Genomic DNA, 56,387 nt, shown 5'->3' with positions numbered 1-56,387 from the left:
TCGAGACGCCGTGGCGGCCGGGACCGCGCTCGATCGAATCCGACCGGCGGAGCGCGCCGAGCTTGTCGCAGATCGCGAGGATGTTGTGCTTCTCATGCGTCGCGAAGCAGACGTGGTGCATGCGGGGTCCGTCGCCGCCGGTCATGGCGGTGTCGTGCACGGTGGGCTTGCGGCGCATCCACGCGGCGTAGACGGTGCCGTCCTCGTCCTGGATGTCTTCCGTGACGCGGAAGCCGAGGTCCTGCATGAACGCGACAGCGCGCGGGACATCGGGGGTGACCTGGTTGAAGTGGTCGAGCCGGACGAGCTCGCCCGGGATGTGCAGGTCGTAGCGCCACGACATCCGCTCGACGTGATCGGCCTGGAAGAAGAACTCGTAGGGGAAGCCGAGGGGATCGACCACGCGCACGGAGTCTCCGATGCCCTGCACGAATCCGTCGGGGTTGCGGCGGACGTCGCAGCCCAGCTCGGTGTAGAACTCGACGGCGCGATCGAGGTCTTCCGGGGTGCGCACGCGGTACGAGAACGCGGCGACGGCGGCCACGGGTCCCGTGCGCAGCACGAGGTTGTGGTGGATGAACTCCTCGGTGGAGCGCAGGTAGATCGCCTCGTCGTCCTCGGCCGTGACGTACAGGCCGAGGATGTCGACGTAGAACTGGCGGGAGGCCGCGAGGTCGGTGACCACGAGCTCCATGTAGGCGCAGCGCAGGATGTCGGGCGGCGTGCTCGTGGGCGTGGCCACCGGGTTGTCGGAGCGGATCGGCGCCTCCTGGGAGACGTAGTAGCCCGCCGAGGTCAGCGTCATGTCGTCGCGGTTGGTCATGTCAGCGTCCTTGCAGATCAGGGAGGGCAGGGTCAGTTCTTGCCGAAGGTCGGGTTGTGCGCACCGCCGAGCGTGATGTGCACGCTCTGCTGATCGGTGTAGAAGTCGATCGAGCGGTAGCCGCCCTCGTGGCCGAGACCGGAGGCCTTCACACCGCCGAACGGGGTGCGGAGGTCGCGCACGTTGTTGCTGTTCAGCCACACCATGCCGGCCTCGACCGACTGCGCGAAGTTGTGCGCGCGCTTCAGATCGTTGGTCCAGATGTAGGCGGCGAGGCCGTACTTCGTGTTGTTCGCGAGCGACAGCGCCTCCTCATCGGAGTCGAACGGCGTGATCGCGACGACCGGTCCGAAGACCTCCTCCTGGAAGATCCGGGCATCGGGCGAGACGTCGGCGAAGACCGTCGGTGCGACGAAGTTGCCCTCGTCGAAGCCCTCCGGCCGCCCGCCGCCGGCGACGAGGCGTCCTTCGGTCTTGCCGATCTCGACGTAGCTCATCACCTTGTCGTAGTGCTCGGGGTGCACCAGCGCGCCGACCTCGGTCGCCGGGTCGTGCGGGTAGCCGACCTTGACGCGCTTCGCCTGCGCGGCGTAGCGCTCCACGAACTCCTCGTAGATCGAGCGCTCGACGAGGATGCGGGAGCCCGCCGTGCAGCGCTCGCCGTTGAGGGAGAAGACGCCGAAGATCGTGGCATCGACGGCGGCCTCGAGATCGGCATCCGCGAAGACGACGGCGGGCGACTTGCCGCCGAGCTCCATCGACAGGCCTTTGAGGAAGGGCGCCGCGTTGCCGAAGATGATCTGCCCGGTGCGGCTCTCACCGGTGAACGAGATGAGCGGCACATCGGGGTGCTTCACGAGGGCGTCGCCGGCATCCTCGCCGAGGCCGTTCACGAGGTTGAAGACGCCCTGCGGGAGGCCGGCCTCCTCGAAGATGCCTGCCCAGAGGGATGCCGAGAGCGGGGTGAACTCGGCGGGCTTGAGCACGACCGTGTTGCCGGTCGCGAGCGCGGGGCCGAGCTTCCACGACTCGAGCATGAAGGGCGTGTTCCACGGCGTGATGAGGCCGGCGACGCCGATCGGCTTGCGGTTGACGTAGTTCATCTGGCGGCCGGGCACCTTGAACGCGTCATCGGACTGCGCCACGATCAGGTCCGCGAAGAAGCGGAAGTTCTCCGCGGCGCGACGCGCCTGGCCGAGCGCCTGGGTGATCGGGAGCCCGGAGTCGTACGACTCGAGCTCGGCGAGGCGGGCATCGCGGGATTCGACGATGTCGGCGATTCTGTGCAGCACGCGCGAGCGTTCGCGGGGGAGCATCCGCGGCCAGGGTCCCTCGTCGAAGGCGCGCTTCGCGGCCGCGACCGCGAGCTCGATGTCGGCCTTCTTGCCGGCGGCCGCCGTGGTGTAGGTCTTGTTCGTCACCGGGTCGAGCACGTCGAACGTGTCACCGTCGACCGAGTCGACGAAGGCGCCGTCGATGTAGTGCTGGATGTGGTCGGGCAGGTCGGCGGGGATGCGCGAATCGGTCATGACAGGCCTCCGGTGGTCTGGGCGGAACGGGTGTGCAGGGCATCGAGGAACGCGTCCATCGTGCGCCAGCGGTGGTTTCGGGCGGCGAGCTCGATCTCGAGCGGATCGGCATCCGCCCGGATGAGCTCGAGGATCTCGGTGTGCTCCTCGACGGAGTGCTGTGCTCGGCCGGGGATCGAGTCGAACGTCGAATCACGGATGCCGGAGAGCCGCGACCATCCGCGGTGCACGAGGTCGAGCAGGTGCGGGTTCGGGCACGGCTCGAACAGCACGGAGTGGAACTGGCGGTTGAGCTCGGTGAAGGCGTGGGCGTCGAAGTGGTCGAGCATCCGCGCCATCCGGTCGTTGATGCGCTCCGCCTCGTCGAGGGCGTCCTCGCCGAGCAGAGGGGCGGAGAGCGCGGTGGCCGAGCCCTCGACGATGCCGAGGGTCTGCATCGTGTGGGCGTACTCGCTCTCGTCGACGAGAGTCACCCGCGCTCCGACGTTGCGCTCGAAGGTCACGAGGCCTTCGGCCTCGAGGCGGCGGATCGCCTCGCGCACCGGCACGACGCTCATCTTCAGGTCGTCGGCGATCGATCCGAGCACCAGGCGATACCCGGGGCTGAACATGTGCCCGGTGATGCGCGAGCGGATCCACTCGTACGCGACCTCGGACTTGCTGACGGCGGTGGACGTCATCGCGCGTCGCCCTGCTCCACGGCCGCGGCGTACCGCGCTCGCCACTCGGCGTTCATCGGGAACAGCCCGTCGATCGGGTGTCCCGCCGCGACCTGCCCGGCGATCCAGGTCTCTTCACGCTCTTGGGCGAGGGCTTCGTCGACGACTTCTTCGACCAGCGCCGGTGGGATGACGATCACGCCGTCTCCGTCGCCGACGATGATGTCGCCCGGTTGCACGGTCGCGCCACCGCACGAGATCGTGACATCGACATCCCACGGCACGTGCTTGCGCCCCAGGACCGACGGGTGGGCGCCCTGGGAGAAGACGGGAAGGCCGCTCTCGGCGACCGCGTCGAAGTCGCGGACTCCGCCGTCGGTGACGATGCCCGCCGCGCCGCGCGTCTGGGCGCGCAGTGCGACGATGTCGCCCAGCGTGCCGGTCGTGGCATCGCCACGAGCCTCGATCACGATGATCTCGCCCTCGTCCACCGAGTCGAACGCGCGCTTCTGCGCGTTGTAGCCGCCGCCATGACTGGCGAACAGGTCTTCGCGGAACGGCACGAAGCGGAGCGTCTTGGCCGTGCCGACGATCTTGGCGCCGGGGATGTTCGCCGCGACGCCGTCGATGAAGCAGGAGTGGTGCCCGCGCTTGCGCAGCTGGGCGGAGAGCCCGGCGGTCGGCGCCTCGAGGAGCTTGGCGCGCAACTCGGGGGAGAGCCCTTCGTCTCGCTTCGCTCGCTCAGGAACCGAGTCTCTTCCTTCGTCGGTCCCTGAGTGAGGAGCGTCGCGACGAGACGAAGGGCCTGCCTCGAGCCCGGCGGCTTCCGCCGACCCCCACGCCTCGGTGCGCTGCAGGTCATCGACCGCGGGGAGCGATCCGAGTTCGCCGTCGAACGGCACGTCGCCCTGGGTGACGGTCGTGACCAGCCGGCCGGACGACGGTGCGCCCACGGCATCCGGGGCATCCACCTCGATCTCGACGACGTCGCCGGGAACGATGACCGACGATCCGGCCGGCGTGCCGGTGAGGATCACGTCGCCGGGCTCCAGGGTGAAGTGCTGCGAGAGGTCGGCGACGAGCTGTGCGAGCGGGAAGATGAGTCCCGCGGTGGTGTCGTCCTGGCGCAGTTCGCCGTTGACCCATGCACGCACGCGCAGGGCGGCGGGGTCGACCGTGCGGGCATCGATGAGCTCCGGCCCGAGGGGCGTGTAGCCGTCACCGCCCTTGGAGCGGACGTTCGAGCCCTTGTCGTTCGCGCGCAGGTCGTAGAGCCCGAGGTCGTTCGACGCCGTGACCCACCCGACGTGCGTCCACGCGTCGGCGAGGGCGACCCGGCGAGCGGTGGCGCCGATCACGAGCGCGATCTCGCCTTCGAAGGCCAGAAGCTCGGTGCCTTCGGGGCGTTCGACCGTGCCGCCGGAGAAACCGACCGAACTCGCCGGTTTGAAGAAGTAGGAGGGGGCGGCCGGCCGGCGACCGCGCTGATCTGCGCGCGATGCATAGCTCAGGTGGATCGCGATGATCTTGCCGGGGCGGGGGATGTCTGCCGTCACGGTGCGCCTCTCTGCGCTCGTCTGCGAGGTCGTACGAGACGCCTTGTGCGTCGTATCCGAAATCATATATCATCGGTACACCCCTCGGCAAGCATTCGGGACGCACGTCCCCGCACGCCGTGACAATGCGGTCACAACCAAAGGAGACACCCCATGAGCGGGCAGTCACAGGCCGGGTTCACTCCCACCGGCACCATCGCGACGGCGGCCGATCGGCGCCGCGTCGTGTTCGCCACCGTCGTCGGCACCACCGTCGAGTGGTACGACTTCTTCATCTACGCCACCGCGGTCGGCCTCGTCTTCGGCCAGCTGTTCTTCGAGCCGCTCGGCGCCGACAGCGCCCTGATCGCGTTCGCGACGGTCGGCGTGAGCTTCCTCTTCCGTCCGTTGGGCGCATTCCTCGCCGGCCACATCGGCGACAAGCTCGGTCGCAAGACGGTCCTGATGTGGACGCTGATCCTGATGGGGGCCGCGACCGCTCTGATCGGTCTGCTGCCGACGTATCAGACGATCGGGATCACCGCCCCGATCCTGCTGGTGCTGCTGCGCATCATCCAGGGCATCTCCGCGGGGGGCGAGTGGGGCGGCGCTGTGCTCATGGCCGTCGAGCACGCGCCGCGGAAGAAGCGCGGCATCTTCGGGGCGTCGCCGCAGATCGGCGTGCCGCTGGGGCTGCTGCTCGCGTCGGGCGTCATGGCGCTCATGACCGCGATCGCACCGGGCGACCAGTTCGCCGCGTGGGGCTGGCGTGTGCCGTTCCTGCTCAGCGTCGTGCTGATCCTCGTGGGCTACTACGTGCGTCGCAAGGTCGAGGAGAGCCCGGTGTTCACCGAGCTCGCCGCACGCAAGGAGAAGGCGCGGATGCCGATCGTGCAGCTGTTCCGCAAGCACGCGCTGCTCGTGATCATCGCCGCGCTCGTCTTCGCCGGCAACAACGCGGTCGGCTACATGACGACCGGCGGATACATCCAGGGCTACGCGACCAACCCCGAAGGGCCGATCGGCCTCGAGCGCGGTCCGGTGCTGCTGGCGGTCGCGGGCTCGGCCGTGACCTGGCTTCTGGCGACGCTGCTGGCCGGATGGATCTGCGATCGTATCGGTCGGCGCACCACGTACATCATCGGCTGGGTGCTGCAGCTCGTGGGCGTCTTCACGCTGTTCCCGCTCGTGAACACCGGGGAGATCGGGCTCCTGTTCGCCGGGCTCGCCATCCTGACTCTCGGCCTCGGCTTCACCTACGGCCCGCAGGCGGCGCTGTACACGGAGCTGTTCCCCGCCAGTATCCGCTTCTCAGGGGTCTCGATCTCGTACGCCATCGGTGCGATCGCGGGTGGCGCGTTCGCCCCGCTCATCGCCGCGGCGATCGTCAAGGAGACGGGGTCGACCCAGGGGGTCACCGTCTACCTCGCCGGCATGACGGTGCTCGGGCTCGTCGCGACGCTGCTGCTGCGCGATCGCTCCGGCATCCCGCTCGGTCCCGATCACGAGGAAGAGCAGTCGGTCAGCCCGATCCACGGACTCGCCAAGGCCTGACCCGTTCTGCCGATCCGGGTATCGCCCGGGTCGGCAGAGCGCAGAATGAGAAGACCCTCGAAAGGAATCGACGACGATGCAGTTCCACCACCACGGCTACGTCTCCGGGGATCCGCGTGTGCAGGACGCGGCGGGGGTCGGCGCGGACCGCTCCGACGCGCTGCCGGACGAGATCGATGTGCTGATCGTCGGTTCGGGCCCGGCCGGCATGCTGCTGGCCGCCCAGATGTCGCAGTACCCCGGCATCTCGACGCGCCTCATCGAGAAGCGCGACGGACGCCTCGTGCTGGGCCAGGCCGACGGCATCCAGCCGCGCAGCGTCGAGACCTTCCAGGCGTTCGGGTTCGCGGAGCGGATCGTCGCCGAGGCGTACAACATCGGGTGGATGAACTTCTGGAGCCCGAACCCCGAGAACCCCCGCGAGATCATCCGCACCGCGCGCACCGCGGACTACGCCTACTACATCTGCGAGTTCCCGCACCTGATCGTGAACCAGGCCCGCGTGCTCGACTACTTCGCCGAGGCGGCCGCGACGGGTCCGGGCCGGATCACGCCCGACTACGGCGTCGAGTTCGTGGGGCTCACGGTGCACGACGACGGCGAGTATCCCGTCGAGGTGCGTGTGCGTCACGTGGCGGGGGAGCGAGCGGGCGAGGAGCAGACCGTCCGCGCGAAGTACGTCGCGGGCTGCGACGGGGCGCGCAGCGGCGTGCGTCAGGCCATCGGCCGCACGCACGTCGGCGGCAGTGCCGCGCATGCGTGGGGTGTCATGGACGTGCTGGTGAACACCGACTTCCCGGACTGGCGCACCAAGTGCGCGATCAACTCGCAGGCGGGGAACATCCTGCACATCCCGCGCGAGGGCGGCTACCTGTCGCGCATGTACATCGATCTCGGAGAGGTCGCGGATGACGACGACCACCGAGTGCGGCAGACGCCGATCGAGGAGATCATCCGCAAGGCGAACGACATCCTGCACCCGTACACGCTCGACGTGAAGCAGGTCGCGTGGCACAGCGTGTACGAGGTCGGGCATCGGGTCACCGACGGATTCGATGACGTGGTCGACGAATCGGGTCGCACCCCTCGGGTCTTCCTGACGGGTGACGCCTGCCACACGCACAGCGCCAAGGCCGGCCAGGGCATGAACGTGTCGATGCAGGACGGCTTCAACCTCGGGTGGAAGCTCGGATCCGTGCTCAGCGGGCGCGCGCCCGAGGCGCTGCTCGCGACGTACGGCGCCGAGCGGCGTCCGGTCGCCCAGCAGCTCATCGACTTCGACCGGGAGTGGTCGTCGCTGATGGCGCGCAAGCCCGAGGAGATCTCCGATCCCGGCGAGCTGGCGACGTACTACCTCGCCACGGCGGAGTTCCCGTCCGGGTTCATGACGCAGTACACCTCGTCGATGATCACCGGTTCGGACGCGCACCAGGCTCTGGCCGGCGGATACCCGCTCGGCAAGCGGTTCAAGTCCGCCGAGGTGATCCGGGTCGGCGACGGCAACGTCGTGCACCTCGGTCACCACGCTCGCGCGGACGGACGCTGGCGCGTGTATGCGTTCGGCGACCGGACGGGCGCGGCGCTGGCGGAATGGGCGGATGCCGCGGCGCCGCTGTTCGCCCGGTTCACGCCGGCGGATGCCGACGTCGACGCAGTCTTCGACGTGAAGGCCGTGTACCAGCAGCCGTACGAGGAGCTCGAGGTCACGACGGTGCCGGAGCTGTTCCAGCCGAAGACCGGGCCCCTGGGGCTCACCGACTGGGAGAAGGTCTACGCCGCGGGCCCCTCGAAGTGGACGGAGACCGACATCTTCGAGGCGCGGGAGCTGTCGCGCGATGGCGTGGTGATCGTGGTGCGCCCCGATCAGTACGTCGCCGCCATCCTCCCGCTGGACGGCGTGGAAGAGCTGACGGAGTTCTTCGAGGGGGCGCTGCTTCCGGCGGAGTGAGAGCTCGGGGCGTGATGCGGCTGCCGAGCGATCGTGGTCGACGCGCCTTCGGGAGGAGTTCTCGGCGTGGGGCGGAGGCTCGTTGCGGATCTCTCAGCCCGACGGCGTGATCTCCGCCCGACGCGATGTGGAGCGCGCAGGCACCGCAGTTGCGCGAAGTGCTGGCGCGGTGCGATCGCGCGTCGTACGGTGGGTCGCGGATGGGCGACGGCGCCTGCCAGGAGGAGTGCGTGATGGACTGGAAGATCGAACTCATCTTCGTGCCGGTGTCGGATGTCGACCGGGCGAAGGACTTCTACGTCAAGATCGGCTTCAACGCCGATCATGACCAGGCACCGTTCGAGGGCATGCGCTTCGTGCAGATGACCCCGCCCGGTTCGGCCTGCTCGATCGCGTTCGGCACCGGGCTCGGCATCGACCTCGAGCCGGGGAAGCAGAACACGATCCAGGTCGTCGTGCCCGATGCCGACGAGGCGTTGGCTCATCTGCAGAGCGTGGGAGTCGAGGCGCGGGGCGTCGAGGACCTGGACTGGGGTCGCTTCGTCAGCTTCGACGACCCCGATGGCAACACCTGGACCCTGCAGGAGCTCCCGGACTACGGCGCGGCCTGAGTCCACGGGGTGTCGTGGCGGGGCGGGCTCGTCACGCGCCCAGCGCAGAGCGCACGGATGCGCGTGGCGGGACGCGGTCGGTGCGGTGACGCGCCGACGGCTGTCGCTCAGCCAGCTCGCTGGTGTGGGCTGCCGGTGTGGAGGTGGGGTGGGGTTCGCCAGTGTCGGTGGGGGTCCCACCAGGCGGGTCCGCGGACTTGGGGTATCCCGTTGTGCATGCGGATCTCCCACCCGGAGGTGTCGAGGGTGCGGTGGTGGTGCCAGCACAGGGTGGCGCCGTTGTCGGTGTGGGTCGGTCCGCCCCGGGAGTGCTCGTGGACGTGGTGGATCTCGCACCAGGAAGCGGGGACGTGACAACCCGGTATCAAGCACTCCCGGTCGCGGTGGGTGATGGCGCGGCGTTGGTGGATGGTGAAGATGCGGTCGGTGGATCCGATGCCGATGATGCGTCCTCCGGGGTCGAACAGCACCCGTTGCACGCCTCCGCCGCAGGCCGTGTGACGGGCGGTGCCGATAGAGACCGGGGTGTCGATCCCGTCGACGTGCGCCCACCCGCGGCCTGTGGCGTATTCTTCCGCGGTGACGGAGACCACGAGGGTCGGGGCGGCACCGCCCAGGCGGGGCATGTCGTCGTGGCGGGCCGCGATCCCGAGGGCCGCGGCGAGGGCATCGTGCTGCTTCTGCGCCCGGGTGCGGGTATCGACCAACCCGGTCGCATCCCCGGCCGGCAGCGTGCCGGTGTCGGTGTCGACATCGGCATCGGCATCGGCATCGGCATCGGCATCGCCATCGGCGACCGGCGAGAACGCGTCGCCGGGGTCGGGCCCGTCGGAGGGGCGGAAGTGCACGCCGGGGAGGGGTGGCCCGTCGACTTTGGGGTTCAGGTAGGCGTCCCAGATGCGCCGCAACTGTCCGGCCACTTCGGGGAGCAGGTCACCGCGCAGGGGAATGAGTCCGTTCTTCGCCCTTCCGAGGGTCACACCGCGCCCTCGTTGGGCGATGTCTTCCGCGGGTTCGGCACCGTCGGGGTCGAGGTACGCGACGATCAGCTGCGCCCGGACCCGCAGATCCTCGGGCGTCGCCGGCGGCGCCGTGTCCTGATCAGCGACATCAGCATCAGCATCAGCATCCGCTTCGTGGTCGACGGCGATCAGCCCCCGGGCGAACCCGGCCAGAACCTCGTCCGCCCGTAAACGGTCCTCGGGGCTGATCCGCCGACCGGCCCGATCCACCGGTCCCGTCGCCGCCAACAACCCCGCGACCCCGACGACCCCGTCGAGGAGCGCGTCCCGCAGCTGTGGCCACAACGCCGGTAACGGTGCCCCGGTGGTGAGTTCGGTCTGCCGGTGCACGACGCTCGCGGCGCGCACCACCCGTCCCGCACCGGCCGCATCGGTGCGCAGCACCCGCTGCAGCAGCTCGTTCATCGATCGGCACCCGAACGACCCCGCGAACCCGGCATCCGTGGCCGCGATCGTCTCCACGACCGCGGCGTCGAGCATCCGCTGCGCCTCGCCCACGGCGCGGAGAAAGTCCATCTTCTCGGCATCCGGCAACACCCGCAGCGCGTCCGCACGAAGCATCGCGCGCAGGTGGCCGCTGACCTGCTCGAGATGCTCCGTGGTGTTGTCCATACCCCCATCCAACCCGGGGCCACCGACATTTCCACCTCGAATAACCCAGATCAGAGCAATATTCCGGAGTGCTAGCAACACTCACCAATCCTCCCCAGAAGCCTCCTCACGGCCAAGCGCTCACACTCCCGCACCCTCACGGCGATCCCGCCACTGCGACCGACGAGAAGCTCCCTGCACCGCTCCTGAATCCATCTCGTAACCACCAGCCGCGACGGCATCCGCTCGCCCGTTCACCCGGCCGTCATGATCCGGCCATTCGGCGCCCCTATCGTCTCGACGAACCGGCGCCGAAAGGACTTCCCCGCAATGACTCCCCGTACCCCTCGATCGAGGAGGACGCTGCTCGCGCTCCTCGGTGCCGGCTTTGTCTTCGCGAGCGTCCTGGTCGCGCCCGCCGCGCACGCCGCAGACTCCTCGCTGTCGGTCGACGCGCCGAGCATCCGCACCGACGAGGCGGTCACGATCTCGTTCGACGCGGGGGAGTCCGTGCACGACCGGAACTGGGTCGGCATCTACCGCGACGGCGCGACCCCGGGAGGCCCCGCGTCGCTCGACTGGCGGTACGTGCCCGAGGCGAGCGGAGACCTCACCTGGGGCCCGTCATCCCGCGACGGCTGGACGCGCAACACGGCGTCGATGGGCGCGGGCGAGTACGACATCTACCTGCTCGAAGACGACGGCTACGGCATCCTCGCCGGTCCGATCGACCTGACCGTCACCGAGGCGGCGACCGAGCCGCCGCATCCGCCCGCCGAGCCGAAGCCCGCGGTCGACGGCGTGAGCGAGCTCAACGTGCTCACCTTCAACGTCTGGCACGGTGGCACGCAGGTGGCCGACGGTGCGCAGCAGATCGCCGACATCATCGAGCAGACCGATGCGGATGTGACGTTCCTCCCCGAGGTCGGGGACGTGCCCTCCCAGGTCGGGGCGCTGCTCGGCTACGACCACCTCACGGCGACCGACACGGGGATCGTCTCGCGCTACCCGATCGTGTCGACCGACACGGTGGGGCGCTGGTGGTCGAAGGCGGTCATCGACGTCAACGGCACCGAGGTCGTCGTCTACGGAGGCCACCTGGAATACCGCTGGTACACGACCTACCTGCCCCGCGGATACGGGGGAGAGATCCACGGAGACTGGCCGGACGGCTGGGACACCTGGGACAAGCTCGACGCACCGGTGACCGACGTCGAGCAGATCCTCGCCGCCAACGCGCAGTCCGGTCGACCGGATGCCGCAGCCGAACTCGTGGCGGACATCGACGCTGAAAGGACTGCCGGACGCATCGCGGTCGTCGGCGGCGATTTCAACGAGCCGCCCTCGCAGGACTGGACCGCGGCGACCGCCGACCTCTTCGACCACAACGGGGTCGTCGTCCCGTGGCAGACCACGCAGACGCTGCTCGACGGCGGACTCGTCGACGCGTTCCGCACCGTGCATCCCGACCCCGCCGCGAACCCTGGTGTCACGTGGCCGTCGGACAACCCGCTGTTCCCGACGTCATCTTTGACCTGGGCGCCAGAGGCCGACGAGCGCGACCGGATCGACTACATCTTCGCGACGCCGGATGCGCGGCTGTCCATCGACGGCTCGACCATCGTCGGGCCGCAGTCGACGATCGTGCGCAACGAGCGCGTGGTCGACGACAGCGCCGACGAGATCTTCACCCCCGACGCCGTGTGGCCGTCGGACCACAAGGCCGTGCTGGCGAACTTCTCGATCTGCGACGACGCCTGCGCATCGCCCGAGCCGGAACCCGAGGCCACGATCGGACTCGGAGCGACGACCGTGCTCGCGGGCGGCGAACTCACGATCACAGGTACGGACTTCGCAGCGGATGCCGAACTGCGCGTCGAACTGCGATCCACCCCGGTGACGCTCGGCACGGCGACGACGGACGGGAGCGGCGCCTTCCGACTCGCCGCGACGATCCCCGCGGGCACCGCGCCCGGCGCGCACAGCATCGTCGTGATCGACCCCGCCGGAGCGGAGACGAGCGCGGCGATCACCGTGACAGCGGCTCCGGGCGGAGGCCAGCCGGGCGGGCAGCCCGGGGGAGGCGCGACCGCACCCGGCGCGGGGTCCGGTGACGCTCTCGCGAACACCGGCGCAGACAGCACGCCGTTCCTGCTCGGATCCGTGCTGCTCCTCGTCGCAGGCTCCGCCCTCGTCATGCTTCGCCGTCGACGTCGGGTCTAGCCTTCCGCGTTCCCGTCGCAGTCGTGGTGGGTGTCGGACCGTTTCACCCGCCACGACTGCCACGGGAGCGTCAGGAGTTCACGCGGATGATCTCCTGCTGGTACGGGGCGATGACGTCACCCGAGATGCGGAGGTCGAGCAGCAGGAAACGGCGGGTCGCGGCATCCTCCTCCGCCCAGGTCGCTAGACGATCGAGGTCCGCGAGCGTGCGGACCACGACGCCCTCTGCGCCGACCGCGGCACCGAAGGCGGCGAAGTCGACCTCGGGGATGCGCATCGGACCCTCGGCCAGGCCCTTGAGTCCGTAGAGGTTCACCTCGGCGCCGTAGGCGGCGTCGTTCCAGATGACGGCCATGCCGCGACCGGCTGCGGCGCGGACGGCCGACTCGAGATCGGCGATCGCCATGAGTCCGCCGCCGTCGCCCGAGGTCAGCACGATCGTCGAGTCGCGGCGGGCCAGAGCGGCTCCGACGACGCTCGGCCAGCCCTGACCGATCGACTGGAACGCGGTGCCGATCATCATCATGCGGTCCGGCGCGGCGACCGGCCAGTACATGTTCGCCCAGCCGATGAAGTGCCCGCCGTCGGAGACGACGACCCGGTCCTCTGGCAGCAGCTCCGCGATGCGGCGCGCGGCCGACCGCGGGTCGAGCCGACCGTCGGCCGCGAGTTCGTCGCCGGCATCGTAGGCGCGGGCGGATGCCACGTCGACGCTCTCGCGCCACGGCCCGGTGGTCGTCGACCCGACCCGTTCGACGAGCTGCTCGGCGACGAGCCGGGCATCGGCGCGCACGAACCCTCCGACATGCGCGTGGGTGGCCGCGGGCGCGATGTCGACCTGGAAGACGCGCGTCCCTGGCGCGAACAGCTCGCCGAAGCGCATCGTGAACTGGTTGAGCGAGGCTCCGAAGACGACGGCGACATCGGCCGTGCGGACGAGCTCCATCGCTCCGTCGGCCCCGAAGCCGCCGGTCACGCCGAGGTCGTAACGGGTGTCGGGGAAGACGCCGCGACCGAGCGCCGACGACGCGGTGAGGGCGCCGGTCAGCTCGGCGAGTTCGCCCAGCGCCCGGCTCGCGCCGGCCAGCCACGCTCCGCGACCGGCGAGCAGGAGCGGGCGCTCTGCTCCGCGCAGCGCGGCCGCGATCTCGTCGAGCATCCCCTCCGCGAACTCGCCCTTCGGCGCGAGCGGCGCGGGAAGACGCGGTGACGGCGCTTCCGGCACGGCACCTGCGTCGAGGGCGGCGACGTCATAGGGGATCGCGAGCACGACGGGCAGGCGATAGGTGAGCGCATGCTCGATCGCGATGACGGTGGTGGCCGCGGCATCCGCTCGCCCGACCGTGTACGTGCGGGCTCCGACGGCGGAGGCGAGAGCGATCTGATCGACGCCCCACGGACGGCGGCCCGACGTGGGCTCGTCGCCGACGACGAGCACGAGCGGCACATGCGCCTGCACGGCCTCGGCGAGCGCGGTCAGGGTGTTCGTGAAGCCGGCGCCGTAGGTGGAGGTTCCGGCGGCGATGCGCCCGGATGCCCGGAAGTGCGCGTCGGCGGCGACGACGGCGCCCTGCTCGTGGCGGACGGCCGTGAACACGGCATCCGTCTGGGTCTCGATCGCGTCGAGGAAGTAGGCGTTGCCGTTGCCCATCACGCCGAAGACGGCGTCGATGTGCTGGGCGAGGGTGAGGGCGACGTGCGCGGACACGGTGGGCATGGAAATGCCTTTCGAGACAGGGACGGAGAACTGCGGATCCGTATGTGTCTCGCCCTCGCCGGTGCGCGGGGTGCTTCGTGCCTCTTTTTCAGGCACCGGCGCAGGAACGCCGGACAGGTCGACTCTACCGCGCCCGGGGTCGGCGTCGCCGCGTCGTCTTCCCCCGGAAACATCGCCGAAATCCCGTCACGGAAGTATTCCGTCATGGAGTCGCTGTTCAACGGGTACACCTCACGCCGATCCGCGGAGCGCCGGGGACCGCAACCGTGGGACGAGATGTTCCCCGCAGGGGCCGCCGCCGGTGCAGGCGACGTGCGTCTCCCTTATCGGGAGATGTACCCGGCGCTCGCCGGTATGGACGATGCCGAGCTGCGGGCGCGGACGGATGCTCTGGCGAGCTCGTATCTCGCGCAGGGCGTGACCTTCGACTTCGCGGGCGAGGAGCGGCCGTTCCCGCTGGACGTGGTCCCTCGGGTGATCGCCGCCGAGGACTGGATGTACGTCGAGTCGGGCGTGAAGCAACGAGTGCGTGCGCTGGAGGCGTTTCTCGCCGACGTCTACGGTCCGCAGGCCGCGGTGCGCGACGGGGTGATCCCGTCGGCGCTGATCAGCTCGTCGTCGCACTTCCACCGGCAGGCCGCCGGGATCGTCGGCGCGAACGGCGTGCGCATCCACGTCGCGGGGATCGATGTCATCCGCGACGAGAAGGGCGCCTGGCGCGTGCTCGAGGACAACGTCCGGGTGCCGAGCGGGGTCAGCTACGTGCTCGCGAACCGGCGGGTCATGGCGCAGACGCTGCCCGAGTTGTTCACGAGCCTGCGGGTGCGACCGGTCGTCGATTATCCGGGCCGGCTGCTCCAGGCGCTGCGCGCGGCGGCACCGGTGGGTATCGATCACCCGACCGTGGTCGTGCTGACGCCGGGCGTCTACAACTCCGCGTACTACGAGCACACGCTGCTGGCACGGATGATGGGCGTCGAGCTCGTCGAGGGCCGTGATCTGTTCTGCTCCGGCGGGCGCGTGTGGATGCACACCACCGCGGGACCCACGCGGGTCGACGTGATCTACCGCCGGGTCGATGACGAGTTCCTCGATCCGCAGCACTTCCGGCCCGATTCGGTGCTGGGAGCGCCGGGCCTGATGCTCGCGGCGCGGCTCGGGAACGTCACGCTCGCCAACGCGGTCGGCAACGGCGTCGCCGACGACAAGCTCGTGTACACGTACGTGCCCGAGCTCATCCGCTACTACCTCGGGGAGGACCCGATCCTGCCGAACGTCGACACGTGGCGTCTGGAGGAGCCGGATGCTCTCGCCGAGGTCCTCGACCGCCTGGATGAGCTCGTCGTGAAGCCTGTCGACGGCTCCGGCGGGAAAGGGCTCGTGGTCGGGCCGGATGCCTCCCCTGCGGAGTTGGAGGCCCTGCGCGCTCAACTGCTCGCCGATCCGCGCGGCTGGATCGCGCAGCCGGTGGTGCAGCTGTCGACGATCCCGACCCTCGTGGAAGACGGCTTCCGCCCCCGGCACGTCGATCTCCGCCCCTTCGCGGTCAACGACGGCGAGGACATCTGGGTGCTGCCCGGCGGCCTGACGAGGGTCGCGCTGCCGGAGGGACAGCTGGTGGTCAACTCCAGCCAGGGTGGCGGGTCGAAGGACACCTGGGTGCTCGACCCCTCGCTCTTCACCGGCCCGACGGCGACACTTGCCGGACTCTCCGACCCCGCATCCGACGAGGTCTCGATCGCCACCGGTGCCATCGGGATCGTGTCGTCGCCGCGCGAGGAGCCGCATCCGCCCTTCATGTCCTCGCCGCAGGACGAGGACCTCGAGACCCGGCATCACCAGCAGCAGCAACAGCAGCAGCAACAGCAGCAGGGAGGCGCGACATGCTGAGCCGCATCGCCGAGGCGCTGTTCTGGATCGGCCGCTACGTCGAGCGGGCTGACGGCACTGCCCGCATCCTCGACGTGCACCTGCAACTGCTCCTGGAGGATCCGTGGGTCGAGGAGGACACCGCGTGCCGCGCGTTGCTGTCGGTCATGGGCACGACCGCCGACGGCGAGACGGTCGTCGGCCGCGATGACGTCGTGCGCCTGCTGGCTCTCGACCGGGACCATTCGGCATCCATCGCCCATTCGATCGCCGCGGCCCGCGAGAACGCGCGGCGCGCCCGCGAGATCATCTCGACGGACCTCTGGGAGACCCTCAACGAGTCGAACGCGCGGATGCCGCTGTGGATCGCCTCCGACAAGACGCACCCGTTCTTCCGGTGGGTGCGCGACCGATCGGCCCTCGCGTTCGGGGTGGTCGACTCGTCGACGAGCCGCGACGAGGCCTGGCAGTTCTTCGTGCTCGGCCGTTCGATCGAGCGCGCCGACATGACGGCTCGCCTGTTGGCGACCCGCTCGCTGACGGATGCCGGCGGCCCGAGCTGGACGACGCTGCTGCGCAGCTGCGGCGCATACGAGGCCCACCTGCGCGGACATCGGGCGGTTCCGACGGCGGCATCGGCGGTGGAGTTCCTCCTCGTGGACAAGCTGTTCCCGAGATCCGTGCTCTCCAGCATCCTTCAGGCGGAGGAATGCCTGCGCGGCATCGACCCGGCCGGGGCGTTCGGTGCACCGGATCGCGCACATCGGGTGCTCGGCCGGATGCGGTCGGAGTTGGAGTACCGGCCGGTCGCCGACATCGTGCATCGGCTCTCGGAGAGCATGGAAGAGGTGCAGGTGGCGATCTCGGTGGCGAGCGATGCGATCCGGGAGCGCTACTTCCCGTCGATCGCGATGCCGGTGTGGATCGGAGAAGCACTGTGAGCAGGTTGAGGATCGTGCACCGGACGGGATTCCGGTACGAGAAGCCGGCGACGGCCTCGTACAACGAGGCGCGGATGCTGCCGCACTCGCGCGACGGACAGTTCGTGCTGCAGGCGACGCTGGACATCTCGCCGACGGCGACGCAGCACTCGTACTCCGACTACTGGGACACCCGGGTGTCGACCTTCGAGGTGCTCACGCCGCATCAGCTGCTGTCGGTCACGGCGACCAGCGTCGTCGACGTGCGCACCGTGCCGCCCGCTGCCGAGCCGGTCGACTGGGACGAGCTGGAGGCGCGCATCCCCTCATCGCTGTCGCTCGCCGAATGCCTCGCACAGACCCCGGCGACCGCGCCCGATGAGGAGATGCGCGAGCTCGCGCTGCGGGTCAGAGCCGAAGGCCGAGGCGTGGACGAGACCGCGTACGACATCTGTCGCACCGTCGGCGGGGCCATGGACTATCAGAGCGGCGTGACGGGAGTGAACTCGACGGCGCGCGAGGCCTGGGCCGCGCGATCGGGTGTCTGCCAGGACATCGCGCACGTCGCCCTGGGAGTGCTGCGGGCGGCAGGCATCCCCGCGCGATACGTGTCGGGGTACCTGCACCCGGATCCGACGGCGCCGATCGGACAGCCGGTGATCGGGGAGTCGCACGCCTGGGTGGAGTGGTACTCGGGGGAGTGGCGCGGCTTCGACCCGACCAACCTGCTCGACATCGGAGAATCTCACGTCTACGTCGGGCACGGGCGCGACTACGGCGACGTCGCACCCCTGCGCGGGGTGTACGCCGGGCCGAGCGCATCGGAGCTCTTCGTCGCGGTCGAGGTGACGCGACTCGACTGACCGTGTGGTGGAGGAGAATGAGGCGATGACGACTACGACGACCGAGCGCGAGACGCTCACCTGGGACGGCTTCGGATCTGCGACACGCGATCTGGCACGCAGCATTGTGGCCAGCGGTTTCGCACCGGAGGTCGTCGTGGCGATCGCGAGAGGCGGGCTGCTTCCGGCCGGCGCGATCGCGTACGGCCTTGGTGCGAAGAACTGCGGCGCCATCAACGTCGAGTTCTACACCGGCATCGGCACCGTGCTCGACGCGCCCGAGGTGCTCCCTCCCGAGCTCGACATGGCGTACCTCGACGGGCGCCGTGTGCTGCTCGTGGATGACGTCGCCGACTCCGGGCGCACGCTGGCGCTCGCGGTGCAGCTCTTGAAGGACAAGGGTGCGGATGTGCGCTCCGTCACGATCTACACGAAGCCCTCGACGATCATCCAGCCCGACTACGCCTGGAAGGACACCGACCTGTGGATCAACTTCCCGTGGTCGTTCCAGGGGACCGTGCGCGAAGAGGACCTGGGGCTTCCGCCTTCCGCGTGAAGGTGGGAGCGGGTCAGCGCAGCAGCGCCCGCAGCGTCTGGATGGTGTCGGCCTCGGTGGGCGTCTTGTCGGGACGGTAGCCCTTCACCCGCGCGAAGCGGAGCGCGATGCCGCCGGGGTAGCGTGGTGAGCGTTGCACGCCGTCGATGGCGATCTCGACGACGATCTCGGGTCGCAGGAAGACCGTGCCCTGCGTGCGCCGGGTCTCGTAGGCGGGGAAGGTCTCGGTCTGCCAGCGCAGCAGCTCGTCGGTGAGTCCCTTGAACGTCTTGCCCACCATGACGTAGGCGCCGGGATCACCGAACTCGCCGTCGGGGTCGAGGGCTCCGAGATGCAGGTTCGACAGCCAGCCCTGACGGCGGCCGGATCCCCACTCGGCTCCGAGCACGACGAGGTCGTAGGTCAGCACCGGCTTGACCTTGACCCAGGACTTGCCGCGTCGGCCGGCGGCGTAGGGAGCGTCGATCGCCTTGACGACCACGCCCTCGTGCCCGGCGGCGAGAGCTTCGCGCGACAGCTGCTCGGCGGCATCCGGATCGGCGGTGACGATGCCCGGCATCCGCCATTCGCCGGCCACACGCTCGAGTTCGGCGAGGCGGGTGGAGAGCGGCTCGTCGAGAAGGTCGCGTCCGTCGACGTGCAGCACGTCGAAGAACCACGGCCGCAGCACCAGTTCGCGAGCGACGTCGGCGCCGAAGCGCGACATGGTCTCCTGGAACGGGCGCGGTCCGCCGTCTTCGTCGAGGGACAGGGTCTCGCCGTCGAGGATGAGGTCGTGTGCCGGCAGCGACCGGACGATCTCGACGATCTCGGGTACCCGGTGCGTGATGTCGGCAAGACTGCGCGTGTAGACGCCGACCTCGTCGCCGTGCCGATGCACCTGGATGCGGGCGCCGTCGAGCTTGAACTCCACCGATGCCTCGCCGGTGATCTCGAGTGCCGCGGTCGGCGTGGCGGCCGTCGCGGCGAGCATCGGCAGTACGGGGCGCCCGACCTGCAGGCCGACGGCGTCGAGATCGTCTTCGGCGCCGGTGAGGGCGATCAGGGCCGTCTCGCCCAGGTCGCCCGACAGCATCGCAGCCCGCCGGACGGTCGCGGGTGCGCGGTCTGACGCCTTTGCGATCGCATCGAGGAGCACACCCCCGAGCGCACCGGTGCGCAGTTCGCCCAGCATGGCGCGGGTCAGGAAGTCCCACTCATCGTCCGTCGCTCGTGCGGCGAGGGCGCCCAGAGCGCCGGTGCGCGTGGCGGCCGACCCTGTGCCGGATGCCGCGGCGAGAGCATCCAACGACTCGTCCACGTCGGCGATCGTGAGGCTCGGGCTCTCGGCGTGCGAGACCTCCAGCGCCGCGATCCCTCGCCATCCGACGCCGAGTCTGCCCTGACGCGGCGACGCGAGGAGCAGCCCGACGAGCGGCGCGATCTCGCGCGGCTGTGCGGTCGCCAGCAGCCGCGCGAGCGCATCGATCTTGGCCAGGCGCGACGACGTGGCGGCGACCTCTTCTGTGGTGGAGACGAGCTCCGCGAGCTTCATCTCCGCATTCTCGCACCGGCCTCGGACATCGATGCCGGTATGGCACGATCGGAGACCTGCAAAGGGAGAGGCCTCGGATGAGCGATCAGCGAACGGAGTTCCTCAGCGCGCTGCTCGCGCTGATGCCGGTTCCCGAGCCCGATGGCCCCAACCTCATCGTCGGGATCGACGGCGTCGACGGCTCGGGCAAGACGCGGCTCGCGGATGAGCTGGCGGTGCGGATGCCCTCGTCCCACCCGGTCGTACGGGTCTCGATCGACGGATTCCACCACCTGCGGGCGCACCGCTACCGCCTCGGACCACGCTCGCCGGAGGGGTTCTGGCTGGATTCCTACGACTACGAGCAGTTCCGTCGGGAGGTCATCGGTCCGTTCCGCAGCGGCCGGGGCACCTATCTGCCTGCCGGACACGACGTCGACTCCGACAGGCTCCTGAGCGGTCCTCGTCGTGACGTACCTCGGGGGAGCATTCTCCTCGTCGACGGCATCTTCCTTCACCGTCCGGAGCTCGTCGACGTCTGGGATCTTTCGATCTTCCTCGACGTCCCGTTCACGGAATCCATCCGCCGGATGTCGGTGCGCGACGGGCTGCCGGCCGACCCGGATGCCGAGGAGAACGCGCGCTACGTCGGAGGGCAGAAGCTGTATCTGTCGGAGTGCCGACCGGCCGATCGCGCCGCGATCCATGTCGACTATCGACGCCTCGATCGGCCGCGCATCCTGCGTGCCGCTCGGTGACGTCGCTCCCGTGGCCTTTTGTGCGGGTCCGGCGGTGTCAGACCCGCAGAAACTGCCACGGGAGCAGGGAGCGCTCAGCGCCCGCGGAACTCCGGCTTCCGTTTCTCCTGGAAGGCGGCGAACCCCTCGCGGTAGTCGTCGGTGTCGCAGAGCGCGGCCTGCGCGGCGTTCTCGATGTCGACCGCGTCCCACAGGGCGAGTCGCTCGTCGCGGATCCGGGCGATGAGCTCCTTGCTGGCGAGGAAAGCGGCCGTGGCTCCGCGCGCGGCAGCGGCCGCGGCATCCGTCGTCGCGGAGACGACCTCGTCGTCGGGGAACACCCGCGAGAAGAGGCCGGATGCCACGGCCTCGGTGCCGCTCATCAGACGCCCGGTGTAGATGAGGTCGAGGGTCTTGTGGGCGCCGAGCCGCTCCAGGAAGAGCGCGTGTCCGCCCGAGTCGAGCGTCGCGCCGAGGGCGGCGAACGGCGAGCCGATCTTCGCGGATTCCGCGACGTAGACGACATCCGTCGCGATCAGCAGGCCGAGCCCGACGCCGAGACAGGCGCCGTGCGCGACCGCGAACGTCGGCGCGGGGAAGCGCGACATGCGCTTCAGTAGCGGGGTCACGAGACCACCCAGATAACCGAGAACATCGTCGTCGCGCGGGTCGACACCGGAGATGTCGCGCCCGGCGCAGAAGGCCCGGCCTTCGCCGCGCAGCACCAGGGCGCGCACCCCGGCCGCCTCGGCCTCGGCGTACGCGGAGTCCAGCCTGTGCAGCGCCTGCTCGTCGAGGGCGTTCAGCTTCGCAGGGGCGTTCAGGACGATCGTGGCGACGTCATCGGCGATGGTGAGGTCGATCATGCGTACTCCGGTCACACGTCGTAGTCGACGACCACGCGGTCGCTGGTGGGATGGGACTGGCAGGTGAGCACGTATCCGCGTTCGAGTTCGTCCGGCTCCAGCGCGTAGTTCTCGGTCATGCTCACGCTGCCCTCGATCACGCGGGCGCGACAGGTGCCGCAGACGCCGCCTGCGCAGGCGAACGGCGCGTCGGGCCGCACGCGCAGCGCCGCATTCAGCACCGATTCGTGCGCGTCGACCGGACTCTCCACCGTCGACGAGACGCCGTCGAGGTTGACCTCGATGCGGAACGTCTTCGCTCCTGCGCGCACCTCGACCGGGCGCGCGGTGCGGAGCGGCTCGTCACCCGTCGTGAACAGCTCGAAGCGGATGTGCTCGCGTGCGACGCCGACATCGGCGAGGACCTCGCGACACAGGTCCACCAGCGCGAGCGGCCCGCACAGGAACCACTCGTCGACGTCTGCGGGATCGATGAGCGAGTCGAAGATCGTGCGCAGCTTCTCCTCGTCGATCCGGCCGGACAGCACCGGAGCGGTGCGCTGCTCGCGCGACAGCACGTGATGCAGCGTCACGCGGGTCGGGTAGCGGTCCTTCAGATCGGCGAGGTCCTCCAGGAACATCACGTCGAGCGTCGACCGGTTCGTGTACAGCAGCGTGAAGCGCGAGGTCGTCGACCGCGTGAGCACCGTGTGCGCGAGCGCCATCAACGGGGTGATGCCGGAGCCTGCGGCGATCCCGACCACATGACGGTCGTCGAGATCGTCGAGACCGGACGTGAACGTGCCCTGCGGGCTCATCACGTCGATCTCGAACCCGGCGTGCAGTCCGGTCTGCGCCCAGGTCGAGAACAGGCCGCCCTCGTCGCGCTTCACCGCGACGCTGAGCCGTGTCGGCGAGCCGTCCGTGCGGTGCTCCGGAGCACGGCACAACGAGTACGAGCGACGCACCTCCGTGCCCTCGAGCGTCGTGCGCAGCGCCACGTACTGGCCCGGCAGGTGGTCGTAGTCGTCGGCCAGCGCAGCCGGCACGGTGAACGTCACCTCGACGGCATCCTCGGTGAGCGGACGGACGTCCTCGACCGTGAGCGTGTGGAACCGGGCGCGCGTGCGCTCGCCGGTCGCGCGACGCGGCGGGACGGATGCCGGGGCGCCGGCCCGCGCGGACGTGAACAGCGACATCAGTGCACCTTGAAATGGTCGAAGGGCTCGAGGCACGCACGGCACTCGAACAGGGACTTGCAGGAGGTCGAGCCGAACCGGGACACCTCGCGGGTGTCGAGCGAGCCGCAGCGCGGGCAGCGCACGCTCAAGGACAGCCGGATGGGGCCCGACGACACGGCGGCACGGCCGGAGGGCGGCGCGATGCCGTAGGCCTCGAGCTTCTGCTTTCCGGCATCCGTCATCCAGTCGGTGGTCCACGCGGGGGAGAGGACGAGACGCACGTCGACATCGGCGAAACCGGCCGCGGTCAGCGACATGATCACGTCGTCGCGGATCGTGTCCATCGCCGGGCAGCCGCTGTAGGTCGGGGTGATGTCGACGCGCACACGGTCGCCGTCGGCCTCGACGGCGCGGAGCACGCCGAGGTCTTCGATCGTGAGGACGGGGACCTCGGGGTCGGGCACGGCGGCGGCGATCCGCCAGGCCTCCTGCGTCGGGGTGCGGGTCACCATGATGCCCCCGGATGCCGCCGGGCGAGCACCTGCATCTCGGCGAGGATGTGCCCGAGAGGAGTGGCATGAGCGCCGCGCCGACCGCCCGCCGACGATGCGGCGACCGCGGGGACGGAGAGCTCGGCTTCGGCGAACACGGTGTCGACGACGCCGTCGAAGCCGTCCCGCAGGGTCGAGGGACGTGCGGCGATGTCGTCCAGCCGCTCGATCAGCTCGTCGTCGCGGAACAGCTCGTCGACATACGGCCAGACGTCGCGGGTCGCACGGATGATCCGCGTGCGCGACTCCTCGGTGCCGCCGGCGAGGCGCAGCATCCACTGCACCGCGTGATCCCGGTGGTAGTCGACCTCTTTGAGGGACTTCTCGGCGATCGCGGCGAAGGTCTCGTCGGTGCTGCCACGAAGGGCGGAGTAGAGCTCGAACATGTAGGTCGACACCACGAACTGCCGCGCGATCGTCTGGGCGAAGTCGCCGTTGGGCTGCTCCACGATCCAGGCGCAACGGAACTCCGGCTCGTCGCGGAAGAACGCGAGGTCGTCTTCGCTGCGGCCGTCGTAGGAGCCGGCGTAGTGCAGGAACGAGCGCGCGTGACCGAGCAGGTCGAGGGCGATGTTGCCGAGCGCGACATCCTCCTCGAGCTCAGGTGCGTTGGCGATCCACTCGCCGAGCTGCTGCGAGAGGATCAGCGCGTCGTCGCCGAGGCGGAGCGCGTACTCGGCGATGTCTGCGGACGCTGCCGTCGCTCCGGTTCCGGAGAGCTCGTCGCTCAACTGCAGCGCGTCGACGGACACGTCGCCGTGGATGTCGTCGTGGGCGGTGGTCACAGGTGCGGCACCCCCTCGGACGCCGTGTAGTAGACGGCGTGCCGGTAGTTCTTGCCCGCGGGGCTCTCGAAGTACGCGCCCTTGGCATCCGGATCGCTGGTCGTGATCGCATCCGCCGGGACGGCCCAGATCGACACGCCCTCACCGCGACGCGTGTAGAGGTCGCGGGCGTTGCGGATGGCCATCTCGGCATCCGGTGCGTGAAGAGAACCGACATGCACGTGGCTCAAGCCGCGATTCGCGCGGACGAAGACCTCCCACAGGGGCCAGGGCTCGCGCTCGTCGGCGCCGGGGGTCGCCATCAGGCCACCGCCTTCGTCTTCAGAGACTGCTTGCGGGCGTACTCCGCCGCGGCCTCGCGCACCCAGGCGCCATCCTCGTGGGCGGTCCGACGGCGTTCGAGGCGCTCGGCGTTGCAGGGACCGTTGCCGCGCAGCACCTCGAAGAACTCGTCCCAGTCGATCTCGCCGATCACGTATTGGCCGGTCTCGTCGTCGAAGCGCAGATCGGGGTCGGGCAGCGTGACGCCGAGGATCTCGGCCTGCGGCACCAGCATCCCGACGAAGCGCTGACGCAGGTCGTCGTTCGAGAAGCGCTTGATCTTCCACTTCATCGACTGTGCGGAGTTCGGCGACTGCTCGTCGGGTGGCCCGAACATCGCCAGGCTCGGCCAGTACCAGCGGTTCACGGCATCCTGTGCCATCTGCCGCTGCTCCTCAGAGCCCTGCATCAGGCTGAGCAGGATCTCGAAGCCCTGCCGCTGATGGAACGACTCCTCCTTGCACACGCGCACCATGGCGCGGCCGTAGGGTCCGTACGATGCGCGGCACAGCGGCACCTGGTTGACGATGGCGGCGCCGTCGACGAGCCAGCCGATCGCGCCCATGTCGGCCCAGGTCGGGGTGGGGTAGTTGAAGATCGACGAGTACTTGGCCTTGCCGCTGATGAGCTGGTCCATCATCTCGTCGCGGGTGATGCCGAGGGTCTGCGCCGCGGAGTAGAGGTAGAGGCCGTGGCCGGCTTCGTCCTGCACCTTGGCCATCAGGATCGCCTTGCGCTTGAGGCTCGGCGCCCGCGTGATCCAGTTGCCCTCCGGCTGCATCCCGATGATCTCGGAGTGGGCGTGCTGGGAGATCTGGCGGATGAGCGTCTTGCGGTAGGCGTCGGGCATCCAGTCGCGGGGTTCGATGCGCTGCTCGTTCGCGATGAGCTCGTCGAACACGCGCTCGTCATCCGAGATCTCGCTCGTGACGAGGGAGAGGTCTGCGGGGCTGGTCATCGTCGCTCCTCATTCAGCATCTTTACTGACCGATCGTTAGGTTATTCTGACACAGAAGCACCACGTTCTTCAAGACGCCGCTCAGTGAGAGCGGGAGATCAGCTCGAGGAGGGCCCGGCCGTAGGCCTCGGCGGGCTCCGGATGCTCGAACGAGAGGGCCTCTCCGGCGATCTCGATCTCGACGCGGAACGTGTCCTCCAGCCGTGCCAGCGAACGGAACGTGCCCCGAAGCAGCTCCCGCAGCTGATCCTCGCGCGGCAGCCACACGGCATCCGCGAGGGTCACGGCGTCGAGCGCCCACTCGGTCGTGCCGTTGAAGGCCAGGTCGGTCCCGCTCGGCGTCTGGCGCGCCTCGATCGTCATGCCGCTGACCGTGAAGACGTCGGCCTCGGCCTCGAGCTCCACGTCGTCGGGCAGGTCGAGCTGGAAGCGGTCGCCTTCGGCCGGGTGCCAGCCGATGCCGGCATCCCGCAGGGCCACGGCGAGTTCACGGGTGATCATGCCCCTACGCTATGCGCGATCTGCGGCCCGGGATCGACACATCTGCAGGTTGAGAGTACGGATGCAGGTCCGGAGAGGTGTTTTGAACCTGCATCTGCGTGTTCGTCCGACAAGTGCGGGATGGGGGCGAGGCTGGATGCCGGGGAGTCGGGTGGGGGAGCCGGATGCCGGATGCCGGGATCCCGGGCGCCGGGCGCGGTCGGGCCTGTGGATGACGAGCCCGAGGTGTCGGTGGCGTGAGGCAGAGTGGGGGCATGACCTCCCCCGCTCCCGCTGACACTCGCGAGGCCGCGCTCGCCGCCCTGCGCGAACTCGTCGGCCGTCCAGACGCCGGCTTCCACGACGGGCAGTACGAGGCGATCGAGGCGCTCGTCGAGGGGCGCCGCCGCGCGCTCGTCGTGCAGCGCACCGGATGGGGCAAGTCCGCCGTGTACTTCGTCGCGACTCTGCTGCTGAGGCGGCAGGGCGCAGGACCGACCGTGCTCGTGTCGCCCCTCCTGGCGCTCATGCGCGACCAGATCGCCGCCGCCGAACGCGCCGGAGTGCGCGCCGTCGCGATCAACTCCACGAACGCGCACGAGTGGACCGACGTGCTCGCGCAGCTCGACCGCGATGAGGTCGACGTGCTGCTGGTGTCGCCCGAGCGGCTCAACAATCCGGCGTTCCGCGAGCAGCAGCTGCCGGCGCTCGTCCGCCGTATCGGCATGCTGGTGGTCGATGAGGCGCATTGCATCAGCGACTGGGGGCACGACTTCCGTCCCGACTACCGCCGCCTGCGCGACCTGATCGCCCAGATGCCGGCGGATGTGCCGGTGCTCGCGACCACCGCCACTGCGAACAGCCGCGTCGTGGCAGATGTGGCCGAACAGCTCGGCACCCTGCACGCGAACGCCGAGCCGGCAGGAGCAGAGCCCGTCCTCACGATCCGCGGGCCGCTCGCGCGCACCTCGCTGCGGCTGGGCGTGCTGCGGCTGCGCGATTCGGCGAGCCGCCTGGCCTGGCTGCTGAGCCATCTCGACGACCTGCCCGGGTCCGGCATCATCTACACGCTCACGGTCGCCGCTGCCGTCGACACGGCCCGCCTGCTGCGCGAGCACGGACACGACGTGCGGGCCTACACCGGCCAGACCGACACCGAGGAGCGCGAAGAATCCGAAGGGATGCTGAAGCGCAACGAGGTCAAGGCGCTCGTCGCGACGAGCGCGCTGGGCATGGGCTTCGACAAGCCCGACCTCGGGTTCGTCCTGCATCTGGGCGCCCCCTCGTCGCCGGTGGCGTACTACCAGCAGGTCGGCCGTGCCGGTCGTGCCAGCGAGAGCGCCGACGTGCTGCTGCTGCCCGGTGTCGAGGACCGCGACATCTGGCATTACTTCGCGACCGCGTCGATGCCCGACCGGGATCGCGCGGAACGGGTGATCGGCGCTCTCGGCGACGCGCCGATCTCGACCCCGGCGCTCGAGGCGATGGTCGACATCCGCCGCACGCCGCTCGAGCTGCTGCTCAAGGTGCTCGACGTCGACGGCGCCGTGCGACGGGTGCAGGGCGGATGGGTTGCGACCGGTGCGCCGTGGACCTACGACGCCGAGCGATACGAGCGCATCGCCGCCGAACGGGTCGCCGAGCAGCAGCACATGATCGAGTACGAGCAGACCGACGGGTGCCGCATGGAGTTCCTGCAGCGGTCCCTCGACGATGACACGGCAGCGCCGTGCGGCCGGTGCGACAACTGCGCGGGCGTCTGGTTCCCGAAGGAGATCGGCGCGGGGGCGAGCACGCAGGCGGCCGAGTCGCTCGACCGGGTCGGGGTCCCGATCGAGCCGCGTCGTGCCTGGCCGACCGGCACCGATCGGCTCGGAGTGCCTCTCAAGGGGCGGATCGCGGCAGACGAGCAGGCGGGAGAGGGGCGGGCGCTCGCGCGTCTCACCGACCTCGGCTGGGGCAACACGCTGCGCGAGCTGTTCGCGTCGGGTGCGCCGGATGCCGCGGTGACGCCGCAACTGCTCCAGGCGTGCGTCCGTGTGCTCGCCGGGTGGGGATGGGCCGAGCGGCCCGTGGCCGTGATCGCCATGCCGTCGCGGTCGCGTCCGCTCCTGGTCGACTCCCTCGCCCGCGGCATCGCCGAAGTCGGGCGTCTGCCGTACCTCGGTGCGCTCGAGCCCGTCGGGGGAGGGCCGTCCGGGCAGTCGGGTGGGAACAGCGTCTTCCGCCTCGCCGGGCTCTGGGACCGTCTCAGCGCGGAGCACCTCGACGTGCCGGCCGGGCCGGTGCTGCTCGTCGATGATCTCGTCGACAGTCGCTGGACCATGACGGTCGCCGCCCGCGCACTCCGTCAGGCGGGGGCGACCGACGTGCTTCCGCTCGTGCTCGCGATGCGCGGCTGAACGGGTCGCGCCGCGTCCGACGGTTCGTGCTCAGGCCTCGCGCGCTCAGTCCGCGCCGCGCGCTCAGTCCTCAGCGGGGGCGACGCGCGGCGGCCAGGAGGTCGCACCGAGTTCGCGTGAGATGTTGCGAGCCGTCTCCCGCAGGGCGTTGAGGACGGCATCCGATGCGGGGGTCTGCGATGTCGGCATCACCACGGCGACCGCGGCGACGATGTCGTTGGAGGCATCCGCGATCGGCGCGGCGATCGACGCTTCACCGAGCACGGCCTCATCGACTTCGATCGCACTGCCGCGTTCTGCGATCGCGGGCAGCTCCAACGTGAGGCGCGCGATGTCGGTGACGGTGTCGCCGGTGAGGCTGCGCAGCGGCTGCTCGAACACGCTCCGCTGGAAGCCGAGGTCGTAGGCGAGCAGCACCTTGCCCATCGCCGAGGCGTGCGCCGGGATCGCGACACCGGTCTCGAGCATCTGCTGACTGTCGTCGGGACGCAGGTTGTGATGGATGACGAGCACATCCGTGAAATGCGGCGCGCCGAGCCGCACCGAGAGGTTCGTGCGTCGGGCGAGCTCCTGGGTCCAGCGCATCGCCCGGGCACGCACGTCGAGCGTGTCGAGGTAGACGTTGCTGAGCCGCAGCAGGGTCGGACCGAGCATGTAGCGCTGTCCGCCGCGCTCCTTGGCGACGAGTCCGTGCGAGCGCAGCGACTTCACGATGCCGTGCACCGTCGACGGCGGAAGGCTGAGAGCCGCGGCCAGGTCGGTGATGCCCAGATGGCGTGCGCCCTGGAGCAGTTCGAGGATCTTCGCCGCACGGTCGATCGCCTGGATCACGGGGCATCCCTCCTCCCGGTACGTCGTCGAACCGGCTCGTCGTGCGGGTCTTCCGGATTGATCTTGACAACCCGACCGGGTCCGAGCATATTCGACATTAACGAATTGCTTTCGGATTTTCGCGAAAAAAGTCGCGAGATGGCCAGGATCAAAGGAGATCGCACGATGAAAAAGCTCATCAACGCCCCTGAGGACGTTCTCGTCGAATCCCTGAAGGGCGTCGCCCTCGCTCATCCGGAGCTCTCGGTCGACCTCGAGACGAGCGTCATCACGCGCGCGACTCCGAAGGAGCAGGGCAAGGTCGCGGTCGTCTCCGGCGGCGGATCTGGCCACGAGCCGCTGCACGGCGGCTTCGTCGGTCCTGGCATGCTCGATGCCGCGGTCGCGGGCGAGGTGTTCACCTCTCCGACACCCGACCGCGTGCAGGCCGCGACGAAGGCCGTCGATCGCGGGGCCGGCGTGCTGCACATCGTGAAGAACTACACCGGCGACGTGCTGAACTTCGAGATGGCCGCAGAGCTCGCCTCGATGGAGGGCATCGAGGTCGGCACGGTCGTCGTCGATGACGATGTCGCGGTGCAGGACTCGCTCTACACGGCAGGCCGCCGTGGCGTCGGACTCACCGTGCTGCTCGAGAAGCTCGTCGGCGCGGCAGCGGAAGAGGGGCAGGACCTCGCAGCGGTGGTCGAGCTCGCGAAGCGGATCAACGGCCAGGGCCGCTCGATGGGCATGGCGCTCACGAGCTGCACGGTTCCCGCCGCCGGAAAGCCGACCTTCGACCTCCCGGACGACCAGATGGAGATCGGCATCGGCATCCACGGCGAGCCCGGTCGGCACCGCGAGCCGCTCGCTCCGGCATCCGAGATCGCCCGGCAGCTCGTCGAGCCGATCCTCGCGGACTTCGACTTCGCGGGCCCCGCGATCGTCATGGTCAACGGCATGGGCGCGACACCGCAGATCGAGCTGTACCTGATGTACGCCGAGGTGGCGGCCCTGCTCGAGAAGGCGGGCGTGCAGATCGCCCGCAACCTCGTCGGCAACTACATCACCTCGCTCGACATGGCCGGATGCTCGGTCACGGTACTCAAGGTCGACGACGAGCTGCTGCGTCTGTGGGACGCCCCCGTGAACACTCCCGGTCTGCGGTGGGGGGCGTGATGGCGACGATCAGCACCGACACCCTCGTCGACTGGATCTCGCGCTTCGGCGACGCGGTCACCGAGAAGCGCGAGTGGCTCACCGAGCTCGACTCCGCGATCGGTGATGCGGATCATGGCGCCAACATGGCGCGCGGCATGGCCGCCGTCAAGGACAAGCTCGGCGCCGGCGCCCCGGCGACCGCCGACGAGCTGCTCAAGTCGGTCGGCATGACGCTCGTCAGCTCGGTGGGCGGCGCCAGCGGTCCGCTCTACGGCACGTTCTTCCTGCGGATGGGGATGACCACCGGGGCGGTCCCGGAACTCGATGCGGCGGGTCTCGCTGCCGCGCTGCGAGCGGGGCTCGAGGGCATCGTCGCGCGGGGCAAGGCAGAGGCCGGCGACAAGACGATGTTCGACGCGATGGCTCCGGCCGTCGACGCGCTCGACGCGGCGATCGCCGACGGGGCCGATCTGGCGACGGCGACGCGGAAGGCCGCTGACGCCGCGGCCGCCGGACGCGACGCGACCGAGCCGCTCGTGGCCCGCAAGGGCCGTGCGAGCTACCTCGGAGAACGCAGCGCGGGGCACCTCGACCCCGGGGCCGCATCGACCGCGATCCTGTTCGACACGCTCGCCGCCGCGATCTCCGGCAGCTCCTGATGATCGGGATCGTCGCCGTCTCCCACAGCGCACGGCTCGGGGAGGCGGCGCTGGAACTTGCCCTGCAAATGGTGCCGGGCGGGGGAGTGCGGGTGCAGGTCGCCGCCGGAGCAGGGACGGACCCGGCTGGGACTCCGATCCTCGGGACGGATGCCGTCGCCGTCGCGAGCGCCATCGACGAGCTGGCTGCGGACTGCGACGGTGTGCTGGTGCTGATGGACTTGGGATCCGCCGTGCTCAGCGCGGAGCTCGCGCTCGAGCTGCGCACAAGCGATGTGCCCGTGCGTCTGGCGCCGGCGCCCTTCGTCGAAGGACTGCTCGCGGCGGTCGTTTCGGCCGCGGCGGGCGGGTCGCTCGACGACGTGGCGGCGGAGGCCGGTGCGGCACTCGGCGCGAAGACGGGGCAGCTGGGGGAGCACGAGCCGGACCGGCCCACCTCGGACGTCGGTTCGGTCGACGGCGAGGCACTGACCCGTCGCGTGCGGGTGCGCAATCCGCTCGGCATCCACGCGCGCCCGGCGGCGCTGATCGCGAAGGCATCGGCAGGGTCGGACCTGCGTCTGCGGCGGCTCCCCGACGGTCCGGATGCCGCTGCCGCGAGCCTCTCCCGCCTGCTGATCCTCGGTGCGCGCCAAGGGGACGAGGTGGAGCTCAGCGCACACGGCGCCGGCGCCGAAGAGACGCTGGAGCGCGTGGCCGCCCTCTTCGACGACGGGTTCGGGGAGGGGACGGATGCCGCGGCGCCGGCATCCTCTCCCTCTCCCTCTCCTGTCGCCGAGCCGCCCGTGTCGGCACCGGTCGTGATCGCCTCCGGCACCGTGCTCCGCGGACGCGGCGTGAGTGCCGGAAAGGTCGCGGCAACGGTCGTGCATCTGGGCACCGCGCTCGCAGAACCCGATGCGACCGCGGTCATCGCTCCTGCCGACCGTGCCGACGAGGTCTCGGCCATCGAATGGGCGGCGGTGGCCGTCGCGGATCAGCTGCGGTCGCGCACCGCGCGGGCCACGGGCGAGGCGCGGGCGATCCTCGACGCCTCACGTCTGCTCGCCTCCGACCCCGAGCTCGTCGCCGATGCCACCGCGCTCGTGCAGGCGAAGGGGCGCAGCGCCGCGCGGGCGGTGTGGGAGGCGGCGGCGGTCCATGAGAAGGGTCTCGCGGCGCTCGGCGGACGCATGGCGGAACGCGTCGCCGACATCCGCGATGTACGGGACCGGATCATCGCCGAGATCCTCGAGGTCGACATGCCTGGTGTGCCCGAGCGCGACGAGCCGTTCGTGCTCGTCGCGACGGACCTCTCTCCGGCCGACACGGCGTCGCTCGAGGGCGGTCAGTGCGTCGGCCTCGTGACGGAGCAGGGTGGTCCGACGTCGCACACCGCGATCATCGCCAGGTCTCTGGGCCTGCCCGCGGTGGTCGGCGTCACCGGCGCGACCGGGGTGGCCGACGGCGCGATGCTCCTCGTCGACGGCGACCACGGCACCGTCGAGGTCGACCCTCCGGAAGAGCGCGTCGTCGCGGCAAGGGCCGCAGCGATCGTCGTCGCATTCGACGGCACCGGATCCCTCGCGGACGGGCATCGGATCCCCCTGCTGGCGAACGTCGGCGGGGCAGCGGATGCCGCGACCGCCGCCGCCGCGCGCGCCGAGGGCGTCGGACTCTTCCGCACCGAGTTCTGCTTCCTCGGCAGGACGGACGCACCGAGCGTCGACGAGCAGGTCGCGGCCTACCGGGGTGTGCTCGCCGCGTTCTCGGGGCGGAAGGTCGTCGTGCGCACCCTCGACGCGGGAAGCGACAAGCCGCTGCCCTTCGCGAACGCCGATCAGGAGGACAACCCCGCGCTCGGAGTGCGCGGACTCCGGATCGCCCGTCGCACGCCGCAGCTCCTCGACGATCAGCTGCGGGCCCTCGCGCTCGCCGCCGATGCGGAGTCGGCGCACGTCGAGGTGATGGCGCCGATGGTGTCGACCGTCGAGGAGGCGCGCGACTTCGCAGAACGCGGTCGGGCCGCCGGGCTCGAGCGTGTCGGGATCATGATCGAGACCCCCTCTGCGGCGCTCCTGGCCGGTGAGCTGTTCGAGGTCGTCGACTTCGTCAGCCTCGGCACCAACGACCTCGCCCAGTACACGCTGGCGGCCGACCGGCTGGTCAGCGAGCTCGGCGATCTGAACGATCCGTGGCAGCCGGCGGTGCTGCGCCTGATCGGCGCCGTCGGCGAGGCGGGCCGTGCGGCAGGCAAGCCGGTGGGGGTGTGCGGCGAGGCCGGGGGCGACCCGACCCTCGCGCCGCTGCTCGTCGGACTCGGCGTGACGTCGCTGTCGATGACGCCGCGATCCCTCGGCCGTGTGGCCGCAGCGCTGGCAGCGGTCGATGAGGAGACCTGCCGGCGCGCGGCCGGCGCGGCGCTCTCTGCGGGGACGGTCGCGGAGGCACGAACCGCGGCGAAGGTCGTTCTGGAGGGCGTCTCGAGCCGCTGAATCCCGTCCCTCGCGGGAGACGTATGCAGCTCGCGGCATGCAATCCGTATCATTCTGATCTCGACATGGATGCGGACTCCGCCGGCGTCGGCGACCGCCCCTACGATCGCCTCAGGGGGCGTCGCTCGGCGACGCATGTTCATCACCGGAGGGCACCATGGCACGCTCACGTTCGCGTTCATTCACCACGACGATCGTCGGCGTCTTCGCCGTCGGCTCGCTTCTCGCCCTGTCGGCCTGCGCGCCGCCCGACGAACCTGTCGAGTCCGCCTCGCCCTCAGCGACGCCGCCGCCGACGCCGTACGCCGGCCCTGCGGTGTTCGTCGGCGATGAGCTCGATCTGCTGCTGCTCGCTCCGGACGAGCTCCGGGGACTCCTTCCCGGGATCGTCGACATCGGGGCATCGTCGTCGGTGCTCGAGCAGATCTCGGACGGTGGCGGACCGCAGCCCGCGCCGGACATCTGCTCCGCTCTGTTCGTGGAGCAATCGCTCTGGAGCGTCGGCGCCCGCAGCGTCACCTGGGCGGTGCCGGACGACACCGAGGTCGGGATCGGACGTCTGACCGTGCTGCAGTTCGCCGATGAGGCGCACGCCGCTGCCCGGATGGATCAGCTCGTCAGCGCAGCAGACCAGTGCGGCACCTTCGACTACAACGGACCTGCCACCTTCGACGCGGTCGTCAGGGAGGACTCCGAGAATGCGCGGGCACTCGCCGGGACGACGACCCTCCCCGAGAACGAGGGCGGTCGGAGCGACTTCCAGGCCTTCGCTTCCGTGGGCAACGTGCTGGTTCAGCTCTGGCAGCCGGTGGCCGGCGCCGACGCCGTCGATGCCGACGCGGCGGCCGCGCTTCTCCAGGATCGTGCCGAGGAGGCGCACGCAGCCCTCGTCGACGAGCTCACGGAGAACCCGCCGGAGACCACGGAGGAGCGTCCGGTCGACGCGTCCGCGCCGTGGGGAGAGTGGGCGATCGACTCGGCCGGGATCGGCCCGATCCGTCTCGGCGACGAGATCGACGCGGCGATCGCTGCTGTTCCCGGTGCCGAGGTCGTGGAGCCCGAATACGAAGGAGATCCGTGGAAGATCGTCAATGCCGACGGCACGGCATCCCTGCTGATCCAGCCGGTGGAAGATGGCACCGCCGTCGCTTCGGTGACGGCCGGCAACGATCGCTGGCTCGATGAGACGGCGCAGGACGGCGCCGCGCTCCCGTCCTCGTGGGGCGTGCGTGTGGGCGATCCCGTCGCTGACGCTGTCGCAGCGCTGCCCGGTGGCACGACGGTGACCGTCGCCTCCTCGGGTGACGACTGGTACGACGTCGCGACGCGCGACGGGCGTCTGTTCCGCTTCACGGCCGATCGTGACGTCGTCGACCCCGAGTCGGTGATCATCGGGATCACCGTCGAGGACGCGACCCAGCGCCGCATGCTCGTCTTCGGCTGACGTCGTGGCGGACGCGGCATACGCGCCCGCGACGTTCAATTCGTCGACAAGACTTCTTTACTAACCGATCGTTCAGTTAGTATGGGCGGGTCGGATGCCGCTGTGGCGGCGTCCCCGCGACGAGGAGGTCGACGATGACAGAAGCGACGACGCAGGCGGCGGATGCCGTGCGCCCCAATCGCGCCATGATGGAGCGCGACCGCGCCTCGGCCTCTCTGGGCCTCGTGGTCGAGCGCGACGATCCCGGTCATGCGGTGGTCTCGATGCGCGTGCGCGACGACATGACGAACGGCTTCCACATCACGCACGGCGGCTTCGTCTTCGCCCTCGCCGACACGGCCTTCGCCATCGCCTGCAACGAGGACGACAGGGTCACCGTCGCCGCCGGAGCCGACATCTCGTTCCTCAAGCCGACCGTCTCGGGTCAGACGCTGACGGCGACCGCGGTGCGGCGCTCCCGCTCCGGGCGGTCCGGCATCTATGACGTGACCGTGACCGACGAGCAGGGCGAGCCCGTCGCCGAGTTCCGTGGACGGTCCCGTACCACCAGCCAGACGTTCTGATCGCGCCGTGAAGATGATGGAGACTCCCGTGTCGATGACGACCGCAACGCCTTCCCGTGTCCGCCCTCCCGCCTCGTCCGAGCTCGATCCCGAGGAGCGGATGACGAGAGCGGAGATCGAGCAGCTGCAGCTCGAGCGGCTGCAGCAGACCGTGCGCCACGCGTACGCGAACGTGCCCCTCTACACGCGCAAGTTCGACGACGCCGGAGTGCACCCCGACGACATCCGCACCCTCGCCGATGTCGAGAGGCTGCCGTTCACCACCAAGGCCGATCTGCGGGAGACCTACCCGTTCGGCATGTTCGCGGTGCCGATGTCCGACGTCGCGCGCATCCACGCCTCGAGCGGCACCACCGGACGCCCGACCGTCGTCGGGTACACCAAGGGCGACCTCGACCGATGGGGCTCGCTGGTGGCCCGGTCGCTGCGGGCCAGCGGCATCCGCCCGGGCATGAAGGTGCACAACGCCTACGGCTACGGCCTGTTCACCGGAGGCCTCGGCGCCCACGCGGGCATCGAGGCGCTCGGCGCCACCGTCATCCCGATGTCGGGCGGTCAGACGGCGCGTCAGGTGCAGCTCATCTGCGACTTCGAGCCCGACGCGATCCTCTGCACGCCCAGCTACCTGCTCACGATCGCGGACGCGATGGTCGCGCAGGGCATCGATCCGCGATCGACGTCGCTGAAGGTGGCGGTGCTCGGCGCCGAACCGTGGACGAACGAGATGCGGCACGAACTGGAACAGCGCCTCGGCATCGACGCACTAGACATCTACGGCCTGAGTGAGGTCATGGGCCCGGGAGTCGGGAACGAATGCCTCGAGACCAAGGACGGCCCGCACCTCTGGGAGGACCACTTCCTGCCGGAGGTCATCGACGGCGAGACCCTCGCCGCGCTGCCCGACGGCGAACTCGGGGAGCTCGTGTTCACCTCTCTCACCAAGGAGGCGTTCCCGGTCATCCGCTACCGCACGCGCGACCTCACCCGGCTGCTGCCCGGAACCGCGCGCCCGGGCATGCGGCGGATGGAGAAGATCACCGGCCGCAACGACGACATGATCATCCTGCGCGGGGTGAACCTGTTCCCCACCCAGATCGAGGAGCTCGTCCTCGGCATCGAGCAGCTGACCCCGCACTTCATCCTCGAGCTGTCGAGGGACGGGCGGATGGATGCGCTGAAGGTGCGGATCGAGCGGCATCCGGAGCTGTCGATCGAGACGTGCCAGAGCGCGGCGGAGGTGCTGGCGACACGGATCAAGGTGCACGTCGGCTCGACGGTCGCGGTGCAGCTGGAGGAACCGGGCGCGTTGCCGCGGAGCGAGGGGAAGTACAAGCGGGTCTACGACCTTCGTTGAGCCCCGCTGATCACTCCGACGCCTCGCGGTCTCCGCTCGCGCCGGACGGGGTGATCGGATGCGAGACTGTGGAGTGATGTCCGAGATCCAGAGCACGCGACGAGGTCGCCCCGGTTACGACCAGCAGGGCATCCTCGGCGTCGCCGTCGCGGCCTTCAACGAGCACGGCTACGACGCCACGTCGATCGGCATGCTGGCCGAGCGTCTCGGTCTGTCGAAGTCGGCGATCTATCACCACTTCGGGTCGAAGGACGAGATGCTCGATCTCGCCCTCGACGCGGCGCTGAGCGGGCTCGAGGCCGTCGTCGAGGATCCGCTCCCCGCGACCGGCGGGAACGGTCAGGGCAGCGCGGCCGATCGGCTGGAGCATGTCCTGCGCGGCGCCGTCCACGTTCTCGTCGATCAAATCCCGGCGGTGACACTGCTCCTCCGCGTGCGCGGGAACACCGAGGTGGAGCGCCGCGCGCTGATCCGCCGCCGTGCGTTCGACCGCCGGATCACCGCACTCGTGTCCGAGGCGCAGGCCGAGGGGGCGCTGCGTGCCGACTTCGACGCGAGCGTCGTCGCCCGTCTCGTGTTCGGCATGATCAACTCGATCGTCGAGTGGTACCGACCGGGAGGACGCGAGGGCGCCGACCGGCTCGCCGACGACGTCGTCGCGATCGCCCTCGACGGCCTCCGCCGGCGCGACGAGCCCGGCGCCGACGTCTCGGATCTCTGACCGGACGCCGACACCGCGCGATCGGCTCTACGCCGCCGCCTGCTCTTTCGCGACCAGCGTGAGCACGTCGTAGGTCGCGACGATGTCGTCGTGCTGGTTCTTGAGCACGGCATCCCACCGCACCTCGCCGTACTCGTCGGTCTCGCGCGGCGTGATCTGCTTCGCCGTCAGCTCGACGCGGATCTCGTCGCCGGGGGAGACCGGCGTCAGGAAGCGCAGATTCTCCAGGCCGGAGTTGGCGAGCACGGGACCGGGCGCCGGGTCGACGAAGAGGCCGGCGGCCCACGACACCAGCAGGTACCCGTGCGCGACGCGACCCGGGAAGAACGGGTTGGCCGCGGCCGAGGTCTCGTCCATGTGCGCGTAGAACGTGTCGCCGGTGAACGCCGCGAACGTCTCGATGTCGTCGAGCGTGACGGTGCGGGAGCCGCTGGCCACCTGATCGCCGATGTGCAGTTCGGCGAGCGACTTGCGGAACGGATGCACCGCGCCGCTCTCCTGGTATGGACGCGCGATCGAACCCTGATGCCAGACGCCCGTGAGGGCCGTCATCATCTCGGGGGAGCCCTGCACGGCGGTGCGCTGCATGTGGTGCAGCACGGCACGGATGCCGCCGAGCTCTTCGCCTCCGCCCGCACGACCGGGGCCGCCGTGCACGAGGTTGGGCAGCGGTGAGCCGTGACCCGTCGAGCTGCGGGCGTCGTCGCGATCGAGGAAGAGCAGTCGTCCGTTGAAGGCGGCCATGCCGGTCGCCAGGGCGACGGCGACCTCGGGATCGTGCGTGGCGACGCTGGTCACCAGCGATCCGCCTCCACGGGCGACGAGAGCGCTCGCCTGGTCGAGGGAGCCGTAGCCGACGATGCTCGCCACCGGGCCGAAGGCCTCGACCTCGTTGACGGCCGGGCTCTCCGGGTCGGCGAAGCGCAGCAGCATCGGCGCCAGGAACGCGCCGTCGGGCGACGGGCCGTCGCTGCCGTCGCCGTGCCGCACGTCGGGAGCATCGGTCGAGCCGATCACGAGCTCGCCGCCCCCGGCCTGCAGGCGTGCGACCTGCCGCAGCACCTCGTCGCGCTGCTCGATCGAGGCCAGCGGTCCCATCGTGACGCCGTCGACACGAGGATCGCCGAGGACGATGCGCTGCGACAGTCGGGCGCGCACGGCGCCGATCACGTCGTCGACGACGGCCTCCGGCACGATCGCGCGACGGATGGCGGTGCACTTCTGCCCCGCCTTCGTCGTCATCTCCGCGACGAGCTGCTTGACGTAGGCATCGAATTCGGGGGTGCCGCTCACGGCATCCGTTCCCAGGATCGACGCGTTGATGGAGTCGGTCTCGCTGGTGAAGCGCACCCCTCCGGTCTGCACGGAGTCGTGCGACCGGAGGCGCTCGGCCGTCGATGCCGATCCGGTGAACGCGACGAGATCGCCGAGGCGCAGTTCGTCGAACAGGCCGGGCACGCTGCCGGAGACCAACTGCAGCGAACCCTCGGGGAGGAGGCCCGACTCGACCATCACGCGCACCATGGCTTCGGCGAGGTAGCCGGTGGGCGTCGCGGGCTTCACGACGGTCGGCACCCCGGCGAGGAAGGCGGGAGCGAACTTCTCCAGCGAACCCCAGACAGGGAAGTTGAAGGCGTTGATCTGCACGGCGACGCCGGGGAGCCGAGTGTAGATGTGCCGGCCCAGGAACGAGCCGTCCCTGGACAGGTTCTCGACCGCCCCGTCGACGTAGACCTTCGCGTTCGGCAGCTCTCGCCGGCCCTTGCTCGAGTACGCGAACAGCACGCCGATGCCGCCGTCGATGTCGACCCAGGAGTCCTGGGCCGTGGCGCCGGTGCGGCTCGAGATCTCGTAGAGCTCCGCCTTGCGCTCGGTGAGCGCGAGGGCGAGCTGCTTGAGGCGCACCGCGCGCTGGTGGAAGGTCAGCCCGCCGAGTGAGGCCTGGCCCGCGCTCCGGGCGTAGGCGAGAGCCCCGCCCAGGTCGATGCCTGCGGTCGAGACACGGGCGACGACCTCTCCCGTCGACGCGTCGCGCACGTCGGCGGCATCCGCATCGGACTCGGGCGTCCACCACGCCCCCTGCACGTAGCTGGGGAGGATCTCGGTCATGTCTGTTCCCTTCATGAGGCGTCCCATTCGTAGAAGCCGCGTCCGCTCTTGCGGCCGAGGTGTCCCTCGGCGACGAGACGGCGCAGCAGCGCGGGCGGTTCGAAGCGCTCGCCGAGGTTCGCGGCGAGGTACTCGGCGATGCCGAGCCGGACGTCGAGTCCGACGATGTCGGTGAGCCGGAGGGGCCCGACCGGTTGCTTGTAGCCCAAGGTCATGGCGGCGTCGATGTCTTCCGCGGACGCGACCCCGTCCTCGAGCATGCGGATCGCCTCGAGGCCGAGAGCGAGACCGAGGCGAGAGGAGGCGAAGCCCGGGGCGTCGGCCACGACGATCGGCGTCTTGCCGAGTGCCTGCACCCAGCCGCGCGCGGCGTCGACGAGGGCCGGCGCGGATGCCGCCCCCCGCACGATCTCGACGAGGGTGGAGGCGGGTACCGGATTGAAGAAGTGCATGCCGAGGAAGCGGGAGGGGTGCTCGAGCACGGCTGCGAGCTCATCGATCGAGATCGACGAGGTGTTCGAAGCGAGCACGGCATCCGGCGCGATCTGGGCCTCCACGCGGGTGAGGGCATCGATCTTGAGGGAGAGCTCTTCGGGCACGGCTTCGACCACGAGTCCGCACGGGGCGAACAGGGCGGCATCGGCGCCGGTCTCGAAGCGCGAGCGGTAGGCGTCGGCGGATTCCCCGGCCGTGCCGCGACTGATCGAGGCGTCGACAGACTCGAGGACCCGTGCGGACGCGGCCTCGGCTGCCGCGCCGTCGCGCTCGACGACCGTGACGCGCGAGCCCGCCAGCAGGAACGCGTGCGCGATGCCGGCCCCCATCCGTCCGCCGCCGAGCACCCCGACGTGTGCGGGGGTGGTGGTCGTGTTCTCGGTCATCGGTCTCTCCGCTCGAGGAAGTCGGTCATCCGCCGGAACTTCTCCGGACTCTCGAACAGCTCGGCCTGGGCCTCCAGGTCGACGGCGGGGTGGCGGTCGCGCGGTGCGCGGAAGACGCGCTTGGTCGCGATGGACGCGGCCGGGTCGTTGCGGGCGATGCGGTCGGCGATCGCGTGCGCGGCCGGCAGCAGGTCGGCGGACTCATGGATCGCCGAGACGAGCCCGATGTCGAGCGCCTCCTCGGCCTTCACGGTGCGCCCCGTGAGCAGCAGCTCGATCGCCCTGGCATCGCCGACGATCTCCTTCAGGCGCCAGCTCGCGCCGGCGGCGGCGAGGATGCCGAGCCCGGTCTCCGGATTGCCCATCGCGAGCGACGGCGTGGCGATGCGGATGTCGGCGGCGTAGGCGAGCTCCGCGCCGCCGCCGAGGGCGTACCCGTCGATCGCGGCGATGACCGGCATCGGCAGCTCGGCCAGCCGCACGAACGCGTGGGCGTTGATCCCTCGCAGCGCGTCGGCCGCTCGACGTTCGCGGAGTTCGGCGATGTCGGCACCGGCGGCGAAGACGCCTCCCGCTCCGGTGAGGATCAGCGTGCGCGGGATCGCCTCGAGCTCGGCGCACAGCAGGTGCAGTGCGTCGATCGTGGCCTGATCGATCGCGTTGCGCTTGTGCGGCCGGTTGAGCGTCGCGATCACCCGGTCAGCCTGCCGCTCGATGAGCAGAGACGCCTCGGCATCCGCCCCTGCCGGCATCACACCTTCTCCAGGATCATCGCCGCGCCCTGACCGACGCCGACGCACATGGTGGCCAAGCCGTAGCGCGAGCCCTCGCGCTCCATGCGTCCGAGCAGCGTGACCAGCAGCCGAGAGCCGGAGGAACCGAGCGGATGGCCGAGCGCGATCGCCCCGCCGTCGGCGTTCACCCTCGACTCGTCGAGGCCCAGGCGGCGGATGGAGGCGATGGACTGGCTCGCGAACGCCTCATTGAGCTCGATCGAGCCGAGGTCGTCGATCGTGAGACCGGAGCGGCGCAGCGCCTTCTGCGTCGCGGGGACGGGGCCGAGACCCATGATCTCGGGCGCGAGACCCGCGCTGGTGCCCACGACGATCCGCGCCCGCGGCACGAGGCCGTAGCGCTCGACGGCCTCCGCGCTCGCCACGACGACGGCCGAGGCCCCGTCGTTCAGCGCGCTGGAGTTGCCGGCGGTCACCACCTCGCCGCCGGCCACCACCGGGCGCAGTCGTGCCAGGGCGTCGAGCGTCGTCTCGGGTCGCGGTCCTTCGTCGATCAGCACCTCGCTGCTGCCGGAACGACTGCCGACGGTGACGCCGACGATCTCCGCCTCGAAGCGTCCGGCGTCGATCGCGGCGGCGGCGCGCTGCTGCGATCGCAGGGCGAAGGCATCCGCCTCGTCGCGGCTGATCCCGTCGAGGCGGGCTACCTCCTCCGCGGTTTCCGGCATGGTGAAGGTCGCCTTGTCGCGTGCGACGAGCCGGGGGTTCGGGAAGCGCCAGCCGATCGACGTGTCGAACGCGGCCCCGGGCTTCGCCCACGCCTTCTCCGGCTTGGCCTGCACCCAGGGAGCGCGGGTCATCGACTCGACACCGCCGGCGACGATGATGTCGGCATCCCCGGATCGGATCGCCTGCGCCGCCATCGTCACGGCGGACATCCCCGATGCGCACAGCCGGTTCACCGTGATACCGGGGATGCCGTCGGGCAGGCCCCCGAGCAGCACGGCCATCCTGGCGACGTTGCGATTGTCCTCGCCGGCCTGGTTGGCGGCGCCCAGGATGACCTCGTCGATCTCGACCTGCGCCGGATCGATGCCGGCGCGGCGGACAGCCTCTGCGACGACGATGGAAGCGAGGTCGTCGGGACGCACGGAGGCGAGCGCGCCGCCGTATCGTCCGACCGGGGTGCGCGTGCCTCCGACGAGGTATGCCTCGGTCATGCGGTCTCCTGACTGCGTTCGTATGGTCGATGATGGTGTGTCAGATCGACAGATCGACGTCCTTCGTCTCCTTCACCAGCGAGACGCCGATGAGCGAGATCACCGCCGCCACGGCGATGTACACGCCGATCGTCCATGACGCCTTGAACTGGTTCATCAGGGCCTCGGCGATCATCGGTGCGAACGCTCCGCCGAGGATCGCGCCGAGGGCGTAGCCGATCGAGACGCCGGAGTAGCGCACGTTCGCGGGGAACATCTCCGCGTAGAGCGCCGCTTGGGGTCCGTAGGAGAGCCCGAGCGCGAACGTCATCACGAACAGCGCGACGAAGTACCAGAGGATGTTCGCGGTGTCGATCAGGAACCACATCGGCACGGCCCACAGCGCGAGGGCGATGTAGCCGATCTGGAACGTGCGGATGCGACCGAGCCGGTCGGACAGGTGCCCGCCCCACAGCGTGAACGCGAGCCAGCCGAACGAGGCGAGCGTCGTCGCCAGCAGCACGGGAGGGCGCTCCATGCCGAGGGCGGTGACGGCATAGGTCGCGAAGAACGCGATCAGCAGGTAGCCGGCGGCGTTGTTCGCGATGAAGATCACGGCGGTGAGGATGACCTGCTTGGTGTTCTTCTGGAACAGGCGCTTCAGGGGTGCCGACGCCTCTTTGCGGCGCTTGACCAGATCCGCGAAGATCGGGCTCTCGTCGACCGCGCGTCGGATCACGTAACCCACGCCGATCAGCACGATCGACAGCAGGAACGGGATGCGCCAGCCCCACTCGAGGAAGGCCTCCGGAGACATCGAGCTCGTCAGCGCCCACAGTGTGAACGTCGCGAGGATCATGCCGATCGGGACGCCGATCTGCGGGAACGCGCCGAACAGTCCGCGCCGTCCGCGTGGTGCGTGCTCCACGGCCATGAGGGCCGCGCCGCCCCACTCGCCGCCCGCCGAGAAGCCCTGCAGGACGCGGAGCAGGATGAGCAGGATCGGCGCTGCCACGCCGATCGCGGCATACGTGGGCAGAACGCCGATCAGCGAGGTCGACAGCCCCATCATGATGAGCGTGAGGACGAGCATCTTCTTGCGCCCCAGCTTGTCGCCGAGATGGCCGGCCACGATCGCGCCGAGCGGACGGAAGAGGAATGAGATGCCGATCGTGGCGAAGGAGAGCACCTGGGCCAGGCCGCGGTTCTCCTCCGCGATCGGGGCGAGGAAGAGCGGTGCGAGCACCAGGCCCGCTGCCTGCGCGTAGATGAAGAAGTCGTACCACTCGATCGAGGTGCCGACGAGGGTGCTGGCGAGTACCCGCCGCTCCTCGGCGGGCATCCGCCTGGTCGATGGCTGGTCGGAGACTGCTGACGTCATGCGAACTCCATTGTTCTGCGATTCTGAGGGACGGGAACGCGAGGAACCCGGTGATTAGTAACCGAATGATCGGTCAGTAATTGCCGAGCGTACCGCATCGACGGACTCAGATCGAGGTCAGACCCTCCCGAAGGCGCGCAGCGGATGCTCGACGAGCTCGGTCACTCGCCGCAGGAAGCCGGCCGCGTACCCTCCGTCGCAGACGCGGTGGTCGAACACGAGCGAGAGCTGCGCGATGCGCCGCACGACGATCTCGCCCTCGATGACCCACGGCCGCTCGATGATCCGGCCGATGCCGAGGATCGCGACATCCGGGTGGTTGATGATCGCCGCGGAACCGTCGACTCCGAGCCCGCCGTAGTTGTTGAGCGTGAACGTGGATCCGCGCAGGCGCTCGGGCGGCATCGATCCCGACCGTGCGGATGCCGCGAGCTCGCGCAGCGCCACGTCGAGCTGCTCCACGGTGAGGCGGTGGGCGCCGGGGATGACCGGCACCATCAGCCCGCGCTCGGTATCGGCGGCGACTCCGAGGTTCACGCCCTCGAAGGAGATGAGCTCTGCGGCGTCCTCGCTGAGGCGGGAGGCGAGCACCGGATAGTCCTCCAGTGCGAGCAGCACGAACCGTGCGAGGAGAGCGGTGACCGACGGGGCCTTGCCGCCTTCGGGCGCCATCTGCGCGCGCAGGTCCCAGAGCGCCGTGGCATCGACGTCGACCCAGACGGTGGCCTCGGGGATCTCGGCCCTGCTGCGGGCGAGTTTGGCGCTGACGGCCTTGCGCAGCGGCGACATGCGCTCGCGGGACCGCACGGCGAGCCCGTCGACGGATTCGCCGGTGCCGGTGGTGGTGGTCGGGGCAGTCGTGGTGGTCGTGTCGCGGTGGTGCGCGGCGGCACCGTCCACGGCATTGTCGACGGCCGCGCGGAGCACATCGGCGCGCGTCACGGCACCGTCGGGTCCGGTCGCGGCGATGGTGTGCACGTCGAGGCCGAGGTCGCGGGCGAGGCGGCGCACGAGCGGAGAGCGCACGGCGACGGGGCGGCGTGGCGCGGCATCCGCTTCTCGGACGATCGTCGGTTTCTCGGATGATTCGGCGGCGACGGTCTGCGAAACGGGGGTCTCTCCGACGTTTGCCGGAGTGCTCGCCCGCACCGCTGCCGGGCGGCGTCGGCGGCCGGATGATGCGCGCTCCGTGGTGCCGTACCCGATGAGCACGTTTCCGGACCCGGCACGCTCCTCCTCGCGGTACGCCTCCTGCTCGACGGCGCTCGCCGCGGCATCCGCATCTGCGAGATCCGTGCCGGCGCTCGCCGCGGGATCCGCGACCTCGAGAACCGGTGCACCCACGTCGATCGTGTCGCCGGCCGCGCCGTGCAGGGCGGTGACGACGCCGGCGAACGGCGAGGGCAGCTCGACGATGCTCTTCGCGGTCTCGACCTCGGCGATGGGCTGGTCGGTGACGATGGTGTCGCCGACGGCGACGAGCCACTGCACGAGACCGGCCTCGGTGAGTCCCTCGCCGAGATCCGGCAGGCGGAAGACCTGTGCGGTCCCGCTCTTCAGTTCGGTGCTCATACGTCCTCGTCCCAGTGCAGCGTGTCGATGGCGTCCAGCACCCGGTCGACGTCGGGCAGGTACCAGTGCTCGAGCTTCGGCGGCGCGTACGGCACATCGAAGCCGGTCACCCGGCGCACGGGAGCCTCGAGGAACTCGAAGCACCGCTCGAACACCCGCGCCTGGATCTCGGAGGCGACCGACGCGTATCCCGGTGCCTCGGCGATGACCACGGCGCGGCCCGTCGACTTCACGGCGGCGGTCACGGTCGCGTCGTCGAACGGCGAGAGCGACCGCACGTCGACGACCTGCACGCTGCGTCCTTCGGATGCGGCGACCTCGGCCGCCTCCAGCGCGAGCGGCACGGAGGCGCCGTACGCGAGCAGGGTCACATCGGTGCCCTCACGGGCGATGCGCGCTGTCCCGATCTCGGCCGTGATCGAGGTGTCGACCTCGCCCTTGCTCCAGTACAGCTTCTTCGGTTCGAGGAACACGACCGGGTCAGGCGACGCGATGGCCGCCCGCAGCAGCGAATACGCGTCCTGAGGCGTCGACGGACTGACGACGGTGAGCCCGGGAGTATGCGCGTAGTACGCCTCGGAGGAGTCGCAGTGGTGTTCGACACCGCCGATGCCGCCGCCGAACGGGATGCGGATCACCAACGGCATCCGCATTCCGCCGCGCGTGCGGTTGCCGAGCTTGGCGACGTGGCTCACGACCTGCTCGAAGGCGGGGAGGGCGAACGCGTCGAACTGGAGCTCGACCACCGGGCGCATGCCGTTCATGGCCATGCCGACGGCCGTGCCCACGATGCCGGACTCCGCGAGAGGCGTGTCGAAGCAGCGGTCTTCGCCGAAGCGTGCGGTGAGTCCGTCGGTGATGCGGAAGACACCGCCGAGTGCTCCCACGTCCTCGCCGAAGACGACGACGTCGGGATCGGACTCGATGGCGTCGGCGAGAGCGCGGTTGAGAGCGGCGGCCATGCTCATGGTCGTCACCTCGCGCGGCGGCGCGGCGGTCTCGGTACGCGTGTCGTCATGGGCGATGGTCATCGGTGGCTCCCCGTCTGCGTGCTTCCCGTTCCGGTGAGCTGCGAGCGTTCGATCTCGCCGCGCAGCAGCTGCCATTGCTCCTCGAGCTGCGTCGACCGCGTCTCGGTCACGAACCGGAAGAGGTCTTCGGGGTCGAGGTCGGCGTCGGTGTTCAGCGCGGCGCGCATCGCGGCCGCGATCTCCTCGGCACCGGCGGCGAACCGCTCTTCGGCCTCTGCATCGAGCGCGCCCGACTCGGTGAGATGGGTGCGCAGGCGGAGCAGAGGATCGCGCGCGACCCACTCCTGCACCTCCGCACGCTCCCGGTAGCGGGTGTCGTCGTCGGCGTTCGTGTGCGCCTGCATCCGGTAGGTGTGCGCCTCGACGAGCGAGGGTCCGCCGCCGGCCCGTGCCCGGGAGACGGCTTCGTCGAGCACGGCGAGCACCGCGGCGACGTCGTTGCCGTCGACGCGCTGCCCCGGCATCCCGTATCCGATGGCCTTGTGCGCGAGGGAAGGGGCGGCCGTCTGGCGGGACAGGGGAACCGAGATCGCGAACTCGTTGTTCTGCACGAAGAAGACGACCGGCACGTGGAACACGGCGGCGAAGTTCAGGGCCTCGTGGAAGTCGCCCTCGCTGGTGGCGCCGTCGCCGCAGAGCGCGAGCACGACCGTGTCCTCTCCGCGGTGCTTCGCGGACTGCGCGAACCCGACGGCGTGCAGCAGCTGCGTCGCGAGGGGAGTGGCCTGGGGGGCGACACGGTGTGCGCGCACGTCGTATCCCGAATGCCAGTCGCCCTTGAGGAGCACCATGGCATCCGCGGGTTCGACGCCCCGGGCGATCACGGCGACCGAGTCGCGGTAGGTGGGGAACAGCCAGTCGGAGTCGCCGAGGGTCATCGAGGCGCCAACCTGGCACGCCTCCTGGCCGTGCGACGACGGGTAGACGGCGAGTCGCCCCTGGCGCACGAGGGCGCCGGCCTGGTCGTTGATCCGCCGGCCTTCCACGAGGCCGCGATAGGCGCGGAGCAGGACCTCCGTGTCGGGGAGCGCGTACTGCTCATCGGCGACTGCCGTGCCGTTCTCGTCGATCAGTTGCACCGCGATGTCTCGCGGAAGCATGTCGGTGTGCGGCATCCGTCCGCCCTCCTGCTCGTCGTCTCTGCCGAACTCAGTGAGCCCAGCATGCCTCGCGATCGACATTCGTCCAAGAGAGCATCCAGAATCCTGGATGAAGCGTGCCGAATTGCCGCTTTCTGGAACGAAGTGTCAGAATCGAGGTGACGAAAGAGGGGTGCCATGACGACTCTGGACGAGATCGACCACGCGATCCTCGGCGAGCTGCGGCGCGACGCGCGCTCATCGATGACGGCGATCGCCGACGCTGTGCACATCTCTCGCGCCGGGGCCCACGCCCGCATCAAACGGCTGACGGATGCCGGCGTGATCACCGGCTACTCGGTGCGCACCGATCCCGTGCTGCTGGGGCATCACGCGAGCGCCTACGTGACCCTCGCGATCGAGCAGGCGACCTGGCAGGACGTGCGGGACCGTCTCAGAGCAATTCCCGAGATCGAGCACATGGCGCTGGTCGGGGGCGATTTCGACGTCATCCTGCTCGTGCGCGCCAACGACGCCAGGGACCTGCGCCGCATCGTGCTGGAGGACATCCAGGCCATCCCGTCGATCCGGTCGACGCGGACGACGCTCATCTTCGAGGACTTCGACTGACGGCGGATGCTCCCGTGGCGGTTGTGGTCGGTCATACGGCTATCCACCCGCCACAACGGCCACGGGAACGCCGTGACTCAGCCGATCGTCAGCGCGAAGCCGTCGGCGAGGGGCGCGATCGAGACGTGCGAGAGATCGTCGACACGGTAGGTGGGGGAGTGCGCGGCCGCATGCGCCCCGACGCCGAGCACCCGCATGCCCGCCGCGAGACCCGCCTGGATGCCGGCGCCCGAGTCCTCGAAGACGATGCAGTCGGCGGGGTCGACGCCCAGCAGCTTCGCGCCGAGCAGGAACCCCTCCGGGTCGGGCTTCGACGCCGACACGTTCTCCGCGGTGACCGCGATGGCGGGGACGGCGAGCCCTGCCGCCTGCATCCGCGCGGTCATCAGCGCGACGTTCGCCGAGGTGACGATGGCGTGCGGGAAGGGCGCCAGCGCCTCCAGCACCGCTCCGGCGCCCGGGATCGAGACCACGCCGTCGACGTCGCTCGCCTCGGTGGCGAGCATGATGTCGTTCTCGCGCAGGTTGATCGCATGGTCGCGCTCGGGCAGCATGATCGCCATGCTCTGATGCCCCTGGCGACCGTGCACGACGCTCAGCACGGTCTCGGGCTCGAGTCCGTGCGGCTCGGCCCAGGCGAGCCAGAGGCGCTCCACGACCGCAGTCGAGTCGACGAGGGTGCCGTCCATGTCGAGCAGGACGGCGCGGGCGTGGATGGTCTCGGTCACCCTCTCAGGCTAACCTCCCGTCCGCCGTCGATTCGCCCGCGGAGCGCTTCTAGGATGTGGGCGGAAGGGAACACGATGAGAGCTTTCGCCGACAGAGCGATGCGGGTGCTGCGGCAGCTGCGCGGGGCGGACACCCCGGATGCGGTCTTCGAGGCGACGGCGCTGCTCGTCGGTGCCGCCTTCCTGGTGATCGGCTTCGGAATCGGGCTGCCCGTGTTCTGGGGACGAGAGCTGGCGATCAGCGGCTCCGGCTCCCTCGGGGTCTTCGTGGCGTTCGGCGGCGCAGTCACGGCGGTGCTGGCTTTCGTGCTGGGACGGCTGGTCGTCCGCCCGGAGAAGCCGAGTCCGGATGCCGTGCGCGACGGGTTCAGCGTGCCCGGCGACCGCCTGCGCTGGTACGACCTCATCGCCATCGCCTTCGCGCATGCGGCGATCGCCTATCTGGGCTGGATCGGCATCGCGGAGTTGCTCGAGCGGAGCTTCACGGACGCGCCGGTGTTCGCGTTCCCTGGCGCGGTGCTGGTCGCGGTCGCGTTCGCCCTGACCGGATACGTCGTGTTCCTCAGCGCGGTCGCGCTGACGCCGATGGTGCTGTCGCTCGTGCTCGCCGTGTTCCTGGTGGTCGGCGCGTTCGCGAGCATGCTGGCCTCCAGCGACCCGCACTGGTGGCGGGACAACCTGTCGGCGCTGGGGATGAGCACGAACGGCTCGTCGATCGCGTTCAACGTCACGCTCGTCATCGCCGGCATCATGGTGACGACGATCGCGCGGTACGCCACGGCAGGGCTGCCGGCGACCGACCCTCTCGACCGGCGAGGGCGGTTCATCGTGCGAGGCGGACTCATCCTGATGGGCATCTTCCTCGCCTGCGTCGGGATCTTCCCGGTCGATGAGTTCTTCGTGGTGCACAACACCGTGGCGACCGGGATGGCCGTCGTCTTCGCGGTGGTCGTGATCGGACTGCCGTGGTTGCTGCCCACGATCCCTCGGGTGTTCGTCGCGTTCGGCTGGGCGTACGTGCTCGTGATCATCCTGCTGGCCGCGTTCTTCGCGGTCGGCTACTACAACCTCACGGCCGTCGAGCTCATCGCCGCGGTGCTGATCTTCAGCTGGATCATCGTTTTCCTGCGAACAGCGGGTTCGGTCGTCACGGGTTCGCCGTCGGCGAGTGCCGTCGCGGCGACGGCGGATGCGGACGCGACCCAGTAGACGGCGGCGTCGGACTCACTCGCCGCGGAGCGCGCGCGTGGCGTCGGCGGTGCGCTCCAGTGCGTGCACGGTGTGCGCATGGCGGCGCTGCGCGACCCCGAGGAAGATGCAGTCGACGAGTGCCAGCTGGGCGATGCGGCTGACCATCGCCCCGGCGCGGAACCGGGGTTCCCTGGCGTGCGTGAGCAGGGTGCGGTCGGATGCCTCGGCGAGCGGGGTGTCTGCGGCGCTCGTCACGCCGATCGTGGTGGTGCCGGCGGAGCGGGCAGCCTGCAGGAACCGCACGGTCTCGATCGTCGTGCCCGAGTTCGAGAAGCCGATCGCGACCGACCGGGTCGCGCCGAGCGCGGCAGCGGCACTCGCCTCGTGGGCATCGGAGAGCACGATCGCGCTGCGGCCGATCCGCAGCAGCTTGTGTCCCAGGTCGTCGGCGACCAGCCGGCTGGCCCCGACGCCGAACAGGAGGATGCGGTGGGCCTGATCGATGGCGTCGACCGCGGCGTCGAGCGCGTCGTAGTCGAGGTTGCCCACGGTCTCCTCGATCGCGAGGGCTTCGAGCGCGGCGACCTTCGCCGTCGCATCCCGCAGCGAATCGCCGACCGAGATCTCTGATCCGAACGAGGTGGGGGCGCTGAGCTGGGCCGACTCGCGTCCGAGCTCGGTCGCGAGAGCCATCCGCAGGGCTGGGTAGCCGCTCAGGCCGATCGTGCGGCAGAACCGCACGACGGATGCGACCGAGGTGTCGCAGGCGGCGGCGAGTTCGGTGATGGTGCTTCGGGTGACCATGACCGGATCGTCGCCGATGACGCGGGCGATGCGGGCGAGAGACGGGGGCAGTGTCTCAGCGGCCGTCGCGATCGTCGTCTGGATGCTCATTCCATCTCCGTTCCGGAGGTCAGGTATGAACAATTGTTTCATGATGCGCTGACGATGCGTAGACTATTTTCATGCTTTCTCCGCTCGACGCCATCGCGGTCGACCTCGGCAAGTCGAGGTGCCGTGTCGTCGTCGACTCCGCCGCCGGCGTCGTGCGCGATGGTGTCGGTGCACCGGGGTTGGCCGCCTCCGGGGGAGTCGATGCCGCGCTCGCTGCGATCCTTCCGTTGGTGTCGGGTATCGACATGTCCTCGATCGGGTGCATCAGCGTGGGTGCCGCGGGGGCGTGGACGGCGCCGGAGGCGGCATCCGAACTCGCCCGGCGCCTCGTCGCCGAACTCGGCGTCCCTGTCGTTGTCGCGTCCGACGTGGTCACCGCGCACATCGGCGCGCTCGACGGTGGCGAAGGCGCGCTGCTCATCGCCGGCACCGGAGCGGCGGCGCTCGGCATCGACGCCGACGGCGCCCGGCTCGTCGACGGCTGGGGTCCGGAGCTCGGCGACTTCGGTAGCGGGTCGTGGCTCGGTCGCGAGGCGCTGCGGGCCGTGCTGCGCACCTCCGACGGACTCGCTGCCGAGACCGCGCTGACCCGAGTTCTTGCGGAACCCGTCGGCTCGGCATCCGACGTCGGCGGCTGGCTCGCGCAGAGCGGATCGCTGCCCCGACGCCTCGCCACCCTCGCCCCGCTCGTGCTGGATGCTGCGGCCACGGGCGACGCCACCGCGGCGGCCATCGTCGCGGAAGGAGTCCGCCTGCTCACCGTCTCGGCTGTCGGCGCCTCTGCGCGGACGCACGAGGTGGCCGTGCACGGCGGACTCACCCACCATGCCTGGTTCCGGGATGCCCTGGAATCCTCGCTGCACGCCGCCGGCCGACACGTCGTGGCTGCGCACGGCGACGCTCTGGACGGCGCGCGGATGCTCGCTCGCCGCAGTGATCTTCCCCACGAAAGGTTCGTCCACCGTGCCGAATGACGACAGACTGTCTGCTCTCCTCACCGTGCTCTCCAGCCTCGACACCGAGGCGTCCGCGACGGAGCGGGGAGACCTCGATCTGCTCGACACCGCAGAGCTGGTGCGGCGGATGAATCTCGAGGACGCGCGGGTGCCCGAGGCCGTCGGGCAGCGCGTCGCGGAGATCGCGGCCGCGGTCGACGGCATCACGGAGCGCTTCCGCCGCGGAGGCCGGCTCATCTACATCGGAGCCGGAACCGCGGGGCGCATCGGCGTGCTAGACGCGAGCGAGTGCCCACCCACCTTCGGCACCGATCCCTCGATGGTCGTCGGCCTCATCGCCGGAGGCGAGACCGCCATCCGCGCGGCCGTGGAGAATGCCGAGGATGACGACGAGGCCGCCGCGATCTCTCTGCGCGAGCTCGGGCTCAACGACCGCGACACCGTGGTGGGCATCTCGGCCTCGGGGCGCACGCCCTATGTCGTCGGCGGCCTGCGCTTCGCCCGCGGCACCGGCGCGCTGACCGTCGCGATCGCCTCGAACGCCGACTCCGCGATCGGTGCCGAGGCCGACATCGCCATCGAGGTCGTGACCGGCCCCGAGTTCATCTCCGGCTCCACGCGTCTGAAGTCCGGCACGGCGCAGAAGCTCGTGGTGAACATGCTGACCACGTTGTCGATGATCAAGCTCGGCAAGACGTACCGCGGTGTGATGGTCGACCTGCTGGCCACGAACGAGAAGCTCCACGCGCGGTCGATCCGCACCGTGTCGCAGCTCGCGGGCGTGGGCGTCGACGAAGCATCGACCGCGCTGACGGCAGCGGACGGCTCGGTCAAGCTCGCCCTGCTGACGCTCGCGACGGCCGCGTCGCCCGAGGCCGCGGCATCCGCTCTCCGTGACGCCGACGGCATCCTGCGCGAAGCGATCGCCGCGCTGGCCTGAGAACGCGGTCGGCCGCCGCGGCGGTCGATCAATAGGATGCGACTGTGGATCCTCTCGTCCCGGCTGCGCCGTGGTTCGCCGTCGCGGCGGCAGTCGTCGCGGCGGCCGCGTGCGTCGCAGCCTGGAAAGCCGTGCCGTGGCAGGGGAGGCAGGTCGCGCTGGTGCTCGCCGGCGCGATGCTCGCCATCGTGCTCGCCGACGGCAGCCCGTTGGTCGGTCTGGGCATCGGCGCACTGCTCCTGATCTCGGCGATGGTCGCGACGATCGGAGTGCGAGGCACTCCTGCCGCCGCCCTGTGCGTGCAGCGCGCGGTCGTGGCGCTGGTGATGGCGGTCTGCGCCCTGGAGAGCGCCGCGCCCGGTGCGCCGGCCGCGACGACGGCGGGGCACGGGCATGGTGGACAGGCGCTGTCGGGAATCCTGCCGATCATCGTGGTCGCCGGAGTCGTCGGGGTGGTGCTGTGGACTCTCGTCTCGGAATGGGTCATGGAGCCCGTGCACGACAAGCGTGCGGCACGGATGATCACGATCGAGTCGTGGGCGCTGGCCGCGGGGCTCGCGGTGGTGTGCCTCGGGCTCTGAGCGCGCGGGGGTTCTTGTTCTGGGGCAGTCGGGGACGTTCCGGTAGCGTGGCCGGATGCCCCTCGCCCTGATCACCGGTGCTGCGCGCGCGAACAGCATCGCCGCGGGAATCGTCCCTCGCCTGCGCGCTGCGGGATGGACCGTCGTCACCAGCGACCTCCACGACGCGGACCACATCGCCGATCTCTCGTCGCACGACGGTCCCGCGGCGTTGATCGACGAGGTGAATCGGGAGCACGGGGTGATCTCCGCGCTCATCCTGAGTCACGCGCACGATGTGGAGTCGGGCATCCTCGACACCACAGCGGACAGCTTCGACCTGCACGTCGCCGTGAACGCTCGGGCGAGCCTGCTGCTCATCGCGGCATTCGCGCGACAGGCGGGTGACGACGGTGGGGTGATCGTGGCCCTCACCAGCGACCACGTCACCGGGAACCTGCCGTACGGGGCATCCAAGGGGGCGCTCGATCGTCTCGTGATCTCCGCGGCGCGCGAGCTCGGCCCGCGCGGCATCTCGGCCAATGTGCTGAACCCCGGCCCGATCGACACCGGCTGGATGGACGACGCGACCCGCACGGGCCTCCGGGAGATGACGCCGCGGGGCAGGCTCGGCCGGCCGGGCGATGTCGCCGCCGTGGTGGAGTTCCTCGTGTCGGATGAGGGACGCTGGATCTCGGGGCAGCTGATCAAGTCGGACGGGGCGTTCTCGGCGGAGTTCTGAAGGGTGCTCGGTTCTCCGTCGATTCTTGGCGCCGGATGCCGCTCACACGACTCTCACCGACCGCCGCCGCCATGCCTTCGGGACGACCAATATACTTCGAACATCCTTTCGAATGTCGGGTGGTTCGCGGGTAATCTGGGGGCATGTCGAAGCTCCCTGGTCTGGTCGAGGCGGTCACCCGCCTCGAAGACGCGTGGGCGGGCGCGGATGATGCGACGGGGTTGTCGCGGGAGCAGTTGATCGCCGTGAATGACGCGATCGGTGTGGTGCAACGTCGCCTGGAGGCGACGCATGCGGATGTCGCGGCGCGGATCGCCTACGAGTCCCGTACCGAGCTCGGGTCGGGGAGTCTGGCGAAAGAGCACGGATACCGGACCGCGGGGAAACTGCTCGCGGCGACCGGCGGGATCTCGGCCGGGGACGCGTCCCGCCTGGTGAAAGTGGGGGAGGCGACCGCCCCGCGCACGGACCTGCTGGGGGCGAAGCTCCCTGCCCGGTACGAGCTGTTGCGGGAAGCGCTCGCGTCGGGGGCGTTGAGTATCGCCGCGGCCGGGTTGATCATCGCCCTGCTGGATCGATGCCGTGTGGTGGCCGGGGTGGGGCGGATCGGGTTGGCGGAGGAGATCCTCGCGGAGCGGTGTGCGGGGCTGGGGTTGGATGATGTCCGCAAGGTGATCGCCCGGGCGGAGGCCTGGTTGGACCCCGATGGGGTGGAGCCGAAGGATGAGGAGCGCCGGGCGAAGCGGTCGTGCACGATCTTCGAACGCGACGGCATGGTACACCTGAACGCCGTGCTGGATGCCGAGACGGCAGCCCCCGTCGTGACTGCCCTGCGGGGATATGTCACGGCCGCGTTCAACGCCCGGATGGATGCTCCCACCCCGGACGCGGCGGATGCGGACCGGCGCACCGTGCCGATGCTGCAGGCCGATGCTCTCGCAATGTTCTGCGCGCACGTTCTCGGCTGCGAGTCCCGGGTGCCGCTCGCGGGGGCGACGGTCATCGTCCGGTTGACGCTGGATGATCTGCGGGCCGGATCCGGGGCGGCGACAGTGGACGGGATGGATCACCCGGTGAACATCGGCGCCGCGAGACGCATGGCCGCCGCGGGCGGGATCATCCCCTGGGTGTGCGGGGGAAAGAGCGAAGTTCTCGATTGGGGGAGGGAGAGACGCCTGTTCACCCGAGCCCAACGATTGGCGCTCGCGGAACGAGATGGTGGGTGTGCGATGTGCGGACTCCCACCCGGGATGACGAAAGCACACCACATCAAATGGTGGACGAGAGATCACGGACCCACCGACCTGTCCAACGGGGTACTCCTATGCGAGACGTGTCACCACCGGATCCACGACAACGGGTGGGACATCCGCATCGACGGGACCGGAGTCACCGCACGGGTCTGGTTCATCCCGCCCGCGTACGTCGACCCCGCCCGCACACCCCGCACCGGCGGACGACACCGATTCGACATCGCCGCATGAACACGCCCTGCGACGTCACGACCACGACCACGACCACGGAGCCGGAGTTGACGTCAGTGCGCCCCGCCGAATTCGATGAGGGCCACGCCGACCACGATCAGGGCGACGCCCACGGCCATCATGGCCGAGAAGTGGTCCTTGAAGATCACCCGACCGAGCACGGCCGTCACCGCGACTCCGGCCGCGGCCCAGATCCCATAGGCGACACCGACCGGCATCCCCATCGCGAGGATGGTGCCCAACAGGACGAAAGCCGCGAGGTATCCGACGACGATCACCGGGATCCACCGTCGGCGCCGCAGCCCCTCGGATGCGCGCAGGCTCAGGGTCGCGGTCACCTCGCTCGCGATCGCGAGGGCGAGCAGCACCCAGGTCACGATGCCGGCTCCGTCACGGGCTTCGCATCGCGTCTGTGCGACCCCAACTCCACCAGGAGCACACCGACCACGATCACGCCGACTCCGACGATCTGCACCGGTCCCAGCAGCTCCCCGAACAGCACCGTGCCGAGCACCGCCGTCAGCACCACTCCGATCGCCGACCAGATGCCGTACGCGACGCCGACCGGCATCCCGCGATCCAGCACGACCGAGAGCAGCCACAATGACCCGGTGTAGCCGAGGACCACCGGGATCAGCCAGAGAGGATACGTGAAGCCCTCGGCCGCGCGCAGAGAGAGCGTCGCCGTCACCTCCAGCGCGATCGCGACCAGGAGCGGTGGCCAGGCCGACGGCCCGGAGCGAGCGGACATGTGCAGCGCCTTTCGGATGTTCGAACGGAGTTCGATCGGGAGTTCCGTGGGAGTTCGATCGGGAGTTCGGTGGGCTTTCGAGGGGAGGAACGTGTCCGATGCTCGCACGATTCCCCGACCGGCGGGTGAACTCCGGTGTCGGTGGATTCGGATGCCGCGCCCACCCC

Annotated in this window: 51 protein-coding genes (1 of these 51 only partly in view); 24 read left to right on the top strand and 27 right to left on the bottom strand. The window is 69.9% G+C overall.

The features are described from left to right. The 4 genes in view from hpaD to LC452_RS14055 are tightly spaced (at most 32 nt apart) and all read right to left on the bottom strand, a layout consistent with a single transcriptional unit that may run on beyond the window. A protein-coding gene (gene hpaD, locus LC452_RS14070; protein WP_223626367.1) for a 3,4-dihydroxyphenylacetate 2,3-dioxygenase crosses the window boundary here: on the bottom strand, positions 1–823 show its 5' portion. 314 nt of this gene lie to the left of the window's left edge; the window shows 823 of its 1,137 coding nt (coding positions 1–823); it begins with the start codon at positions 821–823; its stop codon lies off the left edge, out of view. Between the two features lie 32 nt (positions 824–855). Next, positions 856–2,352 (bottom strand): 5-carboxymethyl-2-hydroxymuconate semialdehyde dehydrogenase, encoded by a 1,497-nt coding sequence (gene hpaE / locus LC452_RS14065; protein WP_223626365.1) that lies wholly within the window; start codon positions 2,350–2,352, stop codon positions 856–858. Continuing rightward, entirely contained in the window at positions 2,349–3,032 is a 684-nt protein-coding gene (locus tag LC452_RS14060; protein WP_223626363.1) for a GntR family transcriptional regulator, read from the bottom strand. The genes hpaE and LC452_RS14060 overlap by 4 nt, the downstream gene beginning before the upstream one ends. After that, complete coding sequence (locus LC452_RS14055) at positions 3,029–4,567, bottom strand: fumarylacetoacetate hydrolase family protein (protein WP_374197773.1); 1,539 nt, start codon at positions 4,565–4,567, stop codon at positions 3,029–3,031. The genes LC452_RS14060 and LC452_RS14055 overlap by 4 nt, the downstream gene beginning before the upstream one ends. 153 nt (positions 4,568–4,720) lie before the next feature. Here LC452_RS14055 and LC452_RS14050 point away from each other — a divergent pair, with 153 nt between their 5' ends. The 3 genes from LC452_RS14050 to LC452_RS14040 all read left to right on the top strand — a co-directional run bounded on the left by LC452_RS14050 (position 4,721) and on the right by LC452_RS14040 (position 8,659). Continuing rightward, entirely contained in the window at positions 4,721–6,100 is a 1,380-nt protein-coding gene (locus tag LC452_RS14050) for an MFS transporter (RefSeq protein WP_223626359.1), read from the top strand. Between the two features lie 76 nt (positions 6,101–6,176). Beyond that, positions 6,177–8,048: an FAD-dependent monooxygenase gene (locus LC452_RS14045; RefSeq protein ID WP_223626357.1), complete on the top strand. Its 1,872-nt coding sequence runs from the start codon at positions 6,177–6,179 to the stop codon at positions 8,046–8,048. Between the two features lie 233 nt (positions 8,049–8,281). Beyond that, positions 8,282–8,659, top strand: a complete 378-nt coding sequence (locus tag LC452_RS14040) for a VOC family protein (RefSeq protein ID WP_223626355.1) — start codon at positions 8,282–8,284, stop codon at positions 8,657–8,659. A 107-nt stretch (positions 8,660–8,766) separates the two neighbouring features. Here LC452_RS14040 and LC452_RS14035 read toward each other — a convergent pair whose 3' ends face one another. Next, complete coding sequence (locus LC452_RS14035) at positions 8,767–10,293, bottom strand: HNH endonuclease signature motif containing protein (protein WP_223626353.1); 1,527 nt, start codon at positions 10,291–10,293, stop codon at positions 8,767–8,769. A 309-nt stretch (positions 10,294–10,602) separates the two neighbouring features. On the opposite strand from LC452_RS14035, the gene LC452_RS14030 reads away from it, so the two are divergent. After that, positions 10,603–12,495: an endonuclease/exonuclease/phosphatase family protein gene (locus LC452_RS14030; RefSeq protein WP_223626351.1), complete on the top strand. Its 1,893-nt coding sequence runs from the start codon at positions 10,603–10,605 to the stop codon at positions 12,493–12,495. A 70-nt stretch (positions 12,496–12,565) separates the two neighbouring features. On the opposite strand, the gene LC452_RS14025 is transcribed toward LC452_RS14030, so the two are convergent. Next, entirely contained in the window at positions 12,566–14,212 is a 1,647-nt protein-coding gene (locus LC452_RS14025; protein ID WP_223626349.1) for a thiamine pyrophosphate-binding protein, read from the bottom strand. 204 nt (positions 14,213–14,416) lie between these two features. Between LC452_RS14025 and LC452_RS14020 the strand changes: the two genes are divergently transcribed. From LC452_RS14020 to LC452_RS14005, 4 genes are read left to right on the top strand one after another with little or no spacing between them, the layout of a single operon-like run. Then, positions 14,417–16,102, top strand: a complete 1,686-nt coding sequence (locus LC452_RS14020; protein ID WP_223626347.1) for a circularly permuted type 2 ATP-grasp protein — start codon at positions 14,417–14,419, stop codon at positions 16,100–16,102. Further along, a complete protein-coding gene (locus LC452_RS14015) occupies positions 16,096–17,022 on the top strand; it encodes an alpha-E domain-containing protein (RefSeq protein ID WP_223626346.1) in 927 nt (308 codons plus the stop codon). Before LC452_RS14020 ends, LC452_RS14015 begins: the two co-directional genes overlap by 7 nt. Then, entirely contained in the window at positions 17,019–17,864 is an 846-nt protein-coding gene (locus LC452_RS14010; protein ID WP_223626344.1) for a transglutaminase family protein, read from the top strand. The genes LC452_RS14015 and LC452_RS14010 overlap by 4 nt, the downstream gene beginning before the upstream one ends. A gap of 25 nt (positions 17,865–17,889) precedes the next feature. Beyond that, a complete protein-coding gene (locus tag LC452_RS14005) occupies positions 17,890–18,399 on the top strand; it encodes a phosphoribosyltransferase (RefSeq protein WP_223626342.1) in 510 nt (169 codons plus the stop codon). Between the two features lie 13 nt (positions 18,400–18,412). Here LC452_RS14005 and LC452_RS14000 read toward each other — a convergent pair whose 3' ends face one another. Beyond that, entirely contained in the window at positions 18,413–19,933 is a 1,521-nt protein-coding gene (locus LC452_RS14000) for an ATP-dependent DNA ligase (RefSeq protein WP_223626340.1), read from the bottom strand. Between the two features lie 77 nt (positions 19,934–20,010). Between LC452_RS14000 and LC452_RS13995 the strand changes: the two genes are divergently transcribed. Next, positions 20,011–20,670 (top strand): uridine kinase, encoded by a 660-nt coding sequence (locus tag LC452_RS13995; protein ID WP_223626338.1) that lies wholly within the window; start codon positions 20,011–20,013, stop codon positions 20,668–20,670. A 74-nt stretch (positions 20,671–20,744) separates the two neighbouring features. Here LC452_RS13995 and LC452_RS13990 read toward each other — a convergent pair whose 3' ends face one another. The 7 genes from LC452_RS13990 to LC452_RS13960 form a co-directional block, all read right to left on the bottom strand. Beyond that, positions 20,745–21,515, bottom strand: a complete 771-nt coding sequence (locus tag LC452_RS13990; RefSeq protein ID WP_223627683.1) for an enoyl-CoA hydratase/isomerase family protein — start codon at positions 21,513–21,515, stop codon at positions 20,745–20,747. Between the two features lie 11 nt (positions 21,516–21,526). Continuing rightward, complete coding sequence (gene paaE / locus LC452_RS13985) at positions 21,527–22,693, bottom strand: 1,2-phenylacetyl-CoA epoxidase subunit PaaE (protein ID WP_223626336.1); 1,167 nt, start codon at positions 22,691–22,693, stop codon at positions 21,527–21,529. Then, complete coding sequence (gene paaD, locus LC452_RS13980) at positions 22,693–23,187, bottom strand: 1,2-phenylacetyl-CoA epoxidase subunit PaaD (protein ID WP_223626334.1); 495 nt, start codon at positions 23,185–23,187, stop codon at positions 22,693–22,695. The genes paaE and paaD overlap by 1 nt, the downstream gene beginning before the upstream one ends. Continuing rightward, on the bottom strand, positions 23,181–24,011 hold the full coding sequence (gene paaC, locus LC452_RS13975; protein ID WP_374197772.1) for a 1,2-phenylacetyl-CoA epoxidase subunit PaaC: 831 nt from the start codon (positions 24,009–24,011) through the stop codon (positions 23,181–23,183). Before paaC ends, paaD begins: the two co-directional genes overlap by 7 nt. Continuing rightward, on the bottom strand, positions 24,008–24,313 hold the full coding sequence (paaB, locus tag LC452_RS13970) for a 1,2-phenylacetyl-CoA epoxidase subunit PaaB (RefSeq protein WP_136056072.1): 306 nt from the start codon (positions 24,311–24,313) through the stop codon (positions 24,008–24,010). The genes paaC and paaB overlap by 4 nt, the downstream gene beginning before the upstream one ends. Then, positions 24,313–25,290: a 1,2-phenylacetyl-CoA epoxidase subunit PaaA gene (gene paaA / locus LC452_RS13965; RefSeq protein ID WP_223626333.1), complete on the bottom strand. Its 978-nt coding sequence runs from the start codon at positions 25,288–25,290 to the stop codon at positions 24,313–24,315. Before paaA ends, paaB begins: the two co-directional genes overlap by 1 nt. 81 nt (positions 25,291–25,371) lie before the next feature. Beyond that, on the bottom strand, positions 25,372–25,791 hold the full coding sequence (locus LC452_RS13960) for a pilus assembly protein CpaE (protein ID WP_223626331.1): 420 nt from the start codon (positions 25,789–25,791) through the stop codon (positions 25,372–25,374). Between the two features lie 254 nt (positions 25,792–26,045). On the opposite strand from LC452_RS13960, the gene LC452_RS13955 reads away from it, so the two are divergent. Further along, positions 26,046–28,172 carry a RecQ family ATP-dependent DNA helicase gene (locus LC452_RS13955; protein WP_223626329.1) on the top strand — a complete coding sequence of 709 codons (2,127 nt, stop codon included), beginning with the start codon at positions 26,046–26,048 and terminating at the stop codon, positions 28,170–28,172. Positions 28,173–28,235: 63 nt separating this feature from the next. Here LC452_RS13955 and LC452_RS13950 read toward each other — a convergent pair whose 3' ends face one another. Beyond that, a complete protein-coding gene (locus tag LC452_RS13950) occupies positions 28,236–29,003 on the bottom strand; it encodes an IclR family transcriptional regulator (RefSeq protein ID WP_223626327.1) in 768 nt (255 codons plus the stop codon). A 165-nt stretch (positions 29,004–29,168) separates the two neighbouring features. On the opposite strand from LC452_RS13950, the gene dhaK reads away from it, so the two are divergent. The 7 genes from dhaK to LC452_RS13915 all read left to right on the top strand — a co-directional run bounded on the left by dhaK (position 29,169) and on the right by LC452_RS13915 (position 37,358). Then, the gene (gene dhaK, locus LC452_RS13945; protein WP_223626326.1) at positions 29,169–30,161 is read left to right on the top strand and encodes a dihydroxyacetone kinase subunit DhaK; all 993 of its coding nucleotides are present in this window, start codon (positions 29,169–29,171) and stop codon (positions 30,159–30,161) included. Continuing rightward, the gene (dhaL, locus tag LC452_RS13940) at positions 30,161–30,802 is read left to right on the top strand and encodes a dihydroxyacetone kinase subunit DhaL (protein ID WP_223626324.1); all 642 of its coding nucleotides are present in this window, start codon (positions 30,161–30,163) and stop codon (positions 30,800–30,802) included. The genes dhaK and dhaL overlap by 1 nt, the downstream gene beginning before the upstream one ends. Continuing rightward, a complete protein-coding gene (gene ptsP, locus LC452_RS13935; protein WP_223626322.1) occupies positions 30,802–33,276 on the top strand; it encodes a phosphoenolpyruvate--protein phosphotransferase in 2,475 nt (824 codons plus the stop codon). The genes dhaL and ptsP overlap by 1 nt, the downstream gene beginning before the upstream one ends. 157 nt (positions 33,277–33,433) lie before the next feature. After that, entirely contained in the window at positions 33,434–34,720 is a 1,287-nt protein-coding gene (locus tag LC452_RS13930) for a hypothetical protein (RefSeq protein WP_223626321.1), read from the top strand. Between the two features lie 134 nt (positions 34,721–34,854). Next, positions 34,855–35,283 carry a hydroxyphenylacetyl-CoA thioesterase PaaI gene (gene paaI / locus LC452_RS13925; protein WP_223626319.1) on the top strand — a complete coding sequence of 143 codons (429 nt, stop codon included), beginning with the start codon at positions 34,855–34,857 and terminating at the stop codon, positions 35,281–35,283. A gap of 34 nt (positions 35,284–35,317) precedes the next feature. Next, positions 35,318–36,637 carry a phenylacetate--CoA ligase PaaK gene (paaK, locus tag LC452_RS13920; protein WP_223626317.1) on the top strand — a complete coding sequence of 440 codons (1,320 nt, stop codon included), beginning with the start codon at positions 35,318–35,320 and terminating at the stop codon, positions 36,635–36,637. A gap of 76 nt (positions 36,638–36,713) precedes the next feature. Next, positions 36,714–37,358, top strand: a complete 645-nt coding sequence (locus tag LC452_RS13915) for a TetR/AcrR family transcriptional regulator (RefSeq protein WP_223626315.1) — start codon at positions 36,714–36,716, stop codon at positions 37,356–37,358. Positions 37,359–37,385: 27 nt separating this feature from the next. On the opposite strand, the gene paaZ is transcribed toward LC452_RS13915, so the two are convergent. The 8 genes from paaZ to LC452_RS13875 all read right to left on the bottom strand — a co-directional run bounded on the left by paaZ (position 37,386) and on the right by LC452_RS13875 (position 47,380). Continuing rightward, complete coding sequence (gene paaZ / locus LC452_RS13910) at positions 37,386–39,467, bottom strand: phenylacetic acid degradation bifunctional protein PaaZ (protein ID WP_223626313.1); 2,082 nt, start codon at positions 39,465–39,467, stop codon at positions 37,386–37,388. An 11-nt stretch (positions 39,468–39,478) separates the two neighbouring features. After that, complete coding sequence (locus LC452_RS13905; protein WP_223626311.1) at positions 39,479–40,348, bottom strand: 3-hydroxyacyl-CoA dehydrogenase family protein; 870 nt, start codon at positions 40,346–40,348, stop codon at positions 39,479–39,481. Next, positions 40,345–41,100, bottom strand: coding sequence for an enoyl-CoA hydratase/isomerase family protein (locus LC452_RS13900; protein WP_223626310.1), 756 nt, complete (start codon positions 41,098–41,100; stop codon positions 40,345–40,347). The genes LC452_RS13905 and LC452_RS13900 overlap by 4 nt, the downstream gene beginning before the upstream one ends. After that, on the bottom strand, positions 41,100–42,302 hold the full coding sequence (locus LC452_RS13895; protein WP_223626308.1) for an acetyl-CoA C-acyltransferase: 1,203 nt from the start codon (positions 42,300–42,302) through the stop codon (positions 41,100–41,102). Before LC452_RS13895 ends, LC452_RS13900 begins: the two co-directional genes overlap by 1 nt. Positions 42,303–42,342: 40 nt before the next feature. Next, positions 42,343–43,662 carry an MFS transporter gene (locus tag LC452_RS13890; protein ID WP_223626306.1) on the bottom strand — a complete coding sequence of 440 codons (1,320 nt, stop codon included), beginning with the start codon at positions 43,660–43,662 and terminating at the stop codon, positions 42,343–42,345. Positions 43,663–43,779: 117 nt separating this feature from the next. Continuing rightward, positions 43,780–45,234 carry a dihydrolipoamide acetyltransferase family protein gene (locus LC452_RS13885; protein ID WP_223626305.1) on the bottom strand — a complete coding sequence of 485 codons (1,455 nt, stop codon included), beginning with the start codon at positions 45,232–45,234 and terminating at the stop codon, positions 43,780–43,782. Further along, positions 45,231–46,265 carry an alpha-ketoacid dehydrogenase subunit beta gene (locus LC452_RS13880; RefSeq protein ID WP_223626303.1) on the bottom strand — a complete coding sequence of 345 codons (1,035 nt, stop codon included), beginning with the start codon at positions 46,263–46,265 and terminating at the stop codon, positions 45,231–45,233. Before LC452_RS13880 ends, LC452_RS13885 begins: the two co-directional genes overlap by 4 nt. After that, positions 46,262–47,380 carry a thiamine pyrophosphate-dependent enzyme gene (locus LC452_RS13875; protein WP_223626302.1) on the bottom strand — a complete coding sequence of 373 codons (1,119 nt, stop codon included), beginning with the start codon at positions 47,378–47,380 and terminating at the stop codon, positions 46,262–46,264. Before LC452_RS13875 ends, LC452_RS13880 begins: the two co-directional genes overlap by 4 nt. A gap of 162 nt (positions 47,381–47,542) precedes the next feature. On the opposite strand from LC452_RS13875, the gene LC452_RS13870 reads away from it, so the two are divergent. Then, a complete protein-coding gene (locus tag LC452_RS13870) occupies positions 47,543–47,974 on the top strand; it encodes an Lrp/AsnC family transcriptional regulator (RefSeq protein ID WP_223626300.1) in 432 nt (143 codons plus the stop codon). 77 nt (positions 47,975–48,051) lie between these two features. Here the strand turns inward: LC452_RS13870 and LC452_RS13865 are convergent, their stop codons facing one another. Then, the gene (locus tag LC452_RS13865; protein WP_223626298.1) at positions 48,052–48,702 is read right to left on the bottom strand and encodes an HAD-IA family hydrolase; all 651 of its coding nucleotides are present in this window, start codon (positions 48,700–48,702) and stop codon (positions 48,052–48,054) included. Positions 48,703–48,777: 75 nt separating this feature from the next. Between LC452_RS13865 and LC452_RS13860 the strand changes: the two genes are divergently transcribed. Beyond that, the gene (locus tag LC452_RS13860) at positions 48,778–49,911 is read left to right on the top strand and encodes a DUF998 domain-containing protein (protein ID WP_223626297.1); all 1,134 of its coding nucleotides are present in this window, start codon (positions 48,778–48,780) and stop codon (positions 49,909–49,911) included. 15 nt (positions 49,912–49,926) lie between these two features. On the opposite strand, the gene LC452_RS13855 is transcribed toward LC452_RS13860, so the two are convergent. Further along, a complete protein-coding gene (locus LC452_RS13855) occupies positions 49,927–50,787 on the bottom strand; it encodes a MurR/RpiR family transcriptional regulator (RefSeq protein ID WP_223626295.1) in 861 nt (286 codons plus the stop codon). 71 nt (positions 50,788–50,858) lie between these two features. Here LC452_RS13855 and LC452_RS13850 point away from each other — a divergent pair, with 71 nt between their 5' ends. From LC452_RS13850 to LC452_RS13830, 5 genes are all read left to right on the top strand, one after another. Beyond that, on the top strand, positions 50,859–51,761 hold the full coding sequence (locus LC452_RS13850; protein ID WP_223626293.1) for an N-acetylglucosamine kinase: 903 nt from the start codon (positions 50,859–50,861) through the stop codon (positions 51,759–51,761). Beyond that, complete coding sequence (gene murQ / locus LC452_RS13845; RefSeq protein ID WP_223626291.1) at positions 51,751–52,683, top strand: N-acetylmuramic acid 6-phosphate etherase; 933 nt, start codon at positions 51,751–51,753, stop codon at positions 52,681–52,683. The genes LC452_RS13850 and murQ overlap by 11 nt, the downstream gene beginning before the upstream one ends. Before the next feature lie 44 nt (positions 52,684–52,727). Continuing rightward, positions 52,728–53,264 (top strand): hypothetical protein, encoded by a 537-nt coding sequence (locus LC452_RS13840; RefSeq protein ID WP_223626289.1) that lies wholly within the window; start codon positions 52,728–52,730, stop codon positions 53,262–53,264. Between the two features lie 55 nt (positions 53,265–53,319). After that, entirely contained in the window at positions 53,320–53,985 is a 666-nt protein-coding gene (locus LC452_RS13835; protein ID WP_223626287.1) for an SDR family oxidoreductase, read from the top strand. 143 nt (positions 53,986–54,128) lie between these two features. Next, the gene (locus LC452_RS13830; RefSeq protein ID WP_223626285.1) at positions 54,129–55,469 is read left to right on the top strand and encodes an HNH endonuclease signature motif containing protein; all 1,341 of its coding nucleotides are present in this window, start codon (positions 54,129–54,131) and stop codon (positions 55,467–55,469) included. Positions 55,470–55,522: 53 nt separating this feature from the next. On the opposite strand, the gene LC452_RS13825 is transcribed toward LC452_RS13830, so the two are convergent. Both LC452_RS13825 and LC452_RS13820 read right to left on the bottom strand, forming a co-directional pair. Then, positions 55,523–55,846: a multidrug efflux SMR transporter gene (locus tag LC452_RS13825; protein WP_223626283.1), complete on the bottom strand. Its 324-nt coding sequence runs from the start codon at positions 55,844–55,846 to the stop codon at positions 55,523–55,525. Next, positions 55,843–56,220: a multidrug efflux SMR transporter gene (locus tag LC452_RS13820; protein WP_223626281.1), complete on the bottom strand. Its 378-nt coding sequence runs from the start codon at positions 56,218–56,220 to the stop codon at positions 55,843–55,845. The genes LC452_RS13825 and LC452_RS13820 overlap by 4 nt, the downstream gene beginning before the upstream one ends. Positions 56,221–56,387 lie beyond the last annotated feature (167 nt).

The sequence above is a fragment of the Microbacterium sp. EST19A genome, assembly GCF_019969685.1.
In the GTDB taxonomy this organism is placed as follows: domain Bacteria; phylum Actinomycetota; class Actinomycetes; order Actinomycetales; family Microbacteriaceae; genus Microbacterium.
The sequence above is the reverse complement of the archived record's forward strand: the minus strand, read 5'-3'. Positions and strand labels throughout refer to the sequence as shown.

Excerpts from the sequence above, each read along its gene's own strand:
- hpaE (WP_223626365.1), bottom strand. The coding sequence starts at position 2,352 with ATGACCGATTCGCGCATCCCCGCCGACCTGCCCGACCACATCCAGCAC.
- LC452_RS14060 (WP_223626363.1), bottom strand. The coding sequence starts at position 3,032 with ATGACGTCCACCGCCGTCAGCAAGTCCGAGGTCGCGTACGAGTGGATC.
- LC452_RS14050 (WP_223626359.1), top strand. The coding sequence starts at position 4,721 with ATGAGCGGGCAGTCACAGGCCGGGTTCACTCCCACCGGCACCATCGCG.
- LC452_RS14045 (WP_223626357.1), top strand. The coding sequence starts at position 6,177 with ATGCAGTTCCACCACCACGGCTACGTCTCCGGGGATCCGCGTGTGCAG.
- LC452_RS14040 (WP_223626355.1), top strand. The coding sequence starts at position 8,282 with ATGGACTGGAAGATCGAACTCATCTTCGTGCCGGTGTCGGATGTCGAC.
- LC452_RS14035 (WP_223626353.1), bottom strand. The coding sequence starts at position 10,293 with ATGGACAACACCACGGAGCATCTCGAGCAGGTCAGCGGCCACCTGCGC.
- LC452_RS14030 (WP_223626351.1), top strand. The coding sequence starts at position 10,603 with ATGACTCCCCGTACCCCTCGATCGAGGAGGACGCTGCTCGCGCTCCTC.
- LC452_RS14025 (WP_223626349.1), bottom strand. The coding sequence starts at position 14,212 with ATGCCCACCGTGTCCGCGCACGTCGCCCTCACCCTCGCCCAGCACATC.
- LC452_RS14020 (WP_223626347.1), top strand. The coding sequence starts at position 14,417 with ATGGAGTCGCTGTTCAACGGGTACACCTCACGCCGATCCGCGGAGCGC.
- LC452_RS14015 (WP_223626346.1), top strand. The coding sequence starts at position 16,096 with ATGCTGAGCCGCATCGCCGAGGCGCTGTTCTGGATCGGCCGCTACGTC.
- LC452_RS14005 (WP_223626342.1), top strand. The coding sequence starts at position 17,890 with ATGACGACTACGACGACCGAGCGCGAGACGCTCACCTGGGACGGCTTC.
- LC452_RS14000 (WP_223626340.1), bottom strand. The coding sequence starts at position 19,933 with ATGAAGCTCGCGGAGCTCGTCTCCACCACAGAAGAGGTCGCCGCCACG.
- LC452_RS13995 (WP_223626338.1), top strand. The coding sequence starts at position 20,011 with ATGAGCGATCAGCGAACGGAGTTCCTCAGCGCGCTGCTCGCGCTGATG.
- LC452_RS13990 (WP_223627683.1), bottom strand. The coding sequence starts at position 21,515 with ATGATCGACCTCACCATCGCCGATGACGTCGCCACGATCGTCCTGAAC.
- paaE (WP_223626336.1), bottom strand. The coding sequence starts at position 22,693 with ATGTCGCTGTTCACGTCCGCGCGGGCCGGCGCCCCGGCATCCGTCCCG.
- paaD (WP_223626334.1), bottom strand. The coding sequence starts at position 23,187 with ATGGTGACCCGCACCCCGACGCAGGAGGCCTGGCGGATCGCCGCCGCC.
- paaB (WP_136056072.1), bottom strand. The coding sequence starts at position 24,313 with ATGGCGACCCCCGGCGCCGACGAGCGCGAGCCCTGGCCCCTGTGGGAG.
- paaA (WP_223626333.1), bottom strand. The coding sequence starts at position 25,290 with ATGACCAGCCCCGCAGACCTCTCCCTCGTCACGAGCGAGATCTCGGAT.
- LC452_RS13960 (WP_223626331.1), bottom strand. The coding sequence starts at position 25,791 with ATGATCACCCGTGAACTCGCCGTGGCCCTGCGGGATGCCGGCATCGGC.
- LC452_RS13955 (WP_223626329.1), top strand. The coding sequence starts at position 26,046 with ATGACCTCCCCCGCTCCCGCTGACACTCGCGAGGCCGCGCTCGCCGCC.
- dhaK (WP_223626326.1), top strand. The coding sequence starts at position 29,169 with ATGAAAAAGCTCATCAACGCCCCTGAGGACGTTCTCGTCGAATCCCTG.
- dhaL (WP_223626324.1), top strand. The coding sequence starts at position 30,161 with ATGGCGACGATCAGCACCGACACCCTCGTCGACTGGATCTCGCGCTTC.
- ptsP (WP_223626322.1), top strand. The coding sequence starts at position 30,802 with ATGATCGGGATCGTCGCCGTCTCCCACAGCGCACGGCTCGGGGAGGCG.
- LC452_RS13930 (WP_223626321.1), top strand. The coding sequence starts at position 33,434 with ATGGCACGCTCACGTTCGCGTTCATTCACCACGACGATCGTCGGCGTC.
- paaI (WP_223626319.1), top strand. The coding sequence starts at position 34,855 with ATGACAGAAGCGACGACGCAGGCGGCGGATGCCGTGCGCCCCAATCGC.
- paaK (WP_223626317.1), top strand. The coding sequence starts at position 35,318 with ATGACGACCGCAACGCCTTCCCGTGTCCGCCCTCCCGCCTCGTCCGAG.
- LC452_RS13915 (WP_223626315.1), top strand. The coding sequence starts at position 36,714 with ATGTCCGAGATCCAGAGCACGCGACGAGGTCGCCCCGGTTACGACCAG.
- paaZ (WP_223626313.1), bottom strand. The coding sequence starts at position 39,467 with ATGACCGAGATCCTCCCCAGCTACGTGCAGGGGGCGTGGTGGACGCCC.
- LC452_RS13905 (WP_223626311.1), bottom strand. The coding sequence starts at position 40,348 with ATGACCGAGAACACGACCACCACCCCCGCACACGTCGGGGTGCTCGGC.
- LC452_RS13900 (WP_223626310.1), bottom strand. The coding sequence starts at position 41,100 with ATGCCGGCAGGGGCGGATGCCGAGGCGTCTCTGCTCATCGAGCGGCAG.
- LC452_RS13895 (WP_223626308.1), bottom strand. The coding sequence starts at position 42,302 with ATGACCGAGGCATACCTCGTCGGAGGCACGCGCACCCCGGTCGGACGA.
- LC452_RS13890 (WP_223626306.1), bottom strand. The coding sequence starts at position 43,662 with ATGACGTCAGCAGTCTCCGACCAGCCATCGACCAGGCGGATGCCCGCC.
- LC452_RS13885 (WP_223626305.1), bottom strand. The coding sequence starts at position 45,234 with ATGAGCACCGAACTGAAGAGCGGGACCGCACAGGTCTTCCGCCTGCCG.
- LC452_RS13880 (WP_223626303.1), bottom strand. The coding sequence starts at position 46,265 with ATGACCATCGCCCATGACGACACGCGTACCGAGACCGCCGCGCCGCCG.
- LC452_RS13875 (WP_223626302.1), bottom strand. The coding sequence starts at position 47,380 with ATGCCGCACACCGACATGCTTCCGCGAGACATCGCGGTGCAACTGATC.
- LC452_RS13870 (WP_223626300.1), top strand. The coding sequence starts at position 47,543 with ATGACGACTCTGGACGAGATCGACCACGCGATCCTCGGCGAGCTGCGG.
- LC452_RS13860 (WP_223626297.1), top strand. The coding sequence starts at position 48,778 with ATGAGAGCTTTCGCCGACAGAGCGATGCGGGTGCTGCGGCAGCTGCGC.
- LC452_RS13855 (WP_223626295.1), bottom strand. The coding sequence starts at position 50,787 with ATGAGCATCCAGACGACGATCGCGACGGCCGCTGAGACACTGCCCCCG.
- LC452_RS13850 (WP_223626293.1), top strand. The coding sequence starts at position 50,859 with ATGCTTTCTCCGCTCGACGCCATCGCGGTCGACCTCGGCAAGTCGAGG.
- LC452_RS13835 (WP_223626287.1), top strand. The coding sequence starts at position 53,320 with ATGCCCCTCGCCCTGATCACCGGTGCTGCGCGCGCGAACAGCATCGCC.
- LC452_RS13830 (WP_223626285.1), top strand. The coding sequence starts at position 54,129 with ATGTCGAAGCTCCCTGGTCTGGTCGAGGCGGTCACCCGCCTCGAAGAC.
- LC452_RS13820 (WP_223626281.1), bottom strand. The coding sequence starts at position 56,220 with ATGTCCGCTCGCTCCGGGCCGTCGGCCTGGCCACCGCTCCTGGTCGCG.